Origin of the sequence: Wolbachia endosymbiont of Trichogramma kaykai (genome assembly GCF_045765165.1) — a bacterium.
Lineage (GTDB): Bacteria > Pseudomonadota > Alphaproteobacteria > Rickettsiales > Anaplasmataceae > Wolbachia.
Window position 1 is genome coordinate 1 of record NZ_JBJJXK010000002.1, and the last position, 57,671, is coordinate 57,671.

At 34.0% G+C, this 57,671-nt stretch carries 45 protein-coding genes and 14 pseudogenes (1 of these 59 running past the window's edge); 34 read left to right on the plus strand and 25 right to left on the minus strand.

Features of this window, described 5'->3' with window-relative positions; genetic code table 11:
* Positions 1-48: 48 nt before the first annotated feature.
* The 4 genes and pseudogenes from wTKK_RS00820 to wTKK_RS00835 form a co-directional block, all read right to left on the minus strand.
* Positions 49-518, minus strand: a pseudogene (locus wTKK_RS00820) (ankyrin repeat domain-containing protein).
* Positions 519-543: 25 nt separating this feature from the next.
* Entirely contained in the window at positions 544-1,263 is a 720-nt protein-coding gene (locus wTKK_RS00825; protein WP_407511572.1) for an ankyrin repeat domain-containing protein, read from the minus strand.
* Positions 1,264-1,430: 167 nt separating this feature from the next.
* Positions 1,431-2,591, minus strand: a pseudogene (locus tag wTKK_RS00830) (phage tail protein).
* Positions 2,591-3,169: pseudogene (locus wTKK_RS00835) on the minus strand (baseplate J/gp47 family protein); the annotation flags it as partial. The pseudogenes wTKK_RS00835 and wTKK_RS00830, both read right to left, overlap by 1 nt.
* Positions 3,170-3,207: 38 nt before the next feature.
* Here wTKK_RS00835 and wTKK_RS00840 point away from each other — a divergent pair.
* The 3 genes and pseudogenes from wTKK_RS00840 (at position 3,208) to wTKK_RS00850 (ending at position 5,592) form a co-directional block, all read left to right on the plus strand.
* Positions 3,208-3,372 carry a hypothetical protein gene (locus wTKK_RS00840; protein ID WP_407511573.1) on the plus strand — a complete coding sequence of 55 codons (165 nt, stop codon included), beginning with the start codon at positions 3,208-3,210 and terminating at the stop codon, positions 3,370-3,372.
* 937 nt (positions 3,373-4,309) lie between these two features.
* Positions 4,310-4,649 (plus strand): annotated as a pseudogene (locus tag wTKK_RS00845) (transposase).
* A gap of 808 nt (positions 4,650-5,457) precedes the next feature.
* On the plus strand, positions 5,458-5,592 hold the full coding sequence (locus wTKK_RS00850) for a hypothetical protein (RefSeq protein ID WP_407511574.1): 135 nt from the start codon (positions 5,458-5,460) through the stop codon (positions 5,590-5,592).
* 518 nt (positions 5,593-6,110) lie between these two features.
* Here wTKK_RS00850 and wTKK_RS00855 read toward each other — a convergent pair.
* Both wTKK_RS00855 and wTKK_RS00860 read right to left on the minus strand, forming a co-directional pair.
* Positions 6,111-10,481: a leucine-rich repeat domain-containing protein gene (locus tag wTKK_RS00855; RefSeq protein ID WP_407511575.1), complete on the minus strand. Its 4,371-nt coding sequence runs from the start codon at positions 10,479-10,481 to the stop codon at positions 6,111-6,113.
* A gap of 471 nt (positions 10,482-10,952) precedes the next feature.
* Positions 10,953-12,665 carry a hypothetical protein gene (locus wTKK_RS00860; protein ID WP_407511576.1) on the minus strand — a complete coding sequence of 571 codons (1,713 nt, stop codon included), beginning with the start codon at positions 12,663-12,665 and terminating at the stop codon, positions 10,953-10,955.
* Positions 12,666-12,929: 264 nt separating this feature from the next.
* Here wTKK_RS00860 and mutL point away from each other — a divergent pair.
* The 8 genes and pseudogenes from mutL to wTKK_RS00900 form a co-directional block, all read left to right on the plus strand.
* Positions 12,930-14,719 (plus strand): annotated as a pseudogene (gene mutL, locus wTKK_RS00865) (DNA mismatch repair endonuclease MutL).
* A gap of 68 nt (positions 14,720-14,787) precedes the next feature.
* Positions 14,788-15,033, plus strand: a pseudogene (locus tag wTKK_RS00870) (helix-turn-helix domain-containing protein); the annotation flags it as partial.
* The gene (locus wTKK_RS00875; protein WP_407511728.1) at positions 15,034-15,471 is read left to right on the plus strand and encodes a phage tail protein; all 438 of its coding nucleotides are present in this window, start codon (positions 15,034-15,036) and stop codon (positions 15,469-15,471) included.
* Positions 15,468-15,944 carry a hypothetical protein gene (locus wTKK_RS00880; RefSeq protein WP_407511577.1) on the plus strand — a complete coding sequence of 159 codons (477 nt, stop codon included), beginning with the start codon at positions 15,468-15,470 and terminating at the stop codon, positions 15,942-15,944. Before wTKK_RS00875 ends, wTKK_RS00880 begins: the two co-directional genes overlap by 4 nt.
* Positions 15,931-16,395, plus strand: coding sequence for a phage baseplate assembly protein V (locus tag wTKK_RS00885; RefSeq protein ID WP_407511578.1), 465 nt, complete (start codon positions 15,931-15,933; stop codon positions 16,393-16,395). The genes wTKK_RS00880 and wTKK_RS00885 overlap by 14 nt, the downstream gene beginning before the upstream one ends.
* Positions 16,396-16,650 carry a PAAR domain-containing protein gene (locus tag wTKK_RS00890; RefSeq protein WP_407511579.1) on the plus strand — a complete coding sequence of 85 codons (255 nt, stop codon included), beginning with the start codon at positions 16,396-16,398 and terminating at the stop codon, positions 16,648-16,650.
* 2 nt (positions 16,651-16,652) lie between these two features.
* Entirely contained in the window at positions 16,653-16,988 is a 336-nt protein-coding gene (locus wTKK_RS00895) for a GPW/gp25 family protein (RefSeq protein ID WP_407511729.1), read from the plus strand.
* A gap of 2 nt (positions 16,989-16,990) precedes the next feature.
* Positions 16,991-17,206: pseudogene (locus tag wTKK_RS00900) on the plus strand (baseplate assembly protein); the annotation flags it as partial.
* A gap of 297 nt (positions 17,207-17,503) precedes the next feature.
* Here wTKK_RS00900 and wTKK_RS00905 read toward each other — a convergent pair.
* The gene (locus wTKK_RS00905; RefSeq protein WP_407511580.1) at positions 17,504-17,833 is read right to left on the minus strand and encodes a hypothetical protein; all 330 of its coding nucleotides are present in this window, start codon (positions 17,831-17,833) and stop codon (positions 17,504-17,506) included.
* A gap of 48 nt (positions 17,834-17,881) precedes the next feature.
* The gene (locus wTKK_RS00910) at positions 17,882-18,265 is read right to left on the minus strand and encodes an ankyrin repeat domain-containing protein (protein ID WP_407511581.1); all 384 of its coding nucleotides are present in this window, start codon (positions 18,263-18,265) and stop codon (positions 17,882-17,884) included.
* A 138-nt stretch (positions 18,266-18,403) separates the two neighbouring features.
* On the opposite strand from wTKK_RS00910, the gene wTKK_RS00915 reads away from it, so the two are divergent.
* Positions 18,404-19,144: a hypothetical protein gene (locus wTKK_RS00915; RefSeq protein WP_407511582.1), complete on the plus strand. Its 741-nt coding sequence runs from the start codon at positions 18,404-18,406 to the stop codon at positions 19,142-19,144.
* 145 nt (positions 19,145-19,289) lie between these two features.
* On the plus strand, positions 19,290-21,236 hold the full coding sequence (locus tag wTKK_RS00920; protein ID WP_407511583.1) for an ankyrin repeat domain-containing protein: 1,947 nt from the start codon (positions 19,290-19,292) through the stop codon (positions 21,234-21,236).
* Positions 21,237-21,331: 95 nt separating this feature from the next.
* Here wTKK_RS00920 and wTKK_RS00925 read toward each other — a convergent pair.
* A pseudogene (locus tag wTKK_RS00925) lies at positions 21,332-21,636 on the minus strand (recombinase family protein); the annotation flags it as partial.
* Between the two features lie 453 nt (positions 21,637-22,089).
* On the opposite strand from wTKK_RS00925, the gene wTKK_RS00930 reads away from it, so the two are divergent.
* Both wTKK_RS00930 and radA read left to right on the plus strand, forming a co-directional pair.
* A complete protein-coding gene (locus wTKK_RS00930; RefSeq protein ID WP_407511584.1) occupies positions 22,090-23,361 on the plus strand; it encodes an MFS transporter in 1,272 nt (423 codons plus the stop codon).
* A 65-nt stretch (positions 23,362-23,426) separates the two neighbouring features.
* Positions 23,427-24,770, plus strand: a complete 1,344-nt coding sequence (radA, locus tag wTKK_RS00935) for a DNA repair protein RadA (protein WP_407511730.1) — start codon at positions 23,427-23,429, stop codon at positions 24,768-24,770.
* A 1,088-nt stretch (positions 24,771-25,858) separates the two neighbouring features.
* Here radA and ftsY read toward each other — a convergent pair.
* The gene (ftsY, locus tag wTKK_RS00940; RefSeq protein ID WP_407511585.1) at positions 25,859-26,770 is read right to left on the minus strand and encodes a signal recognition particle-docking protein FtsY; all 912 of its coding nucleotides are present in this window, start codon (positions 26,768-26,770) and stop codon (positions 25,859-25,861) included.
* A 177-nt stretch (positions 26,771-26,947) separates the two neighbouring features.
* Between ftsY and iscU the strand changes: the two genes are divergently transcribed.
* Genes iscU through wTKK_RS00960 form a run of 4 tightly spaced genes read left to right on the plus strand, consistent with a single transcriptional unit; the run spans position 26,948 to position 30,053 of the window.
* Positions 26,948-27,331, plus strand: coding sequence for a Fe-S cluster assembly scaffold IscU (iscU, locus tag wTKK_RS00945; protein WP_007302620.1), 384 nt, complete (start codon positions 26,948-26,950; stop codon positions 27,329-27,331).
* A gap of 5 nt (positions 27,332-27,336) precedes the next feature.
* Positions 27,337-27,723 carry a HesB/IscA family protein gene (locus wTKK_RS00950; protein WP_407511586.1) on the plus strand — a complete coding sequence of 129 codons (387 nt, stop codon included), beginning with the start codon at positions 27,337-27,339 and terminating at the stop codon, positions 27,721-27,723.
* On the plus strand, positions 27,716-28,174 hold the full coding sequence (locus wTKK_RS00955) for an iron-sulfur cluster co-chaperone HscB C-terminal domain-containing protein (RefSeq protein WP_407511587.1): 459 nt from the start codon (positions 27,716-27,718) through the stop codon (positions 28,172-28,174). Before wTKK_RS00950 ends, wTKK_RS00955 begins: the two co-directional genes overlap by 8 nt.
* Positions 28,152-30,053 carry an Hsp70 family protein gene (locus wTKK_RS00960; RefSeq protein ID WP_407511588.1) on the plus strand — a complete coding sequence of 634 codons (1,902 nt, stop codon included), beginning with the start codon at positions 28,152-28,154 and terminating at the stop codon, positions 30,051-30,053. Before wTKK_RS00955 ends, wTKK_RS00960 begins: the two co-directional genes overlap by 23 nt.
* A gap of 3 nt (positions 30,054-30,056) precedes the next feature.
* Here wTKK_RS00960 and lepB read toward each other — a convergent pair whose 3' ends face one another.
* Positions 30,057-30,842 (minus strand): signal peptidase I, encoded by a 786-nt coding sequence (gene lepB / locus wTKK_RS00965; RefSeq protein WP_407511589.1) that lies wholly within the window; start codon positions 30,840-30,842, stop codon positions 30,057-30,059.
* Between the two features lie 198 nt (positions 30,843-31,040).
* Here lepB and wTKK_RS00970 point away from each other — a divergent pair.
* A pseudogene (locus tag wTKK_RS00970) lies at positions 31,041-31,398 on the plus strand (TrbC/VirB2 family protein).
* A gap of 2 nt (positions 31,399-31,400) precedes the next feature.
* Here the strand turns inward: wTKK_RS00970 and wTKK_RS00975 are convergent.
* Both wTKK_RS00975 and wTKK_RS00980 read right to left on the minus strand, forming a co-directional pair.
* Positions 31,401-32,399 carry a pyruvate dehydrogenase complex E1 component subunit beta gene (locus wTKK_RS00975; RefSeq protein WP_407511590.1) on the minus strand — a complete coding sequence of 333 codons (999 nt, stop codon included), beginning with the start codon at positions 32,397-32,399 and terminating at the stop codon, positions 31,401-31,403.
* Positions 32,400-32,459: 60 nt separating this feature from the next.
* Complete coding sequence (locus tag wTKK_RS00980) at positions 32,460-33,797, minus strand: ankyrin repeat domain-containing protein (protein ID WP_407511591.1); 1,338 nt, start codon at positions 33,795-33,797, stop codon at positions 32,460-32,462.
* Positions 33,798-34,122: 325 nt separating this feature from the next.
* Here wTKK_RS00980 and uvrA point away from each other — a divergent pair, with 325 nt between their 5' ends.
* The 7 genes and pseudogenes from uvrA (at position 34,123) to wTKK_RS01015 (ending at position 40,739) form a co-directional block, all read left to right on the plus strand.
* On the plus strand, positions 34,123-36,936 hold the full coding sequence (gene uvrA, locus wTKK_RS00985) for an excinuclease ABC subunit UvrA (protein ID WP_407511592.1): 2,814 nt from the start codon (positions 34,123-34,125) through the stop codon (positions 36,934-36,936).
* A gap of 51 nt (positions 36,937-36,987) precedes the next feature.
* Positions 36,988-37,505: pseudogene (locus tag wTKK_RS00990) on the plus strand (ComF family protein); the annotation flags it as partial.
* A gap of 258 nt (positions 37,506-37,763) precedes the next feature.
* A complete protein-coding gene (locus wTKK_RS00995) occupies positions 37,764-38,186 on the plus strand; it encodes an ankyrin repeat domain-containing protein (protein ID WP_407511593.1) in 423 nt (140 codons plus the stop codon).
* A gap of 2 nt (positions 38,187-38,188) precedes the next feature.
* Positions 38,189-38,239, plus strand: a pseudogene (locus wTKK_RS01000) (hypothetical protein); the annotation flags it as partial.
* Positions 38,240-38,593, plus strand: a complete 354-nt coding sequence (locus wTKK_RS01005) for a hypothetical protein (RefSeq protein ID WP_407511594.1) — start codon at positions 38,240-38,242, stop codon at positions 38,591-38,593.
* A gap of 347 nt (positions 38,594-38,940) precedes the next feature.
* Positions 38,941-40,263 (plus strand): AAA family ATPase, encoded by a 1,323-nt coding sequence (locus wTKK_RS01010; RefSeq protein ID WP_407511595.1) that lies wholly within the window; start codon positions 38,941-38,943, stop codon positions 40,261-40,263.
* A gap of 98 nt (positions 40,264-40,361) precedes the next feature.
* Entirely contained in the window at positions 40,362-40,739 is a 378-nt protein-coding gene (locus tag wTKK_RS01015; RefSeq protein WP_458695409.1) for a transposase, read from the plus strand.
* Positions 40,740-40,841: 102 nt separating this feature from the next.
* Here the strand turns inward: wTKK_RS01015 and holA are convergent, their stop codons facing one another.
* From holA to wTKK_RS01040, 5 genes are all read right to left on the minus strand, one after another.
* Positions 40,842-41,861, minus strand: a complete 1,020-nt coding sequence (gene holA / locus wTKK_RS01020) for a DNA polymerase III subunit delta (RefSeq protein ID WP_407511596.1) — start codon at positions 41,859-41,861, stop codon at positions 40,842-40,844.
* Positions 41,862-41,866: 5 nt separating this feature from the next.
* Positions 41,867-42,049, minus strand: a complete 183-nt coding sequence (locus tag wTKK_RS01025; protein ID WP_407511597.1) for a hypothetical protein — start codon at positions 42,047-42,049, stop codon at positions 41,867-41,869.
* Between the two features lie 114 nt (positions 42,050-42,163).
* Complete coding sequence (locus wTKK_RS01030) at positions 42,164-42,973, minus strand: metal ABC transporter permease (protein WP_407511598.1); 810 nt, start codon at positions 42,971-42,973, stop codon at positions 42,164-42,166.
* Positions 42,967-43,314, minus strand: coding sequence for an Mth938-like domain-containing protein (locus tag wTKK_RS01035; RefSeq protein ID WP_407511599.1), 348 nt, complete (start codon positions 43,312-43,314; stop codon positions 42,967-42,969). Before wTKK_RS01035 ends, wTKK_RS01030 begins: the two co-directional genes overlap by 7 nt.
* Positions 43,315-43,317: 3 nt before the next feature.
* A complete protein-coding gene (locus wTKK_RS01040; protein WP_407511600.1) occupies positions 43,318-44,184 on the minus strand; it encodes a 4-(cytidine 5'-diphospho)-2-C-methyl-D-erythritol kinase in 867 nt (288 codons plus the stop codon).
* 74 nt (positions 44,185-44,258) lie between these two features.
* Between wTKK_RS01040 and wTKK_RS01045 the strand changes: the two are divergent.
* Positions 44,259-47,507 (plus strand): annotated as a pseudogene (locus tag wTKK_RS01045) (UvrD-helicase domain-containing protein).
* Between the two features lie 59 nt (positions 47,508-47,566).
* Here wTKK_RS01045 and wTKK_RS01050 read toward each other — a convergent pair.
* The 5 genes and pseudogenes from wTKK_RS01050 to dnaG form a co-directional block, all read right to left on the minus strand.
* Positions 47,567-47,968, minus strand: coding sequence for a cytochrome c-type biogenesis protein (locus wTKK_RS01050; RefSeq protein ID WP_010401557.1), 402 nt, complete (start codon positions 47,966-47,968; stop codon positions 47,567-47,569).
* On the minus strand, positions 47,952-48,965 hold the full coding sequence (locus tag wTKK_RS01055; protein ID WP_407511601.1) for a hypothetical protein: 1,014 nt from the start codon (positions 48,963-48,965) through the stop codon (positions 47,952-47,954). The genes wTKK_RS01050 and wTKK_RS01055 overlap by 17 nt, the downstream gene beginning before the upstream one ends.
* A 7-nt stretch (positions 48,966-48,972) precedes the next feature.
* A complete protein-coding gene (locus tag wTKK_RS01060) occupies positions 48,973-49,320 on the minus strand; it encodes a ferredoxin family 2Fe-2S iron-sulfur cluster binding protein (protein WP_407511602.1) in 348 nt (115 codons plus the stop codon).
* A 363-nt stretch (positions 49,321-49,683) separates the two neighbouring features.
* Positions 49,684-50,981: pseudogene (locus tag wTKK_RS01065) on the minus strand (Na+/H+ antiporter NhaC family protein).
* Between the two features lie 98 nt (positions 50,982-51,079).
* Positions 51,080-52,813 carry a DNA primase gene (gene dnaG, locus wTKK_RS01070; protein ID WP_407511603.1) on the minus strand — a complete coding sequence of 578 codons (1,734 nt, stop codon included), beginning with the start codon at positions 52,811-52,813 and terminating at the stop codon, positions 51,080-51,082.
* 145 nt (positions 52,814-52,958) lie between these two features.
* On the opposite strand from dnaG, the gene ubiG reads away from it, so the two are divergent.
* From ubiG to tsaB, 3 genes are all read left to right on the plus strand, one after another.
* On the plus strand, positions 52,959-54,125 hold the full coding sequence (gene ubiG, locus wTKK_RS01075; protein ID WP_407511604.1) for a bifunctional 2-polyprenyl-6-hydroxyphenol methylase/3-demethylubiquinol 3-O-methyltransferase UbiG: 1,167 nt from the start codon (positions 52,959-52,961) through the stop codon (positions 54,123-54,125).
* A 107-nt stretch (positions 54,126-54,232) separates the two neighbouring features.
* Positions 54,233-55,363, plus strand: a complete 1,131-nt coding sequence (locus tag wTKK_RS01080; RefSeq protein ID WP_407511605.1) for a cation:dicarboxylate symporter family transporter — start codon at positions 54,233-54,235, stop codon at positions 55,361-55,363.
* Complete coding sequence (tsaB, locus tag wTKK_RS01085) at positions 55,363-55,968, plus strand: tRNA (adenosine(37)-N6)-threonylcarbamoyltransferase complex dimerization subunit type 1 TsaB (RefSeq protein WP_407511731.1); 606 nt, start codon at positions 55,363-55,365, stop codon at positions 55,966-55,968. Before wTKK_RS01080 ends, tsaB begins: the two co-directional genes overlap by 1 nt.
* Here tsaB and wTKK_RS01090 read toward each other — a convergent pair.
* The gene (locus wTKK_RS01090) at positions 55,938-56,522 is read right to left on the minus strand and encodes an AAA family ATPase (protein WP_407511606.1); all 585 of its coding nucleotides are present in this window, start codon (positions 56,520-56,522) and stop codon (positions 55,938-55,940) included. The genes tsaB and wTKK_RS01090 overlap by 31 nt on opposite strands.
* Before the next feature lie 223 nt (positions 56,523-56,745).
* Here wTKK_RS01090 and wTKK_RS01095 point away from each other — a divergent pair, with 223 nt between their 5' ends.
* From wTKK_RS01095 to wTKK_RS01105, 3 genes and pseudogenes are all read left to right on the plus strand, one after another.
* Positions 56,746-56,868, plus strand: coding sequence for a hypothetical protein (locus tag wTKK_RS01095; RefSeq protein WP_407511607.1), 123 nt, complete (start codon positions 56,746-56,748; stop codon positions 56,866-56,868).
* Between the two features lie 40 nt (positions 56,869-56,908).
* Positions 56,909-57,273 (plus strand): annotated as a pseudogene (locus wTKK_RS01100) (class II aldolase/adducin family protein).
* Between the two features lie 30 nt (positions 57,274-57,303).
* Positions 57,304-57,435, plus strand: a complete 132-nt coding sequence (locus tag wTKK_RS01105) for a hypothetical protein (protein WP_407511608.1) — start codon at positions 57,304-57,306, stop codon at positions 57,433-57,435.
* A 175-nt stretch (positions 57,436-57,610) separates the two neighbouring features.
* Here wTKK_RS01105 and wTKK_RS01110 read toward each other — a convergent pair whose 3' ends face one another.
* Positions 57,611-57,671, minus strand: the 3' end of a protein-coding gene (locus tag wTKK_RS01110) for a heme exporter protein CcmB (RefSeq protein ID WP_407511609.1). The gene runs 587 nt beyond the window's last position; the window shows 61 of its 648 coding nt (coding positions 588-648); its start codon lies beyond the right edge, outside the window; it ends in the stop codon at positions 57,611-57,613.

Here is a 57,671-nt window from a genome sequence, read left to right on the forward strand (position 1 = left end):
GTCTAGCCCTTCCTTTGCCAACTGCTGTTGCGCTTTCTGATACGACTCTTATTTTTTTAACAAACTTGCCATTTTCTCTGTTTCTTTCTTCAATACTTCAGTTACTTCTTTACTATTTTTCGCATAATATATTGCTGTCATCCCACATTCATCCTCTTGCTCTATTTCTCCTCCAGCTTTCACTAGCTCCTCGACTATTTCTTTTTCACCTACCATACACGCAAGGTGTAGAGGTATGCATTTATTTCCATATTCCTCAGCATTTACTTCTGCTCCTGATTTTATCAATTCTCTCACGATTTCGAGACGTTTCTCCGTTACCGCTAGGTGCAGTGCTGTATATCCTCATACATCTGCTGCATTTACATTCACTCCTTTTTCAACTAATAACCTCACTGTTTTGCGTTTATTGCATAATGCAGAGCTGTTCTTCCATTCTCGTCTCTTGCATAAATATTTTTATATGAGTTCTCTAATAATTCTTTTGCTGATTTATTAAATTTGCCAAGCTTTAACATAATCCACCTCACCTTTTCTTTAAATTTAAATCCCTCTTTTCGCTACCTCATCTATCATTTCGTTCACTTGGTTCATTATTTTGCTTGCTAAATTTTGACATTCTTTCTTTGTTAGCGATTTGTCTCTCTTCCTTATTTCTCCTATCTCTATTATTTTTAGCTCCGGCATGTAGCTTCCATTCAACATGTCTGCTATTTCTCCCACTAGCCCCTCTATTCCATAACACGTCAGTTCTCTACTTTTTGTTATTCCTCCTTGTTCTCTCAGAAACTTACTCGCCTTTTCATTCTCTTCGCTATTCCATGAACAATACTTTTCACTTTCCCAGATGTAATACATTGGTGTTGCGCCATATTTATTCAGTTGATTAACCTCAGCCCCTGCCTTTACCAGCTCTTTTATTATTTCAACTCCTGCTTCTCCCATTTTACACGCAGAGTGCAATGGCGTACATCCGGTGATGTATTGAGTGGCATTTACTTCTGCTCCTTCCCTTAGCAGCACTTTTACATTTTCTAAGCTTTTTGCGGATACTGCACAGTGCAGAGGTGTATAACCATTTTTATCTCTTGCATTAACCTCTGATCCTCTTTTTATTAATAACCTCACTGTTTTGTAATCGGAGATTTCTACTGCTTGGTGCAAGATCGTCTCTCCTTCTTCATTTCTTTTATTAATGTTTTTACTTGATACTTCTTTAAAAAACTTACTAAAAGATTCTCTCTTTTCTTTGCTAAACTTCATACTTACCTCACAAAACTAGCTTTTCTAGCTTTAGATAAATTTCTTATATTTACCTGCTGCTATTCAAGTCATGTCTGTTTTAGCATAAAAAAGCAAGTACTTTTCTTTTTATTTCATATACTTTAACCTTATATTAATATAATATATGAGGATCTAAGTATAAGTACTTAACTTATTACACATATTACTTGACTATTTTTCCAACTTCTGTGCAAATGTCGATGTTCGTGCCATTTCAGTACTCCTGGGTAAAACACTAAAATGTAATTTTCTAATTCGTGTATTGAGTCTTTCTCCTCTGAATCTAAATCGTTCTCATACCTAATATTGTGTTCTGCTATAACGTATCCTACTATTTTTTGGTCAATGAAGTTCTTTGTTTGATAAAAATGAGTAACGCCAAATCTTTCTAAAATTGGTTTGTGTTTTAAATTCCAACGTTGCCCTGAAAGTTTATCGTTTCCCAATACAAATTTATTCCCTCTTTCCTCTACACTACCAACTGGAAAGCACGCATTTATTTCTCCTAATCTCCAACTATCCGATAATACTATCTGTGCTTTTGCAAACTTTATTTCTGGCAATAAGCTCTGTGGTAGTGGATGTAGTGCTTTTGAGTTATACCACTGATGATTTCCTTTCATAGATGCCTTTGTAATCCTTCGTGTGAGGCTCTGTTTCCCCAAGTACTGCTACATCTAACCGATATATATCATTACTAAATGCTTGTTCATAATGGTTACGCAGATAACTCTCTATAACCTTAATTGATGTACCACTAAACCTGAAAAAATTTACTCTTTCAAACGATAATACTGGTCCGTCTTTTTCAATTTTTATCCCTGAGTAATCCGATAACAAAGTTCCAAATAAACTTTCATCTAAAATAAATCTGCTAATATTATAGTGATCATTGAAAATCCTCATTAGTCGCGATCTTACGGGCAATGATAGCTTTGCTAGCTCTACTACTGCATCTACAAAAAAGTCATTTGGAACATCCCTTATCCCTATCTGCAATTCAAAAAGTGCTTACCAGGTGGTTCTTCGATAATTGTAATATCTTCTATATTTGCCCATTTTAGTGATATTTTTAGTGATGCAGGTGTTCCTCTTAAACGCTGAAATTCTACCCCTTCTTTTATCGCTCTTCTTTTCTCTTTTGCCCAACGCAGTATCTCTTCTAAACCATATTCTTCTATTGTCCATGGTAATACTTTTTCCCCTGGACTAAATTTAAACCCTCTGATACAGTTTGGATCAACTTTATAATCAATAGCCCCTACTAATGCTTGCTCTTGCTTTGTTGCGTTTGGGGGTAACAGCATTACTCAATCTTTAAATTTCGCAAATTTGCACACTCGTTACCTAGCACCACAACATCCTCTTTTGGCTCGATTAATTCCACATTTTCTACACTATCTACAAATAGGTTTGCTATTATCCACGATCTTGTCACACTCCACCCTAATCTTTTTGCTAGTTCAAACTTCTTAATAAACTGCTTCTTGATTTCTTCCTCTGATATTACAGGACTTATGCTCATTCTGCTGTGAATATCTATTTCCGTAATATTGCAACCAATTACTGTTACTGTATCGGTTAAAACCCTTATATCATCTCTAGTAACCTGCTTTTTTACAATTTCAAGTAGCTCTTCTGAAGCTATGTCAGTTGTGGATAATTGTGTTGATAAAATCGAGATCTGTACTTTCCCTGGTATAGGTGATTCTACTAATGCATCTTTTACTCTTCTATCTGCCGAAAGTGCATGATAATGATAATACTCTTTGCTTCCTCCCTTGCTTGAGCCTACTATCTTTGCTTTAATTCTTCTTCTAAATCGTTCATCCTCTTCTTCTTTCTGCCTCTCTACTCCATAAAACTCAGCTAAATTATCAATTTCCTATCCTTGCTTACCTAATAGAGAGTAAAAATAAATCAGTGATAGAAATATTGGATTTGTTGGAACAAGTTTCTGGTAATTTACCAGTGTTAGTTCCAGAGGAAGTTTCTCTACAAATCTTTGAACTTCTAGACAACGTAGATATAAAAGGGTTTAATGAAGCAGTTAATAGTACTCAAAAGTGGATAGAGACATCATTTTGATGCATAGAGGTAAGCAAAGTAGTGAGTATTTTTCTCCTCCAATATTGAAGAACCTAATACCGAGGTGAGAGAGGTAAATATTGAAAGTAAAAACAAGACAGTAATAGGTGAACAAACTTGAGATACAAACTAATATTGATGAGAAATAACAGAAAATTAACATCGTTTCTTGAGGATTTATCTTTCAATCTAAGAATGTGTAATAGACACAACTTAATCTAACAAGTAAGTTATAAGAACCTCTATTAATCACACGTATATTTATTACAATTTTAGACAAAGAAGATAATAATAATCCTAATATACTTAATCTACGTGTAGGAAACTAGCAGGAAACCCAAAATGCTCCAATAAAAACACCAAATGATTCAAATGAGTTCTTTTGAGCTAAAATAAAGCCAAGTAATACTGAAGAAGAAAAATTCATCATACTTCAAAACCATAAGTATAGTAGTAAATTTTTTAGAAACTATCTTGAGATATTAACTTAATAATCCCAGTTATAGATTAGAAAGTAGAATTAATAAAGAGAGGAATAGGGTAAATTCAGGTATTTTAGCAAAAATTAAGAGGTTACCCATAAAGAAAGATATTTTACTGTTTCATAGAAGATTTTTGTCACATTGCTGATGAAAAACTTTCAGAAAAGCTTCTATCAAGTGGCAAAAAAACAAGAATACCTGAAATTACCGTGCCAGAAATACTTACTATAATCTTACTTTACCACCAATCGCCGCGCAAAAATTTCAAGTTTTTTTTACTTGAGTTATCTTAAACTATTGTACAGTTCTGAGTTTTCAAAACTCCCTTCGTATCATAGATTTATTGCTCTAAACCCAGGGTTTATGGTATTTGGCAATGCTTTTGCAGTGGTTCTGCGAGCAAGCAAACACTCTATATTGATACAACTGCAATCGCTGTTTGCCACGCAAAAAGGATCGCAAAAAATAAAGTTTTCAAAGAGTTGGCAAATATAGGAAAGACTACCTATGTTCGGTTTTAAATTGCATCTGGCAATCAATGAAATAGGCGAAGTTCAAATTATTACGCTAACTAAAGGCAGCGTTGACAACAGAAAACCTGCACCAAATTTGACTAAAAATTGACAGGACTTTTGTTCGGAGATAAAGAAGAAGGACCTCTTTGAGAAACTCTTCGATAGAGGTCTAAAACTCCTCACTAAAGTGAAAAAAGATATGAAAAACGCACTAATTTCTTTAAAAGAGAAGATTCTATTAAGAAAAGGGTTGATTATTGAGACAGTTTTGGTTGTTTGAAAAATAAATTTGAGCTTCGGCACAGATCCCCCATAAGTTTTTTGGTACATATTTTTCAACATTAGTTCCGTATTCCATGCAGTCGAAAAAGCCCTCTATTTCTAAGCTTTATTGACTCAGATAATCCATAACTGGGGTTTCAATAGGTTATAAGTGGTGAAAATATGGCTATCTATACAGATATAGCTTTCTTATAACAGTCTGAATACGATAAGATATCTGTTGATGGCTATAGCAGGCAAGTAGCATATTACGATCTGTTCGGATTATTGTAAAAAGAGCTATAAATGATTTATTTGGCTAGGTAAAAAGCTCTGTAAGTGGATTGTTAAGTTCTAAACCTGAGAGCACTCCAATTCCAATCTCACAAGTAAATGCAAAAATGGATATAAATGGCACGATGATGTTACTTGACATGCCCATTAGAAAAGTTATAGATTAAAGGTATGTTTCTAAAGAAGAAAAGGTAGGCAAACTTAGGCAAGCTATAGACTCTCAAGGAAGAGCTCCGCAAGAGAAATCTGTTGCTAATGTAGGTAGTTTTACTATAAATAATTTACCAATTTATACTACTTAATTCATACAGTAGTTTATCCCATAGGAATTTGTTCAAAAGAAGTATAACAGAAAGCTTCTATCAAGCAAAAGTTGCTAATATTGATACAATCTTGGGATAAGTAATTTTTATGTTTTTTTCTGAATTGCTTAAAATTTTGATGAAAAAGATCTGTCTAATTTTATAGAAGCAATATTTGGTAAGCTCACTGCTGAAGACTTGAATAGTACATTATTACGAAATTGTGCACTAATGTATTCAGATGACAGTGTTATAATTAAAAATCTAGAAGAAGATGTTGTCAAAAATAATAAAAAGGTAAAAATAGGTTACAAACAATCAAAGAAAAAGATGAGTATAAAACGTTATCAAAAGATATTACTGTAGAGAATGCACAAAAAATAAGTGTCTCATTTTGGCTGTTCTTGTTACGTCTTAGGAATGGTTATTCCGGTTTGTTTGGAAATAGTAGTAGTGAGAATAGAAGTTAGCGTTTGTAGTTTATGTTGTTTGGTTGTGCTTTTGCAGGAATATACCACTATGATAGACCTTCAAGTACGCTTGAGAGTAGTAGTGCTCAAGGGATTAATATACAGCGCTAGAAATCGTGCATCACATTTAGGCTAGACCAAGGAGACCATAAAACGCACTCTTCTCGTGTATGCTGTTTTTGGGTGCTGAAAGTAGCTATATTATTTAAATTTATTGGTATTATATATTAAGAAATCAACAGTTGTTCATCCATGATCATACTGCTAATTTATTCAAACCATTTGTATACCCTTTTAAGTATTAACATTAGGATAGAAAAAGCCTTGGTATTCACTTGAGATTTGCTTAATTTACTCACAATCTCATAATGTGGCACACAAAGTTTTTAGTACTCCCTTCATCAATATATTCTGCTAGAGTCCGTCATTACATCTACCAAAGCCAGAAAGACTACCAGCCTGAGAATCTGTCAAGATGGATCGTGGCATGCTAAGATTATCAGATCCTAACCTTGCTTTGTCTCTATCATCTGGAATAAAATCATATTCAACTCTGGGACGTTTTATTTCCTGCTTAAATGGCGATATAGATTGAACCTCAGATCTTCTCTTTAACAAAGAAGCACTACCGCAAACCATATTTTCATCAACATCAATAGTACTGGAAGATAAATTTTCATTAGCAGTACAAATATATTCAGCTGAGGAATGAAGAGGTGCATTTAATGCATTATCGCCATTCATTTTTATATCATCAACACGTATAATTTCTTTATTATAGCCATCAGCATTTTCTAGAACCTCTTCAGCAATAGCTCCAGAAAGAAAAGGATAGTTGTCATCATCGTTATAAGTGAAAGACACAGGCTTCTCAATTAACCCATCTGACAAGGGATTTAGATTAGGTGAACTTGTACGTAAATTATTCAACTTTGCGTTAAAAATTGAATCACTTGACCAGTCATCTAGTAAACTATGTGATGAACTACAAGACGAATTGCGAGATGAATTGCGAGATGAATTGCGAGATGAATCGCGAGATGAATTGCGAGATGAATTGCGAGATGAATTGCGAGATGAATTGCGAGATGAATTGCGAGATGAATTGCGAGATGAATTACGGTATCCACTATATTCCAGATCAAAATAGACATTAACTACGCAAGAATTCTTTATCTCAATTTTGCGGTTTTCATCAATATTTATGTTATTATGAAGGAAAACTTTTGCAGTGCTTTTCCAAGTACAGTTAGAAAGAGAGTTCAAAGCACCCTCACTGCTAATGGAATTATCAGATAAATCAATCTCCCGAATTCTCATAAAACCAATACTGCTTAACCTTTGTAAACTTTCGTCATTAATATTAGTATCTTTTAATTTGAGAACATCAAGTTGTTTCATATTAGCAGTATCCAAGGCGCAAATATCATCTATGGAGAGAGTATTACCTGATAAGTCAAGTTTAGAAATCCCTCCACAATTAACTCTACCACGCAAGAAATATTTTGCAAAACTTCCACCAGGCATACGTGTATCTACACAGATAAACTTAGAATTTGCAGAAAAAGTTATTTCCTCATTGTTATCTATAGGTCTAATATTCTCATATGTTTCCACATTAACTGTACATTTAGTAGGAACTCGAATACTCAGAACATCAAGGTTAGACCTGAATAAACTCGCTATACATTCGGGAGGGATATGAGGAAAGACATCTAGATAAAGCGTTTTTAGCTCTTGCGAATTTCTACGGGCAAAAGCTAATACACCTGGAGACCCAATGGGATTACCTGTTAAAGTCAAATTAATAAGCTTTGGCCACATCTTATTGACCAAACTTATTGCGCCTATATTGCCAACATTATTAGAACTTAAAGCAGCGTAGGCAAGTAACGGAAAACTATTTCCTGTTAAAAATTTCACACCTTCGTCACCAAGAGCAGCATTACTAATATAAAGCTTTTCAAGCCTTGGATATTTATGAGAAGCTATAAGTTCTGCACCCTGAGAACCAATAGAATTGTCAGATAAATTTAGGTATTGAAGGGCTTCAAAAGTAAGAATTTTTGAAATTCTCCAACCTTCATAATTAAATCTGTTATTGTGCATACGAAGCACAGAAAGCTTTTCAAAAAAACCAGCTTCAAGCAAAGATTGTAAACCTCTATTACCAATATTATTATCTCCTAAATTAAGTTCCATACACTCTGGAAAGTAACAACTTTTTAAAACTATTGCACACTCATCATCAAGCCCGTTATCAGCTAAATTTAATTTTGAAAGATTGCCAACAACTTTTTTAGATAGAGCAAGAAGATCATCTTTGTTAATGGAATTTTTTTCTAAATCAAGCTGAATAACTCCAGAGAAATTCACCTCACCTGACAAGAAATACTTCTTAAACTGCCCCCCAGAGATGCCCATATTCTTAAAAATCAACCTAGAACCATTAGGAAAAGTTACACTTTTAGATGATGGAGGTAAGGGATTATGCTGAGTGGAGGTATCAACATTATAAGCTTCTGGAATATAGTCCGAAGCCTTAATATATAAGAGACCTCTCTTAAATAAATACGATATACCAATATAAGTTATGTCGCAGGATTGTATAGTGATTGTGTTAAATGTGCGTGGAAGATTTTCAGCCAAAAACTTTGCACCCTCATCGCCGATTTTACAGTGAGAAAAAACAATCTCCACAAGAGAACCAAGGTTTTTATTAATAAAAAATTTTAAACAATCTAAATGAAGAACAGAAAACGACAATTCAAATGCTGTGTGATTTTGTCCAAGTGGAATATTATCGGAAAAAGATTTACAAGATGATTTGATCCACTCTGATAACCTGAAACTATCATTGATATTATCACCAATAAACCGATGTTTTACGATGTTTTTTTTATTAACACAAGTTTCTGATAGGGTTAAAAACGATGAAGAATTCATCAGTTGGATTGTATTTCCTTCTTGAAAACGAGTACACGTCTCTTCTCGCTGGACTTGAGAATACTCTCTCAAATCACCATCAAGATATATATCTTTGTCTTGACTAATAACAATACTAGGTAAATCAATAGCATTTTTTGAATGATGAATAAGGTCGTTTAAGGATGATTTATCACTGTTTATCATATTTGAAAGGTTGTCTGTATTAAGGGAGCGATCGTCGACTTGTTGCGCTATAGAATCATGATTGTGCAATCTATCTCCAGATCCAGAGACTATAGTCCTAAATTTCGTGATATCTTTTCCTAGAGGATAATTAAAAAAAGTTACTTCCAATCTTTCAGCAACGACTTTACTTAAAGAATTAACGTTACTATACATTTCTTCAATTGTGCAATTCTCAAAAGATAAGCCTAGTGAAAGAAGACTTGTAAGATGGGATTTGATTAAATCTTTTATGCATGGAAAAGAAACGCGAGTATTTGTTAAGTCAATACAAATAAGCTTTTTAAGATCAAAAACATCAACTAAAGTTTTCAAAATATTATTATCAATGTTCGAATTTGCTAAAACAAGCGAGGTAATGTTTCTAATATTACCTTGAGTTAGACCATTTTTCACCTTCTCAGATCTAATACCACTTAAATCAATCAATTTAAGACCGTCAAAACCTTGGCATCTACTAAGTATATTGAAAGCTAAGAGATTAAGTTTATTATCACTTAATGAAAGGTGGCGCACATGCTTAATCCAGCTACTATTACCTAATAAAGTTAAATCTTCATTATCAATTGAACATTTATTTAAATGAAGTTGTGTAAGTTGCTTAATCATAGAATTAGCTAAAGCTTTCATAACCTCACATTTAATGCTGTTGCCACTGAGATCAAGAAAATCAAGGTTTTCTAAATTACCTTGATGAAATAAGCCTTCTATAATATCAACAGTAATCAAAAATGAAAAAGCTAAATTAAGAGAGGTAATATTTCTGTAATCAATATTGAGTGGAGTAGAGACAAATGAAACCCTTCTACCCTTAGAGTTACGGCTTAGATCAATAGAGATAAGAGACCTAAGATTAATTTTATATAAAGAATTTACATCCGAAAATTCAATGGCATTATTGCTCAAATCGAGACTACTAAGCTTTGACAGGTTTTTGCTCTGCACTAAAAGTTTAAGACCTTGATCATCAATATTGTTATCATTGAGGTAAAGATGAGTAAGGTTTTGGATATGATTGCTATTAACTAGAGCAACTAGATCTTGATTACTCATAGCATTGTTACTTAAATCAAGACAGGTAAGTGTTATTATACAACCGCTCTCGATCAAAGCTTTCAAGCTCCCTTGCTCAGTTAGACTTCCTCTCAAATAAAGATGAGAAAGATTTTTAAGAGAGCAGAGAGGTGGGTAAATATTATCTAGTATATCGATACTGCTCATATCAAGAGAAGACAATCCCTTAGCACCTTTAAACAAAAACAATTTTACTAGCGCATCTACAGTAATACTTCGGTTACCCCTTATATTTATGGAATAAATATTCTTCCATTTTCTAAGAGAGGAACGAAGTTCACCAAAATCCGGATTAGATACACCTCCCTCGCTACCTTCTCTTGCTACTAAGTTAATCGATTCAAGATAATCTACATCAAGGGAAGAGAAAACAGCACCAAGATCATCATCGTAACTGATTAGTTCTGGACTTAAAGAGATAACACGTACCGTCTTACTTGCTTCTTCACTTTCTAAGAAGTCCCGTAATTCTTCGTGGGAGATCCGACTTACTCCCCTCAAATCAAGATGATCACCTGTTAGATAGAGATAAAATTGCATAAAAATAGAGTAAAAATGACACAGTATAAAATATTCAGAGAAAGATAAAGAAAGTCAAACTAAATCCACAATCAACAAGGCTGATCTCACCCAGAAAAGGTAGAGAAAAAGCTAAAGATTCCGCCACTTTAATCATCCTGTCATTAGACTTCACAACAGTTTTTTTTTATTTTACCATTAATTTTCTTATCGCCTTACTTATCCTCTTGACTGATTTACAGTTCCTCCTTCTATTTATCAAGGATCTTTATTAATGGCTTTACGAACTTTCTTTATTGCTAACAAGTACCCTGACCTCTGGTTCTGAAAAACTTCTTTCCCCCTAAAAACACAAACGGTACATGGATCATACTTAATCTAGATGATCAAATTTTACGTTTATAACCACAGTTTACCTCAGCAGGAACCGGACTAATCAAATCAGCCAGAAAGAATTGTAAGCGGAAGTCAAATAAATTAGCATAGTCACATTCAACGTGGAACTTCTCTTATTTCCTGAGGCTGAGAAACTTGAACACTTTCTAGTCTACTAGATAGTGTTTCAACATTAGAAGAAACTATATCACTAGTAGACCGTAAACTACTTGCACTACTGGAAAAGGAACCCCTATTCATTGGGCGTGGAGAAGGGAGCTGAAAACCAGCAGGAGAAACAGCTCTAGAACCGGAAAACCGATTAATATTAGGGAGGCTATGGTAGCTAGGGATAGGAGGAGCACCAAAGGCAAAAGGAGGACGTGGGAAAACATGTCGATACCTCATGGCAGCGTGCGGGAAAGAAGGAGGACATGGGAAAACAGGTCCATGGCTCATGGCAGCGTGAGGGAAAGAAGACACATAATCTAAATTTAAAGGGAGAGAGCCGCAGGAGGTAGACTGATTATAAAATCCTAAACTTTGGGATACGAAACCACCTTGATCATAATTGTAATGGCCCCTCTTATCCCTCAAACTTTCCCGAGAACTAAATTCACCATCCCTCCGAGAATAGCCCCTACTTCCAAAACTCTCCTTAGAGCTATCTCTATCATCTCTCCGAGAACGCACCGGGCTTCTCACACTATCGCGAGAACTAAATTCACCATCCCTCCGAGAATAGCCCCTACTTCCAAAACTCTCCTTAGAGCTATCTCTATCATCTCTCCGAGAACGCACCGGGCTTCTCACACTATCGCGAGAACTAAATTCACCATCCCTCCGAGAATAGCCCCTACTTCCAAAACTCTCCTTAGAGCTATCTCTATCATCTCTCCGAGAACGCACCGGGCTTCTCACACTATCGCGAGAACTAAATTCACCATCCCTCCGAGAATGGTCTGTACTTCTAAATTTTTTCCTACTTTTCTGAGAGCTTAATTGAATATCACTTGAAGACTGTGCCTCGCTTCTAAGATTCTCATCAGCTGCTTGAGCAATGCTAACCGCAAACTGAGTCCTGGAAGAAAGCGGCACAGGTAGCGACTCTCCCTCACTAGCGCTCCTTCCATAGCTACGATCGTGAAGTGCGCAGCTAACAGCATCAGACAAATTTACTACCTTCCTATCTGGGAGTTTGGACTGTGTAGAAAACGCTACTACAATCTTATCAAGTCCTTGCGTTCCTAAGGAATTCAACCCAGTCTTCAACCCCTCAGTATCCCTTATTTTCACAGTGAAGTTTACTTCCAAGGAATCTTCTGTAGAAGAGGGTAGAACATCAGCCACTGGGTTTCTAATGCCTTTTTTCTTACTTAGGAAGGAATCGATAAGTTCAACGGCTTCATTAAGAAGTAAAGACAGATCCTTTTGGCAAGAAGATAACCGTGCTGTCGGAGTTGATTGACAGATTATTTTAGAAAGAGCCTTGGCCTCTGCTGAAAATGAGGATAGAGAACCAAGAAAATCCTTTATGGTGATTTCAACAACATCCTTCAACTTCTCACTAGGAGAGAGAAGATAGTGAAAATCTGCAGCTTTTATAGATAAAGATCTTGTTTTACTCGAGATACTTTCCAACTCTCTCCATAAACAAATTGAATCATATCCATGATCCAAACTCAAGTATTTCATCAATTTAGAATGTTTTTCCCTATCGCGCGAAACCTTTAAAAGATTATACAAGGACCTAGAATGATCTAAAACTGGAAGGAGCACAGACATCATAGAGCCTACACTATTGACTGATGAAGAGGTGTTTTTTTTCATATAATAACAAAACAATAACTTAACGCTTATTTCTACAATAATGCTGAAAGTTTTGCAATAATTAATCTTTATTAGATCGTATCTTGAAAAAGCATGAGGAAAATCACAAGATGATGTAAGTAAAAATAGGAGGTTAGATTATATCCAGGTTATATAAGTGACAAAGAGTTAGGAACTTTGGAGCCAAATGTTACACAAGGAGAGAGTAGATTAAAAAATGGAGAAAGAAGCAGACTGAAACAGTGAAAGAGAAACTCATATGGCATAATTCTTTTAGACACAAAAACTATAAATCATATAGCAGTAGGAGAGGTAATAGAGAGGCCAGCAAGTGTAGTAAAGGAATTAGTAGAAAATGCAATAGATGCTGGAAGTTCAGAAATAGAGATCAAAATAGAAAGTGGTGGGCGCAATCTTATAACTGTGACAGATAATGGAAATGGAATAGAAAAGGAAGATTTGGAACTTGCGTTTATGCGCCACGCTACTTCAAAATTAAGCGATAGTGAGTTAATAGAAATCAAGCACCTTGGGTTTAGAGGAGAGGCTCTGCCTTCAATTGCAGCAGTAAGCAGAATGAAATTATCATCTAAGGCAAGTGGAGCAAAGGAAGCATGGTCTATAAGGTATGAGGGAGGAGAAAAAATAAGAGAGATTACCCCTTGTTCTTTGGTGCAAGGTACATATATTGAAGTTCGTGACTTATTTTTTCCTACACCAAATAGACTAAAGTTTCTAAAAACCTAAAGGTCAGAAACACAAAGTATTATTGATATTGTGAATAACTTAGCGATGATTAATTATAGTATTGGGTTTACTCTCACTTCTGGTAATAAAAAGCTCTTAAAATATGTTAAGCAAACTTCGCTGTTCAACAGATTATGTGAAATAGAAGAAGAATTTCAAAGCAATTCACTGGAAGTTAAAGAGGAAGAAGAAGGCATCAAACTTAAGGGACACATCTGTAAACCTAATGTCAATCGTGGCAACTCAACTCAGATTTATAAGTTTGTTAATGGAAGGCCAATAAAAGACAATCTACTTGTTGGTGCAATTAGATATGCGTATCACGATTTTATTCCAAACAATAGGTATCCTTTTGCAGTGTTGCATTTAGAAGTACCATATGACCAAGTAGATGTAAATGTGCATCCAAATAAATCGGAAGTAAGATTTCAGAATAAAAGGCTAATATATGAAATAGTGAGAAGAGGGATAATAAAAACACTATCAACGAGATTTGCAGCGGGTGATCAAGGTATTGAAGAGGAGCTAATTTTTAATGATAGTAAAAGCCAAGAGCAGGTTGATAGTCAAGAGAAAAAAGATCAAAAAGAGTTTTATGAAAAGAGACCAAGTCTTTTAGAAAATCGTCTAATGAAAGAATTCAATGCACCAGATGAAAGAAGGCAAAGCTTACCAGAAACTTTTAAGTATGGAGAATCCCCACCCCAAAAGGGAACGATGGTTTTAGAAAGGAAGCAAATTGATTTGGTAGAGGATCATCCCCTAGGATATGCACGTTGTCAGGTCCACAATACTTACATTATTGCTGAGGCTGGAGATAGGCTGATTATAGTAGATCAACATGCAGCCTATGAGAGGTTGATATACGAGTGCTTAAAGCAAAAATCAAGCTAAAAAGACAAAAACTTCTTCCTGAAACAGTTGAAATTAAAAACCAAGCTGGAATGGGGATGGTTAAAACTTATAAAGATGAGCTTTTTGAAATGGGTTTTGATATTGAAATACAATCAGAAGATAAAGTAACGATAAAAGAAATACCTGCAATCTTGGGAACAATAGATATAAAAGAGATGCTAGTTGATATAGTAGATAAGTTAATGGAAATGGAAGATACGTTGCCAATAGAGGATAAGGTGAATAAAATATCAGCCACAATCGCTTGCCATGGAGAAGGAAGAAAAATGAAATTGGAAGAGATGAATGAGATACTAAGACAAATTGAGAAAACTCCATATTCTGGTCATGAAAGACCAACTTATATAGAAATGAAACTAAGTGATATAGAAAAATTGTTTGAAAGGAGATGAGTTCAGTTTGTCAAAAAGGTTGCCAATTAAGTATACGTAACAGCTCTTCTGGTTATGGAGTATAAAATGTGAAAAAAGAGAATAAATGCTCTAATTTTTTAGATTACAAAGTAATAGGACAGGAAGTAAGAAATCGTAGGTTAGCAAAGGGATATACTCAAAAAGATTTAGCAAAAAAAATCGATACAACATATCAGGTAATACTGCAATATGAAAAAGGAACACGCAGAATTTCAATTAAGAAGTTATATGAATTAGCAGAAGCATTATCAACAACTGCTAGAGATCTAGCTTGCGGACAAGAAGTATCAAATTTGGCAGCGGTAAGAGCACTAAACAAAACGGCACTATGGCTAAAATCACAAGCAGCTAAGGAAATCAGTGAGGAAAAGAAGATAAAATTAAGTTTAATAAGAAAGAGATTAAGAATTTTTAAGGTAAAAGCTAGCAGACTAGAAGTGTTAATTAGAGCAAATCTCTATGCTATTAAAGCATCGACAATTGGTAAAATACAAAAAACAAGAAGAGGATCGAAAGTAGGAAAGCATGAGTTTATAGGAGGATTTGCAGCAGTTATGCCAAAAGGAAATAGCGGTATGTTTAAACGTGAAGGAGGAGCAGCATTGCCAATAAAGGAAGTTAAATTGCCATTGGAACCAGAAGCATCAAAAGTAATAAGAGATCTTGTTAATTATGAGGTTGAGAAAGTGTTTGAAAAGTTCTTTGAGCGTGATATTACAGAAAATGTATGAATTTTAAAGATTTACATCAAGCAATTTGCACTAAGTTAAAAGAAGAAATATCAGCAATACAGACGTGCGAAATTTATCCATCAATAAGAAAAGAATTATTAGCGCCAGCGGTGTTTGTAGAACTTAGCAGTCTTGAAAAAGGAGATGATCCTGGAACAGAAGAATTAGCGCTGAAAGCAAGATTTGAAGCACGAATAGTAATTGATAGCACGGTAGAAAATGCACCTATTCTTGTCAGAACATTAGCTGCTGAGGTTGCGAGAGTAGTAAATAAAAATACTTGGAATATGAAAAATGTTTCACCGGGAGAATTTATATCAGGAGGAGGAGATGATTTTAGGCCAGAGTTAGATGCGTATTTAGTGTGGTTGATTGAGTGGGTGCATACAATACACGTAGGTCGATCTATTTGGGAAGAAGGAAAATTTAGGCCACACAAAATAGAAATCGGTGAAATAAATGTTAGAAAATAATTTTGCAATTTCAGAATTACAGAGGAAAATGGCGAACATTGTCCGTATAGGAGTTGTAAAAGAAATATATTATGAAAAAGCAAAAGTAAGAGTGAAAATAGGAGAGTTTTTAACAGATTATCTGCCATGGGTAACGAGCAAAGCAGGAAAAGATAGAGATTGGTCTCCGCCAGATATAGATGAACAAGTTGTGGTATTTTCTCCTCTTGGTGAACTATCATTAGGAGTGGTATTAGGAGGGATATATCAGGAAAAATACCCTACATCAGAGAATAAAAAAGAAATAAATAGTATAAAGTTTCAAGATGGGACAAAGTTTACATATGATAAGGAAAAACATCATTTAGGGATTGAAGTAGTGGATAAAATAACACTTAAGGCTGGAGGATCGAGTATAGAAATGACGAAAAGTGAAATAAAACTGAAAGCAGATAGAATAAACCTTAATTAAATGAATAAATCGGTTGTACGAGTAGGAGATTATTGTGGAGAAGTAACATCGCATTTTTGCATTAGCGGCAGTAATAATGTTTTTGTAAACGGTAAGTCAACATGTAGACAAGGAGACAGTTTTAGTGAAGGAAAAGTAATGATTCAAGGATCAAAAACAGTGTTTGCAAATGGTCTTAGTGTAGGAAAAGTAGGAGATATAGTTTCATGTGGGTTTAAATTAATAAAAGGCAGTGAAAACGTGTTTGCAGGCTAAAAATCAAAGGAATGGATGCTAAAACAGGAAAAGCGTTAGAAGGAATAGAGCACTTAAAGCAATCGATAATTGATATATTAACCACTCCTATTAACAGTAGGATCATGAGAAGGGATTATGGGTCGAGGTTATTTGAGTTAGTGGATAAGCCAATAAATAGAGATTTAACACTTGAGATATATGCAGCAACAGCAGAAGCACTGGGGAAATTTGAGAAGAGATTTAAGTTAGAAAAAGTAAAAGTTGAAGGAGTAAAAGAAGGGAGAGTAACATTAAATTTAGAAGGTGTCTATCTTCCAGAAGGCAAGTTCATAAATATTAATGGAGTAGTTGTTTAAAAATGCAGCAGCCAAATATTATCGAACCACTGAACTTTGAAGAGATTTTTTCTCGGATGAAGGAAGAGTTAGTGAAAAATTTTACAGCATTAGTAGAAAGTGACCCAGCGATAAAGGTATTAGAAGTAGCAGCATGGAGGGAATTGTTACTAAGACAAAGAATAAATGAATCAGTAAAGAGCAATTTACTAAAATTTGCAACGGGAGAAGATCTTGACTTTTAGCTTTTTCTAACTTGTTTTCCATATCTTTCTCTCGTAGAGAAGATGCTAATTTATTGGACTCCTTACTTGTCAGAACGTTATTCAGAATATTATAAAGAAAAGCTTTTAGTGGAAATACCTTGTGTAAATTACTCGAACCTTGTTCTAGTAAATCAAGTCTTCCTTTCCCTTTTTGATATTGACTTTCTATTCGTTCAGCAAAGATGGGAAATTCACTTTTAGCTTTTTCTAACTTTTCTCTAATACTTATGTATCGTACGTAAGATGCTAATTTATTAGCTTCCTTACTTTTCAGAATATCATACAATGTACAACTTTTATTAATCTTTTTTTTTCTTTCATTATTTCTAGTTCATCTATACACCTACTACGATATTCTAACATTTGTTGCGCAAGATCGTTAGATAACCTACTTTGTATGAGATTATACAACTCTTCTCTGTTCTCAAAGTAATCTAATTTAGTTTCAAGTGCTATTAAGGTTTTTACCATTTCCACTCTTTCGGAAACACAATATTCTAAGAAAGTAACCTCAGAGTAGAAACTTACATCTGTATCAGCACCTTCTTCTACTAAAAGTTCTACTACTCCTGCATCGCAACTTTGAGCAGCAAATAACAAAAGAGTAGTATCAGAATGAGAACCAATTTGTAACCTTTTATTAATATCTTATTCTATCCTCTCTAATAGACATGATAATATTCCTTTACAGCCCTTTAGAATAGAAAGTTGTAAAGGAGTATACCCTTTATCATTTCTTGTATTTGTATCAGCACCTCTATTTAATAGAGCATCTACCACCACTATATTGTTTTTTGCAACAGCAATATGTAAAGGAGTATATCCATGATAATTTTCTACATTTACATCCGTACCTATATTTAATAAAGCATCTACTATCTCTACATTGTTATTTTCAATTGCAACATGTAGTGAAGCATTTCCAATTCCATCTCCTGCATTCACATAAGCATCATTTTCTATTAAAACTTCTACTATCCTAGTGTTGCCACAAGCAGATGCCATATGCAGAGGAGTATTCATGTTTTTCATCTATTATGTTTGGAACAACAAAGTTTTTATTATGTAAGACACTGCTACTATATTGCAAAATTTAATAGCAATAAATAAAGAACTGCAGGCTAATTTATTCAAGCCACGTGCCCTAGCTAATCCTAAAATAGTGGAGATTTGGGACACATTGCTTCACCTGAAGTAGAAACCAGGTGTATTAAAGATAATGATGATCAAGAACTAACCTGGCTATGTAGAGAAGGAGAAAATAATCAATATGATAAAACAAGTGAAGATAAAGACTCTGAAGATACTGACTGCGAGATTGGAGTATGGAATGAAGCTGATAATGAAAGTAGCGATGATCATAAATCAACTCGGCTATATGGAAAAACAGAAAATTGTTTCACAAGCGAAGATAAAAACCTTGAAAATACTGATTTCCCGATTGAAGTATGGAATGGAACGGATAGTGAAAGTGAAAATGAAGACAATGTTAGCCCTAGCCCTGATTATGATGAAAGTTTTGGTAAGCGTTACAGTCAGCTATTCTATACTGACGAGATAACCCATAAAGAAAAAGGAAAAGATACTTTTCTTTTAATCCGTCAAAAAGACTCTTTTTCTCTAACAAAGGTAAAGCTGAATACAAGAGAAGAAGAAAAGTATGAAAGTATTTGGCAAAAAATAAATAAGATTCATGATTATCTAGACATTTTAGGTTACTCTGGTAGCAAAGAAGATTATGAGGAGTGCGAAAAAGAACTTGATAAAGTTATAAGCGCAGCACTGGAACAAGGAATAATGTTCACTTTTCCATATAAATCTGGTATGTCCTTGATAGATCGTATAGCTGACATATTTCAAAAGCTATATTTATCTGCTTCAAAACAGACAACAAGCCGTACTGTAGGGTAAATGCTACACTGCTTGATTGTCTAAAGATCTTATATTACTCACCATAAAAACTTAACGAAGTGAGTAGTAAAAAGATTATGGTTATTGACTTAATGTTACATACCTTATACATTATGTTATGTATCTTAGCTTAAGGGGGGTAAGTATGGGTGAGTCTACTGGGATAGCAAAATCTATCATCAATCTACTAAAACTAAAATCCAAACCAGAACCGTATGATTTTGAATATGAATCCATTATAGAACATTTATTATCTAAAGAGCATTTGTTAAATGAACTGATGAATGATATGTGGTACTTAGGAGCTTTACCATCAGTTAGAAACTATAATGAACCACTATCTTTGATAGATAGCAAACTTGGATTAAGTGAACAGATTTGTGTTTGGCTTGCTCTAGATCACGATCTTACACCAAGTCAAAAAATTTTAAACAAAAAGTTACTTAGTGCTCTAAGATGTTTATCTTCTAACTGTGGTTCATTTGATAATACTGAGCCCCTTGAAGGATTTTTACATGATAATAAAAACAATAAAGATTTAAAAGTAATTCTTAACCTAAGAAGAGGAGAATCTCAATCAACAGTATTGCATGCGATTGCAGGAGAAAATATTGGTGGATTTCGTCGCACAGGAAATCAGGCTATAGATTTTCTCCTAGAAGCAGGTGCAGATCCTAACATACAAGATAATAAAGGAAAAACACCACTATACCTTGCTTCTGCTAAAGGTCATTACGATAATGCAAAGTCTCTTCTCTTGAAAGGAGCTAACCCTAATATAACAAGTAGAAAGGGAAGAACTCCACAACAAATAGCAACTAATAAACTCCGCTATGATATTGAAGAATTATTTTTAACTGATAAACAGAAAAAGATGAATAAGGAATTATATGACTTACTTGTACTCGATTCGGACTGCACTAAAAATTTAAAGGAGTTTTTAAGTAAGCATAAAGGAGATTCAGACCTAAAAGTGGTGCTAAATATTCGGCGAGGAATGGGTGAATCAAAAGTATTTTCTTATGTTGATCGTTTTTCTTGGGACAATGAAGGCCTTATTCAAGAGTTAAGAAAGATATTTTTAGAAGCAGGAGCATTAGATTATGCTATGAATATTTATCGTCAGAAAAAGGAAGGACAGGCCAGTAAATTACTCGTTAATTTAACTTCAAATCAAAAGGAGAAGTTAAATAAGTTTTCTGATAAGGTATTTCGAGCTCAAAACATGGCTGAACTTGAAAGGATTGTAAACGATGCTATAAAGTCTGGTGTACGATTAAACTATTCTCTTCCACAAGATTTCTTTTTAGGTAATGAGTACACTTTTACTGATTATGTGATGAAAAAAATCAGTGAGTTGGAAAAAAATCCTAAAGTTTCTAGTAGTATAATATGTCAATTAGTATCAAAAGGGGCAGTGTTTGGTAATACAGTTGATGCTAACACACTGATATCAGAATTTAAAGAGCATAAAACTAATCTAAAAAAAGCTTATATAGATTATGTTAGCAATTCTCGTAAGTTTATTGAAATCGCAAAAAGTGCAACCAATAGCGAGCTAAAAGATGTAAGAATAGACAACTCCGTTTTTTACTTAGAATATTCTCAAGATAGTAAAATAGACATTATAAAGATAACAGATGGGGTAAGGGATTTAGGTATAACCGATGGAGATGTAAAATGTGGAAGAAATATAGTAAAGATCGGTAAAAGTGAAGTAGAAATTAGAACTGAAGATGGCATAAGGAATTACACAGATCTTACAGAAGGCAGCAGTATAGCATTAACTTTCTATACTAGTTTGGGAAATGTAGACGTTAGGCTATATCCTGACGTACAGGATAAAAGCAAAATTATAGTAGAAGTGAGTAATAGAGAAGAAATATTAGAAAAATTCAAAGGTCGCGAAGGAGAGTTAGGCAATGATTGCGAGCTTGGTGGCTACTGGGTCTACGATGCTATTGAACAGGGATATTTTGAAAGATCTAGTGGATTGATGCATCCTGAAGTAATAGAGGAGTCTAACAACAAATGGACAGAACGTGAAGAATTAAGAAGGACTTCTGATCCTAGGAGAGAAGTTTCTAGGTAGATTAATTTGCCATAAAGGTTAAAGATTATTATTTAAATATAAACTACTATAATTTATAGATTTTGGATCATTTTCTACTACTGTTGTATCCAGCATGATTTATAACCCTTTCCCCCTAAATGATTGTTGCACACGTAATAAGTTAATTAAATAATCGATACCTTTTATCTCTTTTTTTTGAGTATGTCAGAGTCATGTTTACATCATAGCTCCTGCACTTAATTATTCCCCTAAGTGGCGCTTCATCATATTTTGCTTTTCTCTATATAGGTTGATTCTTTATCAATTCCTGCGCTTTTTGCCATTTTTCCTCTTTTATTATTGCTTCATGCTTTCCCTCATACTCTTTCTCATAATGTCTGATTTTTCCCACATATATTGGATTTGTTATTATTCTTCGTTATACATATCATAAGGATAACGCTATACTATTTATCTTCGTCTGTGCAGATTAAACGACAAAAGCATAACGCAGTTGTCGTCTTATTTTTAATTTTTTGTACTATGTGTATCTTATTTCTTTACAAAACTTCCAGTTTTTTAACCATATAAGCTGAAAGGGGCTGTTTAAGACAGGCCAACTTTCAGGATTAGAGATAGCTAATAGGGGGGGGTCTTTTGTCTTTTTTCTACTTGGTAAATTTCTTGATATTTGTAACTAAAGTAATTTAAGAGAGGTGTCATTCCACCATTTCATTCCAGCGGGTGACCAGATTTTTTTATTTGATCCCAGACTGGATGGTTATGCAAGTTCCAATTTTAATAATATTTACACATAAGCCATACGCTTGAGTTGCAAAGTTCTAAAAAGAAGCCAAAATAAAAACAAGTAGACATTTACAAATTAAACTAAGTGTACAATCAGCAGACAAGAGTATTGATTGCAACAATACTCTGTAGAATCGCAGTATGGTATGACCATATGCTCTTTATTGATCTGGTTAATATAATTAGTAGAGAATTTTGTTATGCAAAAGATATCTACTACAGCATATTGCAATTGTTTGGAATTGCAGGAATGGGTGCAATGGTAAGACCACTTGGTGCATCTGTATTTGGTCACATTGGTGATAGGTATGGAAGGAGAATGGCGTTAACGATTGCTATTTTGCTAATATCGATTCCTTCTAGTCTCGTTGCGTTTATTCCAAGTTATAGTAAAATAGGAATAACCTCTACTATGTTGCTTCTTACAATCCATCTGATACAAGGGGTTGCACTTGGCGCTGAGCAAGGAGGTAGCTCTGTTTATCTCATAGAGCATTTACCTAATAAGAAAAAACTAGGAATGTTTTTTGGAATAATAAGTTTTGGTCGCTCCATTGGCATATTGCTCTCTGTGGTTGCAGTGATCATCTGTAAAAAAAACACTGATTTTAACGCTTGGGGTTGGAGGCTGCCGTTTATTTTTTCAGCCATTTTAGGATTAATAAGTGCATATAGTATATATACACTAGGAGAAACTCCAGCGTATGAAAAAAATCGAGAACAAAGAAATTTACCTAATTTACCAATAATAGAGCTTACAAAACGCTATAAGAGAGCTCTGATACTTGCCATTTTAATATCTGTACCTGTTAATGTTGCTGTTGGATTTACCATATTTCTTAGAACAATTGCAAAAGAAATAGTGTCTGTTGAAACTTATGTAACAACGTATGTCAACGAAGTTGTACTCATTATAACCAGTATATTAATGCCGATATCTTCAATAGTGCTTGGAATTTTAGCTGATAAAACAGGAAGAGAACGCACTGCAATCTTATTTATAGTGATAACAATAGTATTATGTTGTCCTATGTTATCTATTGCATATTACTATAAAAGCTATCTTATAGTCATGTTGAGTGTGATGGCTCTTTCTATAATCGAGAGGGGTATTAATCCTATAGGGATAGTTACTGCTGAGCTTTTTCCTACTAATGTTAGATTTAGTGGTGTTAGCTTATCACGTAACATCTCTTTTGCCTTGCATGGAGGATTTACTCCTATGATATGCACTTGGTTTACTATAATGTTTCCTAAAATAGACTTTGCTGCTGGGCTTTATGTAATTTTTTGCTTATTAGTCAGCTTAGTAGCAATATTGCAAATAAAACCACAAGATAAAAAGTGTGATTGGTAATTTTCTCTATTTAAATTTATTTCACTTATTTAGCTAATTTTTATTACAATTATAATTTGGCTTTTATGAAAACTGCATACGTATGTCAATTCTGCGGTTATAGCACTGGAAGGTGGGTAGGAAGGTGTATTGCATGTGACAGTTGGGATACGGTTGTCGAAGAAATAGTACTAAAAACAGAAACGAGAAGTACATCTGCACCAATTTCAATAAAAGCGTTATCAGATAGTGAAATTATTACCCCCGATCGTTTTTTAACGGGAATAGAAGAGTTAGATAGAGTTTTTGGTGGAGGTATCGTTCAAGGTGCTAGCATTTTAATTGGTGGTGAACCTGGAATTGGAAAATCTACTCTTTTGCTTAGGATTGCAGCTAATGTTGTACAACTTTCCTCTTTTGAATGTCTTTATGTATCTGGCGAGGAATCTTTAGAGCAAGTGAGCCTCAGAGCAAAGCGTCTTAAGATAAATGAACCTAAAATTAAGCTTTTATCTACAGTATCTTTAACTGATGTAGTAGCAACAATAAGGAAAAATAAAAGTATTAAGTTCTTGATAATTGATTCTATACAAACTATGTATGATAGCAAAGTCACATCAGCACCAGGAACTGTAACTCAAGTCCGTATCTGCGCTCATGAATTGACTGTTCTTGCAAAGCAATATGTTGTTTCTCTCTTAATAGTTGGCCATATAACGAAAGATGGACAAATAGCGGGACCTAAAACCCTGGAGCATATGGTAGATACAGTACTATATTTTGAGGGTGAAAATAGTAATCAATATCGCATTTTACGTACTATTAAAAATAGATTTGGCCCTGCAAATGAAATTGGTGTTTTTGAGATGTATAAAGCAGGACTCATGCCTGTTGATAATCCATCATCATTATTCTTGACCGCACATGATAGAGAAGTAGTTGGCAGCGCCGTATTTGCAGGAGTTGAAGGCTCAAGACCAATCTTAATGGAAGTGCAAGCATTAATAGCAAGGACTAATATGGCAACTCCAAGAAGAGCAGTAGTTGGTTGGGATATTAATAGATTAGCTATGATAATCGCGGTTCTAAGTGCTCGTTGTAAAATGTTTTTGCATGATAAAGAAGTATACCTAAACATTGCGGGAGGACTCAAAATACAGGAACCATCAGCTGATCTTGCTGTTGCTGCCTCCCTTATTTCAAGTTTAGTAAATTTACCGCTACCAACTTCTTCAATAATCTGCGGTGAAGTTGCACTTTCAGGAGAAATTAGAAACGTTTCGCATGCTGATCTCAGACTAAAAGAAGCACAGAAATTAGGATTCAAAAAAGCGATTATGCCTAAAAATGGCAATTATTCTTCTCATGATATTGAGATAATTAAGCTTGGTCATATAAAAGAGTTAAAAGAGGTCTTCAATCACAGTTAAATACTATCCGCATGAACATTTTGCTTGTGGGAAGGATGTTATCCCAGATTCCGTAATTTCATCTGAGTAGGTGACATAGGCTTCTTTTTTCTGGATTCCAGTGTCAAGCACTGGAATGACACCATCATACCTGTTGGAGTATATATGTAGCCTTATCTCACACTCCTGTCATGCCAGTGCCCAGACACTGGCATCCAGTCTTTTCGTCATCAAAAACACTGTAAAGTGTTTACCAAATTAGCTGGATTCAAGTTTCACGCACTGACCATTTGCTGTTTTTACTCATGACTACCTTGTCTGGACGAATACGAAAACAAGTAGCTAATTATCGCATAAAAAAAGAAGATGTAGAATATCTTCTTTTTTTGTGATTAAATATACATTAAATCTTGATTGTGTATTTCCTCTTCTGTAAGCAATAATTTTTCGCTCTCATCAAAGAGACTTTTTGCGCTAGCTGCTAATTTCTCACTAATTTGTGGTAGACATTGTCATAATATACTCCTTAAATTTTAAAAATATATTTATGTTGGTATACAAGTATCAATATTACATTAATATAATTCCTTTTTAGGAATGAGTGACAAGCTGAAGTGGTTTTTGGTTGCCCACAAAACATATTAGATCCTTATTTCATATTCTCTAAAATATTTTTTCTTATACTTTCTTTATAAGAACCATGGGCGCCCATTGATTTTTGTTGGCTAAAGTAAAGATCAAGTATCTGGAATTCTGGACATAAAATCCTCCTGTATAAAAAAGAGTTAGGAAAAAATGCAGTGCACATACGACAGACATATACTGAAGAATACATTTTTAACAAGTTTGATTGAAAAGTCTGCAGACTAAAGATAGATTTTGAGCTCTTAAAATATCTCTGTTTGTAATTATAATGAGATTGAAAATATGCGGAAGTAATTTTTATACGTTAGCTATCTATAACGGCTCACCCAACTCACTTGCAATCTGGATCCCAGACTGGGATGAAAAGAAAAGGCCACTCAAATAGGAAGTACTGGAATGATACCACCTAAAAACGGCTTCTCATGATAATTAAGCTTGGTCATATGAGAAAATTAAAGAGATCTTCAATTACATTTAAACAGCGCTTCAGCAAACTCTTTGCCAGTAAATTCCCTCAGGTCTTCTATACTTTCACCAATTCCTATAGCGTGTAATTTCACCTTATAAGCTTCTGCAAGCCCAATCACTACTCCACCTTTGGCAGTACCATCTAGCTTTGTTACAATTAACCCGGTAACACCAACCATTTTACTAAAGGCCTCTAATTGGCTATAAGCATTTTGGCCAGTAGTGGCATCAAGAACTAAAATAACATCATGAGGGGCAGTATCATCCAATTTCTTTATCGTTCTATGTATTTTTGACAGCTCTTGCATGAGATTTACATTGTTTTGTAGCCTTCCTGCTGTATCAATTAAAACAACATCAACGCTATCTTTTATCGCTTGATTTACAGCTCTGTATGCCACACTTGCAGAATCGCTACCGTGCTCTCCAGTAACAATAGAGCAATCAGAACGTTCTGCCCAAATATTTAATTGCTCACTCGCAGCAGCTCTGAATGTGTCGCACGCAACAAGCATAACGGATTTTCCTTTTTCCTTATATTTATAGGCAAGTTTACCTATAGTTGTAGTTTTTCCATTACCATTCACTCCGCATACCATTACTATGTGTGGTTCTTTATTCAAAATGAGTGGCTGCATAACAGGGTTTAATATTGTTTCTATTTCGCTCATTAACTGCTGTGTGATAATGTTATGTTCAACTTCTGATTCAAATTTGATACTTGCGAGCTTATCAATAAGCAACCTAGAAGTTTTATGACCTATATCCATGCTAATCAGAAGCTCTTCCAGATCATCTAAAAGCGACTGATCTAATTTTTTTTTGCCAGAAAAAATATTTTTTACTCCATCACTAAAACGGGAGGAGGTTTTTAATAGTCCTTGATAAAGATTGCTGAATAAACTCAAGAAATACTCCTTCTTAAAATTACCATATAAAGAATGACATGCACTATATGTATTTGTAAAGTAAATACACTCGTAACCTATATATTTTGTGAGTAAAATGTACCGCTTGCTAGTGTATTTTACTTTAGTTTTTAACCTAAATATGTTATAATGCAAGTAATGGTTTACGGGTAATCTATGAGTTATAATGAGAAAATTTTAGATCATTACGAAAATCCAAGGAATGTTGGTTCTCTGGATAAAAATGATCCAAATGTTGGTACTGGTTTAGTTGGTGCGCCATCATGCGGAGATGTAATGAAACTGCAAATAAAGGTTAACGATAAAGGTGTTATTGAAGACGCAAAATTTAAAACTTTTGGTTGTGGTTCTGCTATAGCTTCAAGTTCTTTGCTTACAGAAATGATCAAAGGAAAAACTATTGAGAATGTAACAAAGATAAAGAATACTCAGATAGTGGAAGAATTGTCTTTGCCGCCAGTAAAGATACACTGTTCAGTACTTGCTGAGGATGCTATAAAAGCTGCTATTCATGATTATCAAAATAAACAAAAACATTGAGGAATATGAGTGAATTTCAAGGAGTAAATTCTGTTAAAAAACCTATCACTCTAACTGCAAATGCAATAGAGAGGGTAAGGTTTTTATTGGACAAAAAGAAGCATGCTAACCTTGAAGAAGCAATAGGAATAAGAGTTCTAATTAAGCAAAAAGGATGCTCTGGTTTAAAATATGATATTGAATATGCATATGATGTTCGTCCTTTGGAGTCGGTAATTGAAGAAAGATGCAGTGATGATCAAAAAGTCAAGGTGCTGATCGATCCGAAATCTATCATGTTTATCCTTGGATCTGAAATGGATTATGTAGAGGAAAAATTCTCATCAGGTTTTATTTTTAAAAATCCTAATGAGAAAGGAAAATGTGGTTGTGGAGAGAGTTTTCATGTCTAGCAACCATTTCACATTATTTGGAATTGAACCGGCTTTTAACATCAGCTTTGATGAGCTGGAGAAAAAATATATTGAGCTAAGCAAAACTGATATAAATGAAAGAGAGTCCAAAAATATGGAAAATATCAACAAAGCTTATCAGGTACTGAAGTCACCGCTAAAGCGTGCTGAACATTTGTTGGATCTTTTTGACGTACAAAGCAAAAAAGAGCATCTTGATCCTGAAATGTTAAATGAATCAATGGAAATAAGAGAATACTTTCTAGACTGCGATGATTTGCAATTTGCAAGTAGGATGATTGATGAAAAGGTAAAAGATTGTACTAAAAACCTAATTAATGCTTTTGCTACAAAAAATTTTGATGAAGCTGCTACGCAAGTTTTTAGATTGAGATATTTATATAAGTCATTTGAGGAGATAAAGGAAAATGCGGCCAGTTCAAATTTCTGAACCAAGTTCAAATCAGGTAGTTTTTGGTATAGATCTTGGAACTACTAACTCTTTAATTGCCATGGTAAATAAAGCTGGCAATGTAGAAATATTTAAAGATGAGCAAGGTCGTGAACTATTACCTTCTGTCATTTCATATGAAAAGGATGTACTAAAAGTAGGCTACGATGTTGGCGAAAACGCTATCTGCTCTATAAAACGCTTAATGGGTAAAAGTGTTAAAGACTTGCATAAAGAAGGTATCAATTGTGAAATGGATAACGAAAGTGAAAAAGTTATTAGGTTAAAATGCTCAGAAGAAAAGTATCTCACTCCTATTGAGATCTCTGCTGAGATACTAAAAACTCTATGCAAGAGGGTAAAAAAATTCACAGGGATGACAGTTAACAAAGCAGTGATTACTGTACCAGCTTATTTTGATGATTCAGCACGTAACGCAACCAAATATGCAGCAAAATTAGCTGGCATAGATGTTCTTCGCCTCATTAATGAACCAACTGCTGCAGCACTTTCTTATTCCATTGAAAAGAACAATAACAGTGGCATATATGCAGTTTATGACCTCGGTGGTGGAACATTTGACATTTCAATATTAAAATTACATCAAGGAGTGTTTCAAGTTCTTGCAGTTGGTGGTGATACTAAACTTGGTGGTGATGATTTTGATCATCTACTTAGTTTAATCGTGCTTGAAAAGTATAGAGAACAGGTAGGTTTAAATAAAAAATGCTCTAGTGTCATCCCAGTGCTCCGACACTGGGATCCAGAAAGTTTGATTGCAAGTGAACACACCAGAAAGTTATATAATAAGAACTGGATTCCAGTGTCAAGCACTGGGATGACACCATCTGATACAACTACCTACAAATTACAACATTCATACACTAAAACTGGTATCTGCAATATACGTGCTATAAAAGAGTACCTAAGTGAAGATAACTCTGGCACTTTTGAATTAAGCATCAATGGTGAATTATTTAAGTGCAAAATTACCAAAGAAGAATTCGAGCACGCAATCAGTCCTTTAGTTAATAAGACTATAAATATAGTTACTCATACTATAAGCAACATAGATCTTAAAATCGATGATATAAAAGGGGTAATTTTAGTTGGTGGCGCAACTAGAGTGCCATTAGTGCAAAATTCACTCATCAAACTCTTTGGCAATAAAGTGCTGAATGATGTGGATCCGGACAAAGCAGTTGCCAGTGGGGCAGCTTTGCAGGCTCATTATTTAACTTCAAACTCAAAAGATAGGAATATTCTCCTTGATGTGCTGCCTTTATCACTTGGCATAGAAACTATGGGGGGAATAGTTGAAAAAATTATACCAAGAAATACACCACTACCAGTTTCAGAAATAAAAGAGTTTACAACTTACGCTAACGGGCAAACGGCAATGAAAATTCACGTTTGTCAAGGAGAACGTGAAATGATAAAAGATAATAAATCTCTAGCACGATTTGAACTCAAAGGTATACCACAATTGCCTGCAGGTTCTGCAAAAGTTGAAATAGGGTTTACAGTTAGCATTGATGGAATATTGACTGTCACTGCAAGAGAAAAAACTACTGGAGTCGAACAGACAGTTGAAATAAATTCAAGCTCTGGCTTAAGTGAAGAAGATATTCAAGACATGGTCAATCAGTCAGTAAGTAACTTTGATGAAGACATGAAGGCTCGTTCCCTTGCAGAGGCTAAAATTAACGGTAACAAGCTCATACATCTAATTGAGAATGTTTCCATTGAGCAAAAGTTAAAAATTTTACTACAGAATGCAAAAGACGCTTTACAGGAAAATGACTTAGACAACATTAATAATGCTATCTCTGAGTTAGAAAACTCTGCTCTAGAGTTATGCGAATCAGCAGACAGATAGAGTTCATAAAACTTTGTGAAGTACCCTGTCAAATCTCAGAGCAGTAGGTAACCTAAAATCAAACGGTAACCAATCAACTTTGTCTAACTTCAACGATAAACCAACCATGCTTACGCGCCCAACTATATTTTCAGTTGGTATGAACCCAATTTCAGAAAACCTGCTATCATAAGAATTATTTCTATTGTCTCCCATAACAAAAAATTGATCATCAGGCACATAATAAACTGGAGTATTGTATGATAACTTATTAGAAAGATTATCTATTAGAATTTCATGCTCCTTGCCGCTCGGGAGTGTTTCGATGTATCTTGCTATATTACGCTTTGACTCATAATCAAAAAAAAATTCAATTTGTCTTCGCTTTACTTTCTGATCATTTAAATATAACTCCCCCTCTATCATTTGCACTTTATCGCCCGGTATTCCTATTACCCGCTTAACAAATCTAATGCTATCATTTCTTGTAGGCTTGAAAACTATTATATCACCACGCTCCGGAGGGGTATAAAAGATTCTACCGCTAAAGATGTTTGGAGAAAATGGAAAAGAGTGTTTGCTATAACCATATGAATATTTACTAGTAAAAATATAATCTCCCTCAAGTAGAGTGCTTTTCATTGAACCAGAAGGAATATGAAATGGCTCAAATAAAAAACTACGTATTGATAGCGCAATTAGTAGCAAAAAAAACAGTGAAGATAAAAACTTTCTCGTTCTTGCTATCCGGTTCTCTCTTAATTCTTTCAATTTTATTTTCTTTATAAATTTGAGCTTATCATAACACATAAAAGTGGTAATGTGAAATTTTACTCATGGGTGTTATTGCTCTTTTTCGAAAGTCGAAATAAGCTCTCAAATAATTGACAGTGATTGATAACCAATAGACATCATTTGCTATGCAATATTGTATAAATCACAATGCTAGTTTTACTGAAAATTATACATTTTAGATATAATTGTAATATTTAAACTTAAGGTATAGGGATGAACCCTACAATTAGAAGGGTTTTTTTTGTATTCTACTTATAGTATTATTTATTTCTTTTTCTCATGTTGGAAGTGCTGCTAACTCTAATGACGATACAACTTCTCAAGTAATATGTAATATTATTGGCTACGTGTGGTGAATAGGTGGACCGCTTATGACCGTAGTGATAATAGGAGCAGCTTTACTTGCAATATTTGGTAGAATGCCGTGGCCTGCTCTTTTCGCCCTCGGTGTATTTGCGCTGTGTTTTTTGGCGCTAAAACTATTGTCATAAAAGTAATGGGTGGTATAAACTCTACAGATCCTTCCTTTATGGAAGAATGTGGAACAGGAGATAAAAAAAAGAGTCAATAGGACTATTTCTTTCTAAAGCAGACTTGGTGCACAGCTTCAACTATATCTTCGACTTGTGGTAATGCTTTCTTTTCTAGGCTTGCAGCATAAGGTAAGGGGACATCCTTGCCGGTTACCCGTACAACCGGAGCGTCAAGGTAGTCAAATCCTTGTTCCATAACCATGGCTGAGAGTTCTGCTCCTATTCCTGCAAATGGCCAACCCTCTTCTATGCTTACTAATCTATTGGTCTTCTTAATAGAGTTAATAACTGTTTCAGTGTCAAGTGGTCTTAAGGTTCTGAGGTCGATAACTTCAGCTTCTATTCCTTCACTAGAGAGTAAATCTGCTGCATTTAACGCATCCATTAGTTTTAATGAAAAAGCAGTGATAGTTACATCCTTTCCTTCCCGTATAACAGCAGCTTTGCCTATCTCAAGTAGATAATCTTTATTTGATAGCTCAGAATCAGGAATCTCATGTTCATGCCCATAAGCGATCTCGTTTTCTAGAAATATTACTGGATTAGGATCACGAATTGCAGCTTTAAGCAGACCTCTGCAATCAGATGCAAAGTAAGGTGTTATTACTTTCAAACCTGGAACATGCGAATACCAAGATGCAAAGCACTGAGAATGTTGTGCGGCAACTCTTGCTGCAGCTCCATTTGGTCCACGAAACACTATAGGGCATCCAAGTTGTCCACCTGACATATAATTTGTTTTTGTTGCGGAATTCACAATTTGGTCAATAGCTTGCATAGAAAAATTAAAAGTCATAAACTCAACAATAGGTTTGAGCCCAGCAAACGCTGCTCCAACAGCAAGACCAGCAAATCCATGTTCGGTAATAGGTGTATCAACTACCCTATTTTCTCCGAACTCTTTCAGTAATCCTTTTGTTACTTTATAAGCACCATCATACTCTGCAACTTCTTCACCCATGATAAATACATCAGGGTCATTTTGCATTTCTTCTCTGATTGCTGCGCATAACGCTTCTCTTACACTTAAGCTTGCCATTTGTAAATCTGTAAATTTCAACTGAAATAACTATATCAAAATTACCAGGAAGCACACAAGTTAAGTTTTACAAGCATCATGTTGCATTGAGCATTGAATACTTACTTCTTTTAATTCACTAGGTTGCGGTAATAGTGCGTATGTAACTCCACCGACTATCAATGAAGACATCACAGAAGTTGCAATCATCAATAGAATTGGTAATTGGCAGGCTACACTAAAGGCAACACCTACTGTCAACATGATTGCAAAGTTTACAGAAGCAATTTTTAAGAAAGACAGTTGTGCTTTTTCTGTTTTTTCTAGTAATACTTTATTTGCTTTGGTTTTGCTTAATTCACTATTAAGTGTTGTATTTTTACTTTTTGGATCTTGTATTTGTTGTTTTAGTGATTGATTATCTTCACTGAGTTTATCAAGTACTTCTAACCTATTCTCATGTCCAGCTAAGTCACTCTTTAATTTTTCTAGTTCTTTCTCAACATGTTTTAATTCTTTACCTGGCTTTTCTAACTTCCGAATTTGCCTATCTTGCAACTGAATTTGAGGTTGCAGACTTTCTAAAATTTGGTCATTAACTTCATTAGCTGCTCCGTCCTTACTTATTTGAGAGCAGAAAGAAGTATCAAATGTAGCCTCATACTCTAGAACGCTGTCGTCACTACTAAAACTTTCACCAGTAATAGAATGAGAAGCGATTTGCTCACTCTGAATATTATCATTATTGTCTTTCCTTCTTTCATTCCACATTTGTATTTCCACTGCTATTGATTTTTCTCTATCATTTCCTAATCTAGTAATTCCATTCACAAATGAACTGACTCGAGTTATATTATCATTCTGAGATGAGTGGTTACAACTTCCTTCTCCAACTTGGATGTGAAAGCCTCTTATCTTCTTTCGCGAATGATTTTCTTCTGCCTCCTCTAACATTTGTACTATCGCTTCCTTATTTTCTGTATTACCTACCACCTCCCTTGGAGTCTTATTTTTACTTTTTAATGAAGGATTCACTCGATCATCACTTAGTAGTTGTTTTACCATGCTTTCATGTCCACAAGAAGCAGCAATATGCAAAGCAGTTATTCCATCATTTCTAGATCCATCTTTTACTCTAGCGCTAACACTTGCTTTCTTTTTCATTAGAAATTCCGCTATCAAAAGATTGTTGCATGCTGTAGCAAGATGTAACAACGTCCAATCTTCTGAAGCTTCTTCTGAAATTTTTATACTAAATTGATGTTCTTTACTAAAATTTTTACTAAACTTGTTGTACTCTCCTTCATCTTTTCCTTTTAACTCATTCTTTATTTTTTCAAGTAAATTATCTTCATCCAAATCGCTACTTTTACTTACCTCATTTATTATTTCAAAAAACTTCTCCTTCTCTATTGCCATAAACTTTTCCTCTAAATTTATTTTTACAGCCGCATAATCTCACAAAAAAGTTAAATTTATCAAAATTCTATATTTTATATAAAATAAAATTTCCTGTTTCCAAAAATTGGTAAGCATGTTTTTGATGAGATTGTAGAAAACATACTTTTATGAAACCATTTGTTGTACGAACTAACTTGGCGAAAACAGATATTTATATAGTTGTGTGGCAAAATGTTTTGCACTAGTTGTGCTATCTCGTTTTCCGTAATAGTTGAAAAAATTAGTAGAAAATTGTTGTGAGTTTATGTATTTTGAGGCTGTAATGGTCAAAGGTACATGAAGTATGATCAGAGTTAAAGGTGCAAGAGAGCATAATTTGCAGGGTATTGATGTCAATATACCAAAAAATAAGTTAGTTGTTATAACTGGACTAAGTGGTTCTGGTAAGTCTAGCCTCGCATTCGATACTATTTATGCAGAAGGCCAACGCCGATACGTCGAAAGTCTATCGGCTTATGCACGTCAATTTCTTAATATTCAAGATAAACCAGATGTTGAGTCAATCACAGGCCTCTCTCCTGCAATATCAATTAATCAAAAGTCGATCTCAAAAAATCCAAGATCAACCGTTGGAACCGTTACTGAAATTTACTATTATGTACGTTTGATATATGCACGAGTAGGAATACCTTATTCACCTATAACTGGGTTGCCAATAACGAAACAGGCTGTATCTCAAATTGTAGATACTATTATAGCATTACCTTTAGAAACTAAAATATATATACTTGCTCCTATTGTGCGTGGCAGAAAAGGAGAGCACTTTAAAGAGATATTGGAAATTAAAAAGCAGGGTTACGTGAGACTAAAAATAGATGGTGAAACATACAATATAGATGACTTGCCTAAACTCGATAAAAACAAGAAACATGATATTTTTGCTATTGCAGATAGAATATCCATATCAGATGATATAGGAAATCGACTACCAAGCAGTGTAGAATCAGCATTGAGTCTGGGCCATGGCTTAATGTATGCAGAAATAGTGAACTTACCTGATAACCACAATTCCAAGTATAAAAATGGTCAAACTTTAACTTTCTCAGAGAATTTTGCATGTCCTGAGTCTGGCTTTACTCTTGCAGAAATAGAGCCAAGATTGTTTTCTTTTAACAGCCCCTACGGTGCATGCAGTTCATGCAATGGGCTCGGTAAAAAACTAAGTGTTGATGCAAAGCTAATAGTGCCAGATGAAACGCTCTCGATATCTGAAGGTGCTTTAAAGCCAATTGGATCAATATTCCGTCAAGTGCATACAAACTATGGATTGCTAAAAAATGCAATTCTATCACTGGCTGAAAATTGCAAATTTAGCCTTGATGTTCCGTGGAAGAATATAGACCAAAAAGTGAAGGATTTAATACTTTTTGGCTCTAGAGAAATGAAATTTCAAGGTTTGGTCAGTATCCTAGAACGCCAGATGGATTACGATGCATCACTTATTGATAGGTATTGTTCTGTTACTGACTGCAAAGAATGTGCTGGATATAGATTGAGAAAAGAAGCACTTACAGTGAAAATTGACGAAAAACATATAGGTGAAATATCAAGGCTCAGCATCGATGAATCCCTTAAGTGGTTTGGAGATTTATCAGATAAACTTACAGAACAACAAAGGCAAATTTCAAATAAAATATTAAACGAAATAATCAAAAGGCTGACATTTTTAAAGAATGTAGGGCTAAATTACCTTACACTTGACCGTGAATCTAGCACTCTCTCTGGTGGTGAAAGCCAGAGGATTAGGCTTGCTTCGCAAATTGGTTCTGGTTTAACAGGAGTGCTATACGTGCTTGACGAACCCTCAATTGGCCTTCATCAATGTGATAATGATCGATTAATTGCCACACTTAGAAATCTGAGAGACATGGGTAATACTGTGATTGTTGTTGAACATGATGAAGACACAATAATGGCTGCTGATTATGTGATTGATATTGGTCCTGGAGCTGGAGTGAATGGAGGAAAAATCGTTGCAGAAGGAACACCACATCAGGTACAAAAAAATTCAGAGAGCATAACAGGACAGTATTTAAGTGGAAAGAAGGAAATTTCAATTTCAAAAAGAAGAAAGCAAACAACTCAGTTCATAAAGGTAGTTAACGCATGTGAGAATAACTTAAAAAATATAAATGTTGAATTTCCTATAGGGAATCTTATTTGTGTTACTGGAATATCAGGAGGAGGAAAATCAAGTTTAGTAATAGAAACACTATATAAATACTCAGCACAGAAGATAAATCATTCATCTGCAAAGCATGGTAAATGCGATAAAATAGAAGGACTTGAGTATATAGATAAAATTATAGAAGTTGATCAGTCACCAATTGGTAGGACCCCGGCATCAAATCCAGCAACATATGTTGGTGTGTTTACTCACATCAGAAATTGGTTTGCAGGTCTCCCAGAGTCGAAGGCACGAGGTTACAATATAGGACGATTTTCATTTAATACCAAGGGAGGAAGATGTGAAGCTTGTAAAGGTGATGGGCATTTAAAGATCGAGATGCATTTCCTGCCGGACGTTTATGTGAAATGTGAGCAATGTAGAGGACAGAGGTATAACCGAGAAACATTGGAAGTTACTTACAAGGGAAAATCAATTTCTGATGTGCTTGGTATGACAATAGATCAAGCATGTGACTTTTTTGAAAATCTTCCAATTATAAAGGAAAAGTTGACTTCTTTACAGGAAGTAGGGCTTGGTTATATAACGCTTGGACAGTCGTCAACAACGTTGTCCGGGGGTGAAGCACAACGAATAAAGCTGTCTAAGGAACTATCAAAGCGATTTACCGGAAAAACATTGTATATTCTCGATGAGCCAACAACTGGGTTACATTTTGAAGATGTAAATAATTTACTGAAAATACTCCATAGGCTAGTTGATTTAGGAAATACTGTTATAGTTATTGAGCACAATTTACATGTTATAAAAACTGCTGATTACATAATAGATATTGGTCCAGAGGGTGGAGTAAAAGGTGGCGAAGTGGTTGCTGTAGGAACTCCAGAAAAAGTTGCACATACTCCAAAAAGCGTTACAGGCAAGTATCTTAAAACATATTTATTGGATCAAGTATCGACTATTTCTTAATAATTATGTTATGAGGAGCATTTTGAAAGGTATACCTAACATATTTAATTCATGAATCTTGTCTTATTAAAAAAAAGCTACAGATCTCATATTTCCAAACGTATGCGTAAGTTGTGAACGTATAATTGATAAAAGTTATGATTTATGTAGTGAATGCAATAAAAAAATCAATTTTTTAACTAAGCATTACTGTAATGTTTGTGGTATAGTAATTCCAGATAACATTGATACATGTGGTGGACGCATCAGTAACCCTTCACCATTTAAAGTATTAAGACCAGTTTTTGCCTACGATGAACATACCAAAAATATGATTATAAATTTAAATTTTTTGATAACTTAAACTACATGAAAGTCTACGCACAGTAGATGTACAAAGCTAACAAAGACATGTTTCAAAATGCAGAGGTCATAATTCCCATAACGCTACATAAAATACGCTTATTTAAACGTAAATATAATCAAGAAGCATGCTCGCGAGGGAATTAAGTAAGTTATCTTACTTATCTTATACACCATTTGCAATAAAACGTACTCGTCACACTGTACCTCAAGCTGGTCTTTCACTTATTTGCTTTCCCATGTTTATAATTATGCTAATAATAAATATGATAAGATCAATATAAATTTTTACTTCCGTGTTTTTTCTATTGTTGTTTATAATGACTATAGTTACATCACATATTTCTTTCAATTAAATGGATCAGTTATTTATTGCAAATCACTGACTTTTTTAATGGATTCTTTTTCTAAGTAATTTCCAAAGATGTGTTTACTTTTGTTTGTAATTGTGTAGTAACTGCAACGTAAAGTTATAGGAGGTAAAGATGGATTGTGAAAATCTGAAAAAGATATTAAGTGCAATTGATAAAGATGCAAGTGTAAATAAAGATAACGTAATTAATAAAATAAAAGGAGTATTGCGAAGGGAAGATACAATAGCGTATCAAGAGTGGGAAAATAAAAATTTTAGTATAAATCATAGATTCATCCAAAGTGATCCTGATGCCGAATTTACATTATTAATTGCAGCTGCAGCGGCTGGCTGTAAGGATTTAGTGAATGTTTTATTAGATAGGCATGTGGATGTTCATGTAGAAGGTGAAAATAGAGAGACTGCTTTGCAGCATGCCGTTTATAGTCGATGTGTAGGTGTAGTAAATGCTCTACTAAAAACAGGTGCAGATATTAATGTAAAAGACAGAGGTGGTAGTACTCCTTTGCATTATGCTGCTAAAATGGCTATTTAGAGATAGTAGATGCTCTACTATACAGAGGTGCAGATGTTTATGAAAAAGATAGTTTGCAGGAAAATCCTTTGTATTATGCCATTATAAATCACCAAGAAGATACGGTAGAGAGTATAAAAGGGTTTTTAAAAAATAAAGTAGTTCAAGGTAGTGTAGTTGTTGGTGGCTTAGTTGCCATGTTAGGGAATGTTGTAACATCGACGCTTTTTATAACCGAGACAATGGAAATTACATTAACATCTGTCGCGGCAGCAATAGCTGTATCTGCATCAACAGCATTAACATCTGGTTATGCTAAATATCTAATGTCAAAATTCGATAACGAAATAAAAGAAATACAAGAGCGACAAAACGTAATGGAAGGGAGGCAAAGCTTAACAGAAGGATGGCAAAGTGTAGATCTATAAAGCATAAGTATACATAATGCTCTTTCGTAACTTTTTACTTCCACACTTCTTTAGTGTTGCTTATAATAACTATAGATTTAGATCTTAATTAGAGGCTTTAATTACCTACTTTAAGTTGCTGAATTTCTTATCATAGCATCTATCATTCCAGCACCCTAAAATGGAAGAAAAAGAACACTTAATTAAAAATACAACATACCATCTTATATCTTAATACTGCATAATACCTCGATTATAGATTGATTGAGGACACCTTGGTTTATATCTTTAGTTGGTCTTGCTTTATTATGAAAAGCTTGTACTCTTTAAATGTGTTATTTATAAATTCACTGTTTATAAGCTAAAATATGTCTAGTAGATCTAATATACCTTTTTTTATAGCTGGTGCTATTGCTTCTCTTACATTAATTACATCTGTAGTTCCAGCTTTAAATATAGCTCCCCCTGTTATTTTTATTTTATTTGCGCTTTCTGCAGTAGTAATTGTGTTTTCATATAAAATGATTAAACAAAGTAAAAAATCTCAAGAAAACTCGAAAGCTGAAGTCAAAGAGCTAAATAAAGAGTCAAGTAAAGAAGAATTAGAGAATGAAGAGGCTAAAGAAAATAAAAAGAAGCTTAGTGATCTAGAAAAAAAAATCGAGAGAATTTCAGATAGTTTTGTAACGAAAGATAAAGTGGAGGGGTTAGAAAAAGTGGTTGGTGACCTTTCTGCACAGTTAATTAATAGTACTGCAATAGATGAAGTAGAAGAAAAGTTGAGTATGGAATTTTATGCAAAAGGTGAAGAAAGAGGGTGGAACACAACACTTAGTGATATTGTATTATCAAATGACATAAAAGAAAAATTGAAAGGGATTTGTAAGTTACAAGGCAGAGGATATCTCTTGTACGGTCCACCAGGAACTGGTAAGACTAGCATTAGTAAGGCAATTGCAAATCAAACTAAATCTCTGTTTGCGTTTATATATGTTTTTGTATCTTGCTTGTCTAATCAATCAAATATAGATCGGGTTTTTGAGAAAGCAGAGGCAAACAGTCCGTGTATAATTTTTATAGATGAGATTGACGGCATTGGCAAAAAGCGCACTTCCACTGAAAATGCAGGACCTTTAACTCATTTACTCACTAAATTGGATGGAGAGTTTTTATCCTCAAAAAATATAACGGTAGTTGCTGCAACTAATCATAAGAATCATTTAGATCCTGCGCTTATTAGGGGTGGTCGTTTGGAGTGTATTGAGGTTCCTGGGCTGGATAAAGACGATACACGTCAAAAAATATTACAAGAACGGCTCGAAAAATTAAAAGATAGCGATATGAAAATTCTTGTACAGGCTAGTAAGGGATTCGCAATGGCAAATCTGATTTGCTTAATCAATAAAATAAACGAAACTACAGAAAAGGAAGGCGAAATAAAATATTTTCGTACTTTCTGTAAAAATTTCAAAAAGGAGCATAACATAAAAGATGAGCGAGATAAGAAACATAGTAAAGGAAAAACTAAAAACGAGGATATAAGGCTATCATCTGGAAGCTTATCTAGACGTTCATCAGTAAGCTCTTCATTGAGTGATGTATCTTCTCAAGGAAGTAAGCAGGAAATCGAGGAACAAAGAGAATATCGACGCTATGAGCAAACAAGAAAACTGCATGCAATGCTAAGATAGGTAGCAAAAAAGTTATAGCAGCAAAATACAGTGGCTGAGTTTATTCTGACCACTATGGAGCATGTGATCTTATTGCAAGGATTGATGTTAAATATAATATAAGCACACTATATGTAGACAGGGCATATAATCGAAAGAAGTTATACAAACTGTGCGATGAGCTTGACATAAAGAGAAGGATTCCTCCGCAAAATAATGCAATAGAGCATCCAAAGTTGGATTATATGGATGAGAGAAATTCTACAATCAAGCTCATAAAGTCATATGATGAAGATGGTATGAAGAGGTGGAAAAAAGAGATAAATTATGGGAAGAGATCTTATATAGAAAGTTTTTTCTCGCGACTGAAGCAAACATTTGGGTTTAGTTTTAGAAACAAATCTGAGGTTAATCGTGAGAGAGAACTGCTACTCAAGTGTTATTTGCTTAACAAATTTACTGATATAGGCATGGCTAAATTTGAGATAGCTTCATGAATTTATTCCACGTTACCTATTATCCGAAGAGTGATGCAACAAAGCCATCCCAGTGTCAGCTACTTGCATGACATCATTTAGTTGTTTTTTCTCTCGTCTACCTTATTTTACTGCTCTGCTGAACGAATAACACCAATAGTTAATCTCATGCTGAAAGATCATTTTATGGTCCAAGTCAGTTCTTTTGCAGGTCACTTCCAAGCTCATCAAATTTTCTAAGAACTTCTTAAGCTCTGAAAGTTGCAAACTTTTCAAATGAGATTTAAAACTCTGCAATTGTTTGAAGAACAATGGAGGACTCAGCTGGTCAATTGCAGCTTGTTCATTCGTTCCATTTTGTATTAACAGCAAAACGCTTTCTAGCCGTAGAAAATAATTTGATATAATACGGATTAATGCTATCGGTGAAAAATTCTCTTGTAGTATCAATACATCGGAAATTCTGATGAATTGTCCCATGTCTTTACTCACTATTGCAGAGCAGAGATGATCAAGTGTAACATAATCATTGCCGGAGGTCGAAAAGCATAGATCTATATCAGCAAGTTTAAGATCTTTTCTTTTTCCCAGATATAAAACTAATTTTTCAAGCTCTGAATATATAGGTAGTTTGCTATGATTAAAACAAGACTGCAAGTGGTAGATTATCTCACTTGTGCACTCTATATCATTTTGTTTCAAGTAACTTGATATAATATCACAAAGATTACTACCGCTGTCCTTATAGCAGGTAATGACACCTAAAATTTTTGAGCTTTCCATATAACTTTTAGTTGTAGAGCTATATGGAAGATCATTTGCTATCATTACTATATAATGATCGCCTATATTATGATCCAATATGTTTCTTAACTCTTTAGATATACTTCCACTGACATTTATCAGCTTAACTAACCTTTTTTTAGTAAACATCGAAATGTTTGCCAACTCGGAAAATAACAAGCCAGGCGACTTATTCACTACTGCAAAATCCATCACCTGAACTGAATACTCATTCAAGTTGGCAATTATTTCCTCTACAAAAATATCGACCTTGCTATTGTCACCTCCATGAATTAATACACCACTTAAAGTATCGGGTTTCTCAAGGAATTTTTTAACTTTAGATGGCGTGATTCTCATGCCATCTATATTATATTATCACTACTTGGTGGTACATCATTTGATTGCACATCAGTTTCCAACAATTCTGAGCTTTCTTGATTTGCTGTATTCTGCATATCATCAGACACTTCTTTCTTTCCCGTAATATAATTATAAAAATTTTTTATAGGCTGTCCTATATATCTAGAAAAAAATCCTTCGGCCATATCTTTCACTCCACAAATTAACAATTAGCACATAAAAACAACGCAGCAAAAACTACTTTACGCTCAGATATTTACACTCATTTGTTAATGAATTACGAACTTCCGAGACCAAAATTAAGTCGATCTGTTTAACACCAATCTTATAAAATAAGCAATGATTAAATGCACAGCTGCGATAAGTATAATTGCAGGTCCAGTTAATAAGTCAAAACCTGCAGATAATATCAAACCTGATACTCCAGAAATCACAGAAAAAACTGTTGCAACAACAATCATTTGCATTGGAGTTTTTGAAATGAGTCTTGCTGATGCAGCAGGTATTAACAAAAATGCAGCAATGAGTAATATTCCTATTAATTGAGCAGAAATTGCAATAAAGATAGCGAGTATAATCAAGAATTCTAGCCTAACAAAATTAACATTTACTTTCTCAACTGTTGCCAAATCTTGATTAATCGAAATCATCAGCCAATAGCGCCATCTAAATATTAATATCAAAGTAACTATTACAGAGGTTAGAAAAATTGATATTATATCACTTTGGTCAATCATTAATATGTCACCAAAAAGCGAGCTAATAATACTATTATTACCTGATGGAAGAAAAGACATAAGTATTAAACTCAATGATAAAACTACATTGGTAACTATGTTCAATATCGTATCAGCAGAGTATAATTTATTAAAATTAAGAGAAAGTAGTATAGCAAACATAATTGCAATGAGCATTATACTTACCGATGGGCTGATATTAAAGATCAAAGCAAGTGCAATACCAAGCAATGAAGAATGGGACAAACTATCACCCAAATACGATAACCTTTGCCATATCATAAATGACCCTAGAGCTCCTGTGACCAGGCTAATCATAATTACCGCAATTAGACTGTTTATAAAAAAACTCTGTGTAAATATCTCTAGCATGCTATCAGATAACTGACAACAAATCTATCTTCAGATATTAAAACGTTATGAGTTCTGCATGCAGAACCCGTCGTCATAAATTCAAAATTTAAATTCTTTTGCTCCATAAGATAAGATTTCATTGAACAATCGCGTATCTTACCAGTACCTATTATCAAAATCTCCATTTCCTCTGTTAAAAAAGATTTAAAATACTCCTTGTTATTTATATCACCTTCTTTCAATTTAATCACCTTTTCAGGAAAAATTATAATTGAGCCATGATATTCTTGATTATTTACCCAAAATCTTTCTTCCCTATAACCATCTATAAGATTTTTCTTCCTGGAAATTAAGGGCATAAATCAAACCATTAATTGCGTTTCGCACACCCACCATTCTGGATATTCCTTTTTGATATTTGCCGCTGCAGCTTTTGCACTTTCTTCACTATCAAACATTCCAAAACACCCTAAACCACTACCTGACATACGAGAAAGTATAGAGCCTTTTTGTGACTCTAGTGTTGATATTACATTCTGAATTTCAGGTACAAGACTTATTGCTGCTTCTTGCAGATCATTTTTTGTCTCTTTAAGAAGCTCTAACAAATTCTCCTCAGTGTTATCACTCCACTTAATTGGCTGAGAGAAATCCTCTTTATACTTGGAAAATACTTCTGATGTATTCAAAAACTTTTTTTTCGGTTTCACAAGTACCAGACTTGTAGGTAAAGAGCATTGTTTAATAGGGCATAATTCCTCACCAACACCTCTGACAAAAACTGGCTTAATATCTATACTTGCAGGCACATCAGCACCAACGCTTAAAGCTATATCATTTAAAATTTGCCTATCAATGTTCCAAAGCTCTCCCAGCATGCGTATCACAGCTCCAGCATCTGAGGAACCACTACCAAATCCCGCAGCAATTGGTACATTTTTTACAACCTTTACAGTGACTTTAGTGCGTGCAGGAGCGTGCCTAAGCAGTAGACTCACTGCTTTCATTATAGTATTATATCGATAATTTATTCTAAACTCAGAATTTACAAACTCAACTGTAGAGTTATCATGTCTAAAGTTTTTTTCTCCTACTTTTATCTCTAAAAAATTAGAAAGTTTAGCAAAGACAACCAAACTTTCAATTAAATGATAGCCTCTTTCTTCTCTATTTATAACGTGTAAAAAAAGATTGATCTTTGCAGGAGCCTTTACACAAAAACTTTCCATCTGTATATCTTCACTAACACTATCTCATTTACTATACTTGAAATGCCACTTCAGTCAAACTTTATACACTCCTAATGAGATCAAATGCCATAAATCCTAACTTCTCTGTGTGGGTAAGTGCATCAGCTGGTACAGGTAAAACAAAGATCTTAATAGACAGAGTATTAAGACTTCTATTAGAGAATAAGAGAAATATTCTCTGTTTAACATTTACTAATGCTGCAGCAAATGAAATGGAGGATCGCATTTACAGTACACTTAGTAAGTGGGCAATATGTCCAGAGGGTATATTGGTCGCAGATTTAGAACAATTAGCCCAGTGTGTGACCAGAGAAAATAAAGATTATTTAACAAGAGCAAGAAGGCTTTTTTCTGAACTGGAAAATCTTGGTCTTAATATTCAAACTATACACGCCTTTTGTTACAAATTAATCTCCAGCTTTCCTACAGAAGCTGGTATCGCTCCAAATTGTACGTTGAGTAAATGTAAAGAATTGCATTCCATCGTATTTGAAAAAACGCTTCATAATGAAACTGTGCAGGACGATATAAATATCATTGCAGCTGAAATTGATGAAAACAAGCTGAGTGATTTGCTCTATACCCTATGTATAAAGAGATTGGCTCTAGAAAATAATTTAGGGTATATCAAAGATAAACTAAGTGCTCCAGATAAGATTCACGATTTACAGATTGAAACGATTGGGCAGATAAAAAGATTAGCTAAAATATTAAGTGAGGGCAGCAAAAGAGATCAGAGTTACAGTGCGATACTTTATGATTGGTGTAATAGCAGAAAATCGTCCGTACCAAATGTTGTCATCCCAGTACTTGACACTGGGATCCAGAAAAAAAGAAATATAGATCCCAGTGTCAAGTACTGGGATGACAACAAGATAGAGAACTTAGCTAAAGTATTTCTCAAATCAGAATCGTACGAAAAAAAGAGCATATCATCCATTATAACAAAGGGTACTTTGGAAAAATTTGAAGACGTAGAGCAAATGATAGAAAGCATTCAAAATGCATTGTTTACCCATGTAAAGGATATAAATTCTTATCAAATATTCACAAGAACCAGTAGTTTAATTAGTATATTTAAAGTATATATTGATCTATATACTAATGAAAAATCAAAGAATGCACTGCTTGATTATGATGATATAATCAATTTAGCAACAAATCTCCTTAGCAATCCAGGCTATAAAGATTGGATATTGTTTAATCTAGATCAAAAAATAGACCACATTCTTGTTGACGAGGCACAAGACAATAGTATCAGTCAATGGAAAATTATAACAAATCTCTGCAATGAATTTTTTACCGGTAGTGACGAAAAGAGAACTTTATTCGTTGTTGGCGATGTAAAACAATCAATTTACAGATTTCAAGGAGCAAATCCCCATCTATTTAATTACATGCAGCAATATTTTCACACGAAAAACGGTGGCAGAGATTGGGTATCATGTCAACTTGAAAAGTCATTTCGCTCAACTCCAGAAGTTTTGATGCTTGTAGACAGAATATTTAACAATTTTCGTGAAGAAATATCTTTCAATGATAACAAGATAAAACATATTCCATATAGAGAAAACGATCAAGGATACATTGAAATTTGGCCGTTACTGCCAGGATATGAAGAGGGAGAGCAGCAAGCCTTACAAATTCATTTAACACAGAGGAAAGATTATGTAGTAAAGGATCGATTGCTTGCTCAGGCAATAGCCCACAGAATTCACAATTGGTTAAACGAAGGGCGGATTTTAGTCGCCAAAGATCGCCATATAGAACCAAGGGACATTATGATTTTGGTACGGCAACGAAATGCTCTAGTTGACTACATAACAAGTGAACTCAAAAAAGTAAATGTACCAGTTATAGGCCGAGATTATTTTAGAATCATGGATTATATAGCTGTGCAAGACTTAATAGCTTTAGCTGAATTTTTGCTCCTCCAGGCAAATGATCTTGCTCTTGCAAATGTTTTAAAATCACCGCTATTTAACTTCACTGAGGATGATTTATTCAATATTGCATACGATCGTAAAGAACAGTCGTTGTGGGAAAAACTTCGAGATTATCAGGAGATTATCTCTAATGAATTAAACTATCTAATTAATTTATCTCAGACAGAATCCCCCCTTACACTATTCACGCATATATTGCGCACAGGCAAGAAGAAATTTGCTGCAAGGCTAGGTCTTGAGTGCTTCGAGATTCTAGACGAATTAATTTATGAACCTCGTATTGCAATTTGAGCACCCATCTCTTCAAGCATTTGTTCAGTGGATCAAAGAAAATAATCCTGAGATTGAAAACGATATGCAATCAGAACTCAATGCTGTACGAATAATGACAATTCATAAATCAAAAGGTCTACAAGCTCCAATAGTGTTTTTAGTTGACACAAATACAGTACCAAGAAACAGCGAAAATATTTTATTTGATGCAACGGAAGCACCTTTTTGGTGTGGCAAAAATAGTAATGCTTATTGTAATCAAGTAAAGAGAAAAAACTAGAGGATTATAACGAATATTTGCGTTTGCTGTACGTGGCACTTACGCGTGCTGAAGATGAGTTATACATTTTAGGCAAAGAGCCAGTGCAAAAGGGTTCTTGGTATGATCTAGTTATTCAACATGGAGCATTATATGAGAGGAAAAAACTATACTTACAGCCGATATTTAAAGAAAAAGTTAAAGTGCTATGCATGAATGCAAACTACCCTTCTATTTATAAAAAACGTGATTATTTTGATGTTCCAGTGATTTCACCTCCATCAAACCTATCAATGTCATTGCAGCACGTGACGCTGGAACCTGGAGAAAAAAAGCCATTGTTAAGCACTGGAATGACAAAAAGGAGCATTGGGACGACAGACAGCTATGCAAGAGGCTTAATAATTCACAGTATATTGCAATATATACCCAAGATAGAGAAAGACAGGAGAAAAAATTGGGTCAGGAAATATCTTGATAGCATAAACACTAGTGAAGATAAGGATGAAATTTACAGTAAAATATTAACCTTTAATGAAAAATATGATTACCTGTTCGACTTGGAGGGTAAATCAGAAATTCTACTTAGTGGAATAATTGACGGAAGACCAGTATTAGTGCGGCTAGACAGACTGTGCGTAACAGAAGACAAAGCAATCATAATTGACTATAAATCACACTATAATGTTTCTATTTCCTCATCAAATGAAATAAAAAAGCAAATGTTGATCTATAAAACCTTAGTGCAAGAAGTCTACCCAGATAAGAAGGTAGAGTGCTTGGTTATTTGGATGGAAGATTTAACCTTACAATCTTTGATCTAAACTCAAATGTTCGTATAGTAGCTACTTGTATTTGTTGTAAACTCACTTTTACTCTATAGTTATCTTTTTACTACCTTATCTATTTTCTGAACTGATTTTCGTATTAGAAAACATCCAATAAGAAGAATTATAAAAGGAATAAACCATAAAATGTAGGTACTAGATTTTACAGGTGGTACAATGATAATTGAATCTCCATAAGAATTTTTTAACTCTGAAACTATTTGCTCGTTAGTATATCCATCACTGATCTTCTTGCGAATTGTCTTACGCATACCATATGCAACTTGAGACTCAGATTCGGATAATAATTCACCAGAGCATACTGGACACTTTATTACTGCAAATAAGCTACTTGCTCGCTCTTCCATGCTTTCGTCTCTTAGTTTATCATCCAAAGTAAAAGCATTTATGCTTAAATGGAATATCAATGTAAAAAGTAAGCTAATTACTATTCTCATTCTTGGTGAATTGAGTGATAAAATCAGTAGTGGATAATTTTCCAATAAAGCCTGAACCTATATTATTGTCGTACTTTATTGAAAATTGAATGTCGTTATTAGTGATTTTTTCTGATAAGGAAGATATTGATTTTTCCAATTTATCTGCAGTCTTTGAATCATTAGTCACAAAGGAAATTAATTCTTTATAATTTGATATGGCTACATTGATTTTATCTTCAAATGAAGATGTAACTAAATTGTAATTACTTACCCCACCATTCGCAGCAATAGAAAAGTTATTACTCTCAATCAAAAATTTTTCTATGTTGAAATTAATCTTAGAAGCTGAAATATGGTTTACAAATTCACAATCTAATTTAGCGTCGACACTAAGGTAATTTTGAGGACTTGCAGTATGTTTATAACGGTAAGTATAAAAATCAAATTCTAGTTTAGTATTTTCATTCAGTTCTTTATCAAAGTGAAATTGAATGTAATTACTTTTATCATTCACTTCAGTTATAACACTTTGCTGATCTTCTAAAATATCACATTTTAATCCATAATCTTCGTAACGAAATGTATCTATGTAGTCTATCACAGTGCTATTTCTGTTGAATTTTAATGAAGATAGTAAATCATTTAGTTTAACAACAAAGTGGCTACTTACGTGTGTGTGACACTTTATATTCTTTTTCTCATCACTAAGGACAGCAATGTTTACTTTATTGCTTGGTATATAGATATATACTGACTTATCAAATAATCTATTTTTTATCATTAAAGCTTCAGATGAAACAGTTAATTTCTCATTAGAAAATTTTGGATTCGTTACACGAAAAACTAGGTTAAAAGGAAACCCCTTAAAATCATGTGAAATATCAACTTTTTCGTCATTAATGTAATCAGTTAAAAGACTTTTTACCTTAAATGCAGAAAAATACCAAAAACCACTATACGCTAGAGGAATAAACAAAGGTAAGGAGATGAGAATATAGATAAAAATTTTACGCATTATCCTCTTATTTATCTAATGATATATTTCTTGTACCTCTGGGCACGGTTATGCACAAACCGTCAATATCTTTTGTGATTTTTATTTGGCATCCAAGCCTCGATGTCTCTGTTAAACCGAAAGCTAGATCCAGCATGTCATTCTCCTCATCAGATATAGGATTATGTGTTTCTACAACATCATAAAATTTTGGATCAACAATCACATGACATGTAGAGCAAGCAAGAGAACCTTCACATGCACCTTCAAGCAGATCTGGATCACTTCTATGGGCTAAATTAAGAAGAGTTTCTCCCTCTGTAGCTTCATAACTTTTCTTACTTCCATCAGGTAAAACAAAAGTAATTGATGGCATACTATTAAAATCTCTACTAATTTCTCTATATTCTACAAATAATAACTAATATTTGCAAACTCTTTGTAATTACATTGCCTATCTCTTGTAATCTGTATTCCTATTAGGATCTATATTTACTATCATATCTCATATAGTATTTCCTATTGCATTTATAATAAATAACAAGTTCGTAAAGATCATTTGGTAGAGCAAAAAAAACTCAAAACCCTTTATGAATTTGTATGTTCCCAGTATTCCTGAATTATTAATACCAAATCTCTATAATGATACTCTCAAACCATATGTCTGTTAGTACTATGCAAGAAAGCCATCCATGGTTAGCATAACTTACACAAAGCTACAGAAAGAGTTGTGGTATATTTATGGTAGTTGAGAAGCTAAAGCGGATGACGTCTGCCATTAATAACTATTTCACTTATTGCAACTGCTGCAAAAACAAAACAGTAATATACTTTTGTCAGTACAGCAATAGGTGAAAGAGAAGCAATGCTGCTTGCTAGCAATATTTGAGAACCATAAGGTAAGATACTTTTTGTGATCGCAGTAAATATTTCTAATAAATACGCACTACGATGTGGTGCAATGTTATATCTTTGTGCAAGTCTTTTCGCAATATTACTAGTTAATAAAATAGCAACAACATTGCTGGAAACTAAAATAGTAAACATACATGATATTCCTGCAATCATAAGTTCAGCTTGAATCCTTGTGAGATTCACCTCATCGGTGAATTTATCTATCTTTTTCTGACTGTATTCGTACATTAAGTGGCTTAATCCACTACTGAAAAGAATAAATATCATTATCTCATTCATCTTATTAAAACCCCTACATATATCATGAGAATAATCAATAGTAGAATAATCAAAAAAAGCTATTCCTAATATTCCAGCAACAACCATATTAACAGCTAATGTTACCAGTGTGTTTATTTCAAATAAACCCATAATTATTAAAGATATATAAGGGATAATTTTGACTATGGATAAATAATTCAGACTTGAGATAGAAACAACTTCTGTACTATTTGAAATTATTACTAGATAAGTAAGTATTATAAGACCTGTAACAGATCCTGTCTTGAAAGTGAGTTTTATTTTATCCTTTACCGAAGCTCCTTGTGAAGAAGTGGAAGCAATAGTGGTGTCAGATATCATTGAAAGGTTGCTGCCAAACATAGACCCACCTATCACAGCTCCAACGCCCACCGCACAATCAAAAGCTCCATTTTCTGCTAGATTCACAGCTATTGGCGTTATAAGTGCAATAACTCCAATTGATGTGCCTATTGCACTTGCAATAAACGCAGAAATTAAAAACATTCCAGGAAGTAATAATTGTGCTGGAAGAAAGCAAATAGTTAAGCTAGCAATAACATTTATACTACCAAGCGATTGAGTAACAGTAGAAAATGCCCCAGCAAGGAGAAAAATCAAACAAACGGTAAGAGTAGTTTTATTCCCCATACCTTTTATAAGAGTATCAACGCTATGCTGAATTTTGTTTTTATTGAATAGAATAGCAAAAAATAATGCTGGTAATAAGCAAACTAACGGTGAAATTTGATGAAGAGGATTGTCAAGTCCTATAAAGGAAAAATAAGTACCAATACCAAGATATAAGGTTAAAAAAATAATGAGAGGGAGAAATGCAAACACTTGTCGTAATTAAATAAATAGAAAATATACTAGAATAAGCTATTTTAAGCAACTACTAATACAGTATTTTTCTAATAGTTTTGAACATCTTAAGCCATCTACCTTTGAATAAATTCCATTTGCATTTCTTGTATACTATCCTCTATTTGCTTTATTTGTTCTATTAGCCTTTCCTCTAAGTCAAAATTACCGCCCAGCCTTGCTTTAATTTTTTCTTCTTGTAATACATTTAATTCTTTCCGTAATACTATGTTATTCCAGACAGTTTCTGCCGATCTCTTTTCACTTAATTGACTATTTAGTACGCTAGTTTTTTCAAATATAAACTTTATAACACTAGACTCCTGTAGCAGAATTTCTTTATTAAAGTTGCTCTCATTAGTTACCATATTAATTACGCACTGTTGTAATTTTTTCATCTCATTAGTAAATTCGAAATGAGAAAATTGCTCAAAAAATATAGGACGGTTCAAGATTTCAGGAAATTCTAAGGCTATACGCAAAATTATGGCCTGATTTTGCTCTGCTTCAATTAGCTCTGGAGATTTATTGTAAAGATACTCACCTTTTGTTGCTTTGCTATTAAAAATCAGCTTTTTAAAGTTTCTTCTTAATTCACTGACCTTATTGTAAAAATAATCTCTATAATACCTTCTAATACTGCTGTTAACGATAGCATTGACATATTTCATGAACTTGTGCTCAAGAATTGAATATTTTTCCGGAGCAAATTTTTCATAATTTTGCAAATTTCTACCAATTATGTGATGCCATAAATATTCAGAGTGCAGTTCTGTTGAGCGGTTAAAAGCTGATAGTACATCTTCCGTCTTATATTCTAGTTCATTGCATATATCGTACGGGTCCTTGTTGCTTGGCAAAGTCACGAACTTCAATGTGTATCCAGGCTCCAGTATCGGTAGAACAAGTTCTGCAATTCGAATAGCAGCATGAAATCCAGGACTATCGCCATCCATACAGATAGAAATTTCTTTAGCAAATCTCCATAGATTTTTTATCTGCTCTGCAGAAATTGCGGTACCAAGCGGAGCAACTGTATTGCTAATTCCCGCTTGATGTAGTGCTATCACATCCATATATCCTTCAACAACAAATAGATACTGTTTTTTGCGTATTTCACTCAAAGCAAAGTTTAATCCATATAAATTTTCTCTTTTCTTAAAGAGCTGACTCTCTGGGCTATTTAAATATTTTGGTTGTTGATCAGAACTCAACGCACGTCCACCAAAGCCAATAACTTTTCCTGCAATGTTCTGTATAGGAAACATGAGTCGATCATAGAAATAATCACGAGAATTTCTATTTATCAACCCAACATTAGCCAAAATTTTGTCTTCAATACCTGAAGAGTTCAAATATTCTCTCAAACCAGAGCTTGGTGCATAACCTATTCTAAATTTATCTATGATTTTGAGTAAAATCTTGCGTTGCTTTAAATAATCTACAACTCCCTGATTTTTTTGTGTAAACCAATTTGCAGCTAAATTCAGTGCTGAAAATAGTTTGTCATTTTCTTTAGAAAAGCTGAGGTTTTTGGGTAACTCAACACCTGCAACAGATGCCAATTTTTCCAACGCTTCCTTGAAACTTAAGCCCTCAGTTTGTGAAATAAATTCAAACGCATCACCATGAGCTGAGCAACCGAAACAGTAATATAAGCCCTTAACATTGCTGACCGAAAAAGATGGAGTTTTTTCGTTATGAAATGGGCAGAGTCCAACAAAACTATCTCCTCTTTTTATTAACCTAACTTTTTTTCCTACTATGTCGGACAACAATAGTTTTGACTTTATAATATCTATATGATCCATTTTACCGAATTAGTAGTGGTAGGATAAAAATTATATAGAATTTATGCATATCTGACTCGAAATTTATTCAGAAAGATCAGGAGAGCTTGACAAAAAGCTCAAAATAAATTACCCATATAAATACCCTTAAGTTGCAATTTCTTATATGTCAGGTGTGATATCAGTTGCTTCAGACCACGCAGGTTATAAATTAAAATCAGAAATAAAGGCTTACTTGGAAACTTTAGATTATACAGTGATAGACCGTGGATGCACTGCTGAACAAAAGAGTGTAGACTACCCTGACTATGCTGCTGAAGTTGTAGAAGATATAACAAACAAAAAAGCAAATTATGGAATATTAATTTGCGGTACAGGTTTGGGCATGAGTACTGTGGCAAATCGTTTTGAAGGAATCTACGCTGCTTTATGTAATAGTGTTGAGATCGCAAAATTAGCTCGCGAGCATGGCAACGCAAATATACTTTGTCTTGGTGCAGGGTTTACTGCGAGTGGATTAGCAAAAGACATAGTCAAACAATTCCTCGAAACAGAATTTTCCAAAGAAAGTAGACATAAAGAACGCCTTGATAAACTTAGCAATATTAGCAAGAAAAAAACCACAAAAACTTATAACGAAGATGAAATATCAAAGTTCTCTAAAATAGCAGGTGAATGGTGGAATGAGAATGGCAAATTCAAGCCATTGCACATGATGAATCCTGCGAGAGTATCATACATCGTTAAGAAAACAAAAGAATTAAAAAAATGCGATTTAAAAGAACTTTCATTGCTCGATGTTGGTTGTGGTGGTGGCATTTTGTCAGAGTCAATGGCGCGTATTGGTATTAGCGTTGCGGGAATAGATGTATGTGAGGAAAACATAAAAGTGGCGCAGTCGCATGCGAAGAAAGTAGGGTTAAATATAGAATACACACACACTAGCATTGAAGAGTTAAGCAATGACAAGAAGTATGACGTGGTTTTGTTGATGGAAGTGGTTGAACATGTCGATAATTTAGAGTTTTTCATGAAAAAAGCAATAGAGCTGTTGAAGCCAGAAGGGCTAATTTTTATATCGACGATAAATAGAACTATTAAATCCTTCTGTCTTGCAATAGTCGGCGCAGAGTACATATTAAACTGGCTGCCAAAAGGCACACATAATTGGAATAAATTTCTCAAGCCATCAGAAATTGCAAATCATCTAAGGGAAAACAATGTAACACTACAAGATATGATTGGTATGGAATATAATGTAATAAAGCGTGAATGGAACTTGACCGAAGGTGTGGATGTTAATTATATACTCTGTGGAAAAGTTGTAATTTGAAATCTCATTCAAGTACTAGAAGGTAATGCAAACATTTTAGGCAGTTTTACTTTACTTGGCAGCTAATTTATCATATGCATTTCCATAGGATATAACTATATTAGAATATGTTACAGTTACTAACCTTACTTGCTGTTATCACCTCGGTTGTATTTTTTGGTTATCTAGTTCCAATGGAAGTGAAAGCCTTCTTGTATTCAATAAGCCTTAGCATAAAAGAGATCTTACTATTTATAATGCCTTTTATTGTTTTTGCATTAATCTTTAGTAGTGTTAACAATCTTAAGCAGTCGGCTATAAAGTTTATATTGCTACTTATTATAACGATTTTCTTGTCGAATCTAGCCTCAAGTTTAATAGCTTATTCTGTTGGGCATTTCATCACACAAAACACTTATTCAATACAAGATATAACATATGAAGAAACAATTGTTCCTTTATGGTCATTTAGGATACCTGCATTGCTTTCTAATTTTTATGCCCTTGCTTGTGGATTTGTGTTAAGCATATTAGTGTCCACAATATTACCAAAAAAAAGCAAAGAGCTCTCGAACAAAATGTCAGATTTAACTCTCTTTATTTTGAAGACATTTTTGACGCCAATTATTCCAATGTTTGTACTTGGTCTTGCTTTAAAAATGGAACATGATCAGGTTTTACCCATAATATTTAAGGATTACTCAATAATTTTTATTATTATATCATCTGCAACTTACCTTTATGTTTTTCTCTTATATGGAGCAGCAAATTCATTTAAGATCACAAGTTGGATAGCTAGTATAGGCAATATGATACCTTCATTTATTACTTCAATGAGCACAATGTCTAGTAGTATAGCTATGCCGCTTACTCTTGAAGGAAGCAAAAAAAATGTAAAGCAGTATGATATAGCATCGTCTGTTGTGCCAATAACTGCTAGCTTTCATTTAGTAGGTGATTGCTTTTTTATTATAATACTATCAATGATAATGACTTTTGGTGGTGCATTGTCTGCAACAGACTATGTGACTTTCCTTCTCTACTTTCTGTTATTTAAATTTGCTATTGTTGCAGTTCCAGCGGGAGGGATTATGGTAATGTTGCCTATTCTTGAGAAGTATCTTAAATTCTCCCCAGAGATGCTTTCATTAATTACAGCATTGTATATAGTGTTTGACCCAGTAATAACTTCAGCAAATGTTATGGGTAACGGTGCGTTCACCATTATGTTTACAAAGCTCTATGATAAGCTTCAGTGATGTCCATTCTAGCAATTAATACTGTAGGTGCTGGTAGTTCAATAGCAATAATTGATTACAATGGTAATTGTTTTATAGAACGCAATTCTGCAAACAATAGTCATGCAGAATCATTTTTTCAAATACTGAATACTTTGTTTGATAAGCATAATTACAGCTACGATAAAATAGACCATTTAGCAGTGATAGTTGGACCAGGAAGTTTTACTGGAATCAGAGTTGGTATATCAACTGCACAAGGTATAAATCTTGCTACAAATAAGCCGTTATATGGGGTTAGTGCGCTGGAAGCTCAAGCATATGCAATATCGACACTTTGTACAAATAGCAAAAAAAATATTAAAGCTATAATCGAAGATGATCAAAAGTTTTATACGCAGTTATTTGATTTCAATGTGTTACCGCTATCAAATCCTGCTGTAGTAAGTGAACTCCAGCCTGAAACGCACTGCATTACATATATGGATTGCAGTTTACCAAAGTTGGATGCTAGCCATGCAGGGCTACTAGTCCGTTATAGACTAAAAAATAAACAAAAATTAAATGGAGTTGAGGCTCTATATTTAAATGAGCTTCAGTATATGAAATCGTTGCCTATTGCGTAAACACTATTAATTTGGCCAAGTTTGTACATCTGACTTACTATTTCTTCTGCTACTTCTTTTATACTCATATTTGAATTTTCTACCTCTATAGCATTTTGTGGTACAAATAAATCTTCCTCCCTAAATTTAATACTATTTATATTAGTAACCTTCCTATTTTTTCTTTGCTTTTTTGATATAGTACGCTCTTGTAATATCAATGGATTGCACCTAAGTACTATAGGGAGGATTTTTGTGCTCATTTTTTTACTAAGTTCTACTACTGAATTATATATTCTTATGTTGTAATCATTATTTTTAATTAATTCATCAACAAATACATAATTTTTTGAGTCAATAGGATAGGCTTCTATTGCCTGAAACATAACATGTGTAGTGTTATATATTCTATCTCGAGCTTCTTTGGAAGTTTGATTATATTCAAGTCCACTTACAATTACTGCATTTATCATACTAGATAATACTATTGCTGTAGAAAGTTTACCACTTCCTGGAAGACCAGTGATATATATGAAAAATTTTGTTAGCTGTTTTTTTATGTCAACGTTTATCATATTATTTTTAATATTAAAACCTACAATTATAATAACATAAAAACAAGGCTTTAAAACATATGAAATATTACATAAAAAGTCGTTTTTATAGTTAAAATATTATGTAATCTAGAAATGTAAACTCTAATCACCTAAGGCAAGTTATTTTAACGTAGGTTCACCTTTTAGTTTGTAATAAACTTTTTTTTACGTATAAATCTTTAGAAAATTTGAGTCAGGAGCTATGTTATTAACAAATAGTGAGTTGAAAAGAGACCTAGTTAACGCCTATCAAATTTTATCTTATCTTAAATTAGATGATCATACGTGTACTCGTCTCTCTGTACGTTCTGAAGACAAAAAATAATTTTATGTTTATCCGTTTGGTATACGTTTTTATGAAGTAGATGAAAGTATCGTTTGATGGGAATATAATTGAAGGCAAAGAATATCAATATAATAAAACTGGCTATGTAATCCATGGCTTCATTTATCAAGCAAGGAAAGATATTCAAGCAATTTTTCATCTACGTACACCTTCTATTATAGCAGTTCTCAAGGATGGATTACTCCCAATAAGTCAGTGGCTCTGCACTTTTATAATAGGTTATCTTGCCATGATTATAATTCCCTGGCACTTGATGATATAGAAGGAAAAAGATTAATAGCTAATTTGAAAGAAAATTTTGTGATGTTAATGCGCAATCATGGATCTATAACATTTGGTCAGGCTATACAAGAAGCAATGTTTTATACGTATCACTTAGAATAAGCTTGTAAAACTCAATGCCTGACGCTAGCAATGAATAGGGAGTTGTCAATTCTAAGTGAAGAAATTTGCTCAAAAGACGTAAAGGATCTTCTGTCTTTCGAAAGCAATCTTGGTGAGAGAGATTGGCAAGCATGGGTTAGGTTGATTAAAGGTAAGTTATAAAAGTTTCTGATTCTTCGATAGATATTAGATTTCTTGCATAACCAGCCAGTCTGAAATCCAATAATGGTTTCACACGCTGTAACTCTTCAATTCATGTAAGGAGTTTAATGTCTCCATCTCTACTTAAGTTAACACCCTTAACTAAGCAGATACAAGTAAATAACTAGTAAGTTTTTCAATCCTGCTCCACAGCAAATTTTAATGCTATGTGAGTAGTTATAGTGCTGTTAACAATT

Bases quoted from the DNA above. Each gene is read 5' to 3' on its own strand.
- wTKK_RS00825 (WP_407511572.1), bottom strand. From the start codon at position 1,263: ATGAAGTTTAGCAAAGAAAAGAGAGAATCTTTTAGTAAGTTTTTTAAA.
- wTKK_RS00850 (WP_407511574.1), top strand. From the start codon at position 5,458: ATGTATTCAGATGACAGTGTTATAATTAAAAATCTAGAAGAAGATGTT.
- wTKK_RS00855 (WP_407511575.1), bottom strand. From the start codon at position 10,481: ATGCAATTTTATCTCTATCTAACAGGTGATCATCTTGATTTGAGGGGA.
- wTKK_RS00860 (WP_407511576.1), bottom strand. From the start codon at position 12,665: ATGAAAAAAAACACCTCTTCATCAGTCAATAGTGTAGGCTCTATGATG.
- wTKK_RS00880 (WP_407511577.1), top strand. From the start codon at position 15,468: ATGAATTTTAAAGATTTACATCAAGCAATTTGCACTAAGTTAAAAGAA.
- wTKK_RS00885 (WP_407511578.1), top strand. From the start codon at position 15,931: ATGTTAGAAAATAATTTTGCAATTTCAGAATTACAGAGGAAAATGGCG.
- wTKK_RS00890 (WP_407511579.1), top strand. From the start codon at position 16,396: ATGAATAAATCGGTTGTACGAGTAGGAGATTATTGTGGAGAAGTAACA.
- wTKK_RS00910 (WP_407511581.1), bottom strand. From the start codon at position 18,265: ATGAAAAACATGAATACTCCTCTGCATATGGCATCTGCTTGTGGCAAC.
- wTKK_RS00920 (WP_407511583.1), top strand. From the start codon at position 19,290: ATGGGTGAGTCTACTGGGATAGCAAAATCTATCATCAATCTACTAAAA.
- radA (WP_407511730.1), top strand. From the start codon at position 23,427: ATGAAAACTGCATACGTATGTCAATTCTGCGGTTATAGCACTGGAAGG.
- iscU (WP_007302620.1), top strand. From the start codon at position 26,948: ATGAGTTATAATGAGAAAATTTTAGATCATTACGAAAATCCAAGGAAT.
- wTKK_RS00950 (WP_407511586.1), top strand. From the start codon at position 27,337: ATGAGTGAATTTCAAGGAGTAAATTCTGTTAAAAAACCTATCACTCTA.
- wTKK_RS00955 (WP_407511587.1), top strand. From the start codon at position 27,716: ATGTCTAGCAACCATTTCACATTATTTGGAATTGAACCGGCTTTTAAC.
- wTKK_RS00960 (WP_407511588.1), top strand. From the start codon at position 28,152: ATGCGGCCAGTTCAAATTTCTGAACCAAGTTCAAATCAGGTAGTTTTT.
- lepB (WP_407511589.1), bottom strand. From the start codon at position 30,842: ATGTGTTATGATAAGCTCAAATTTATAAAGAAAATAAAATTGAAAGAA.
- wTKK_RS00975 (WP_407511590.1), bottom strand. From the start codon at position 32,399: ATGGCAAGCTTAAGTGTAAGAGAAGCGTTATGCGCAGCAATCAGAGAA.
- wTKK_RS00980 (WP_407511591.1), bottom strand. From the start codon at position 33,797: ATGGCAATAGAGAAGGAGAAGTTTTTTGAAATAATAAATGAGGTAAGT.
- uvrA (WP_407511592.1), top strand. From the start codon at position 34,123: ATGATCAGAGTTAAAGGTGCAAGAGAGCATAATTTGCAGGGTATTGAT.
- wTKK_RS00995 (WP_407511593.1), top strand. From the start codon at position 37,764: ATGGATTGTGAAAATCTGAAAAAGATATTAAGTGCAATTGATAAAGAT.
- wTKK_RS01010 (WP_407511595.1), top strand. From the start codon at position 38,941: ATGTCTAGTAGATCTAATATACCTTTTTTTATAGCTGGTGCTATTGCT.
- holA (WP_407511596.1), bottom strand. From the start codon at position 41,861: ATGAGAATCACGCCATCTAAAGTTAAAAAATTCCTTGAGAAACCCGAT.
- wTKK_RS01025 (WP_407511597.1), bottom strand. From the start codon at position 42,049: ATGGCCGAAGGATTTTTTTCTAGATATATAGGACAGCCTATAAAAAAT.
- wTKK_RS01030 (WP_407511598.1), bottom strand. From the start codon at position 42,973: ATGCTAGAGATATTTACACAGAGTTTTTTTATAAACAGTCTAATTGCG.
- wTKK_RS01035 (WP_407511599.1), bottom strand. From the start codon at position 43,314: ATGCCCTTAATTTCCAGGAAGAAAAATCTTATAGATGGTTATAGGGAA.
- wTKK_RS01040 (WP_407511600.1), bottom strand. From the start codon at position 44,184: ATGGAAAGTTTTTGTGTAAAGGCTCCTGCAAAGATCAATCTTTTTTTA.
- wTKK_RS01050 (WP_010401557.1), bottom strand. From the start codon at position 47,968: ATGAGAATAGTAATTAGCTTACTTTTTACATTGATATTCCATTTAAGC.
- wTKK_RS01055 (WP_407511601.1), bottom strand. From the start codon at position 48,965: ATGCGTAAAATTTTTATCTATATTCTCATCTCCTTACCTTTGTTTATT.
- wTKK_RS01060 (WP_407511602.1), bottom strand. From the start codon at position 49,320: ATGCCATCAATTACTTTTGTTTTACCTGATGGAAGTAAGAAAAGTTAT.
- dnaG (WP_407511603.1), bottom strand. From the start codon at position 52,813: ATGGATCATATAGATATTATAAAGTCAAAACTATTGTTGTCCGACATA.
- ubiG (WP_407511604.1), top strand. From the start codon at position 52,959: ATGTCAGGTGTGATATCAGTTGCTTCAGACCACGCAGGTTATAAATTA.
- wTKK_RS01080 (WP_407511605.1), top strand. From the start codon at position 54,233: ATGTTACAGTTACTAACCTTACTTGCTGTTATCACCTCGGTTGTATTT.
- tsaB (WP_407511731.1), top strand. From the start codon at position 55,363: ATGTCCATTCTAGCAATTAATACTGTAGGTGCTGGTAGTTCAATAGCA.
- wTKK_RS01090 (WP_407511606.1), bottom strand. From the start codon at position 56,522: ATGATAAACGTTGACATAAAAAAACAGCTAACAAAATTTTTCATATAT.
- wTKK_RS01095 (WP_407511607.1), top strand. From the start codon at position 56,746: ATGTTATTAACAAATAGTGAGTTGAAAAGAGACCTAGTTAACGCCTAT.
- wTKK_RS01105 (WP_407511608.1), top strand. From the start codon at position 57,304: ATGAATAGGGAGTTGTCAATTCTAAGTGAAGAAATTTGCTCAAAAGAC.